At 46.4% G+C, this 51175-nt stretch carries 44 protein-coding genes; 32 read left to right on the forward strand and 12 right to left on the reverse strand.

Annotated elements, in window-relative coordinates; all coding sequences use genetic code 11:
- Together APY94_RS03655 and APY94_RS03660 are read left to right on the forward strand one after the other, a co-directional pair.
- Window positions 1-964: S8 family serine peptidase (locus APY94_RS03655; protein WP_157065457.1), on the forward strand; the 964-nt coding region annotated here is incomplete at its 5' end.
- A 42-nt stretch (window positions 965-1006) separates the two neighbouring features.
- On the forward strand, window positions 1007-2776 hold the full coding sequence (locus APY94_RS03660; protein WP_058938344.1) for a prenyltransferase/squalene oxidase repeat-containing protein: 1770 nt from the start codon (window positions 1007-1009) through the stop codon (window positions 2774-2776).
- Window positions 2777-2793: 17 nt separating this feature from the next.
- Here APY94_RS03660 and bpsA read toward each other — a convergent pair whose 3' ends face one another.
- Window positions 2794-3849, reverse strand: a complete 1056-nt coding sequence (gene bpsA, locus APY94_RS03665; protein WP_058938345.1) for a N(4)-bis(aminopropyl)spermidine synthase — start codon at window positions 3847-3849, stop codon at window positions 2794-2796.
- A gap of 109 nt (window positions 3850-3958) precedes the next feature.
- On the opposite strand from bpsA, the gene APY94_RS03670 reads away from it, so the two are divergent.
- From APY94_RS03670 to APY94_RS03680, 3 genes are all read left to right on the forward strand, one after another.
- Window positions 3959-4699, forward strand: a complete 741-nt coding sequence (locus APY94_RS03670; RefSeq protein WP_058938346.1) for a hypothetical protein — start codon at window positions 3959-3961, stop codon at window positions 4697-4699.
- A gap of 63 nt (window positions 4700-4762) precedes the next feature.
- Entirely contained in the window at window positions 4763-5293 is a 531-nt protein-coding gene (locus tag APY94_RS03675; protein WP_058938347.1) for a metal-sulfur cluster assembly factor, read from the forward strand.
- Window positions 5294-5424: 131 nt separating this feature from the next.
- Window positions 5425-5628, forward strand: a complete 204-nt coding sequence (locus tag APY94_RS03680) for a ferredoxin (RefSeq protein ID WP_058938348.1) — start codon at window positions 5425-5427, stop codon at window positions 5626-5628.
- 69 nt (window positions 5629-5697) lie between these two features.
- On the opposite strand, the gene APY94_RS03685 is transcribed toward APY94_RS03680, so the two are convergent.
- Window positions 5698-6870, reverse strand: coding sequence for a nicotinate phosphoribosyltransferase (locus APY94_RS03685; protein WP_058938349.1), 1173 nt, complete (start codon window positions 6868-6870; stop codon window positions 5698-5700).
- 96 nt (window positions 6871-6966) lie between these two features.
- On the opposite strand from APY94_RS03685, the gene APY94_RS13830 reads away from it, so the two are divergent.
- The 5 genes from APY94_RS13830 (at window position 6967) to APY94_RS03700 (ending at window position 9252) form a co-directional block, all read left to right on the forward strand.
- Window positions 6967-7077 (forward strand): flavodoxin family protein, encoded by a 111-nt coding sequence (locus APY94_RS13830; protein WP_169791798.1) that lies wholly within the window; start codon window positions 6967-6969, stop codon window positions 7075-7077.
- Window positions 7078-7264: 187 nt separating this feature from the next.
- Window positions 7265-7444: a hypothetical protein gene (locus APY94_RS13140; RefSeq protein ID WP_157065458.1), complete on the forward strand. Its 180-nt coding sequence runs from the start codon at window positions 7265-7267 to the stop codon at window positions 7442-7444.
- Window positions 7441-7989, forward strand: a complete 549-nt coding sequence (locus APY94_RS03690) for a TetR/AcrR family transcriptional regulator (protein WP_058938350.1) — start codon at window positions 7441-7443, stop codon at window positions 7987-7989. Before APY94_RS13140 ends, APY94_RS03690 begins: the two co-directional genes overlap by 4 nt.
- Window positions 7990-7991: 2 nt before the next feature.
- The gene (locus tag APY94_RS03695) at window positions 7992-8783 is read left to right on the forward strand and encodes an SDR family NAD(P)-dependent oxidoreductase (protein WP_211259696.1); all 792 of its coding nucleotides are present in this window, start codon (window positions 7992-7994) and stop codon (window positions 8781-8783) included.
- Between the two features lie 202 nt (window positions 8784-8985).
- Entirely contained in the window at window positions 8986-9252 is a 267-nt protein-coding gene (locus tag APY94_RS03700) for a hypothetical protein (RefSeq protein ID WP_058938352.1), read from the forward strand.
- 289 nt (window positions 9253-9541) lie between these two features.
- Here the strand turns inward: APY94_RS03700 and APY94_RS03705 are convergent, their stop codons facing one another.
- On the reverse strand, window positions 9542-10441 hold the full coding sequence (locus tag APY94_RS03705) for an MBL fold metallo-hydrolase (protein WP_058938353.1): 900 nt from the start codon (window positions 10439-10441) through the stop codon (window positions 9542-9544).
- 129 nt (window positions 10442-10570) lie between these two features.
- Between APY94_RS03705 and radA the strand changes: the two genes are divergently transcribed.
- The 5 genes from radA to APY94_RS03730 all read left to right on the forward strand — a co-directional run bounded on the left by radA (window position 10571) and on the right by APY94_RS03730 (window position 16253).
- Complete coding sequence (radA, locus tag APY94_RS03710) at window positions 10571-11572, forward strand: DNA repair and recombination protein RadA (RefSeq protein WP_058938354.1); 1002 nt, start codon at window positions 10571-10573, stop codon at window positions 11570-11572.
- Window positions 11573-11917: 345 nt separating this feature from the next.
- Window positions 11918-13177, forward strand: coding sequence for a hypothetical protein (locus APY94_RS03715; RefSeq protein ID WP_157065459.1), 1260 nt, complete (start codon window positions 11918-11920; stop codon window positions 13175-13177).
- Window positions 13178-13214: 37 nt separating this feature from the next.
- Window positions 13215-13616 carry a hypothetical protein gene (locus tag APY94_RS03720; protein ID WP_058938356.1) on the forward strand — a complete coding sequence of 134 codons (402 nt, stop codon included), beginning with the start codon at window positions 13215-13217 and terminating at the stop codon, window positions 13614-13616.
- Window positions 13613-15082 carry a bifunctional DNA primase/polymerase gene (locus tag APY94_RS03725; RefSeq protein WP_058938357.1) on the forward strand — a complete coding sequence of 490 codons (1470 nt, stop codon included), beginning with the start codon at window positions 13613-13615 and terminating at the stop codon, window positions 15080-15082. The genes APY94_RS03720 and APY94_RS03725 overlap by 4 nt, the downstream gene beginning before the upstream one ends.
- Before the next feature lie 70 nt (window positions 15083-15152).
- The gene (locus APY94_RS03730; RefSeq protein ID WP_058938358.1) at window positions 15153-16253 is read left to right on the forward strand and encodes a hypothetical protein; all 1101 of its coding nucleotides are present in this window, start codon (window positions 15153-15155) and stop codon (window positions 16251-16253) included.
- Between the two features lie 787 nt (window positions 16254-17040).
- Here APY94_RS03730 and APY94_RS03735 read toward each other — a convergent pair.
- On the reverse strand, window positions 17041-17949 hold the full coding sequence (locus APY94_RS03735) for a hypothetical protein (protein WP_058938359.1): 909 nt from the start codon (window positions 17947-17949) through the stop codon (window positions 17041-17043).
- Window positions 17950-18362: 413 nt separating this feature from the next.
- Here APY94_RS03735 and APY94_RS03740 point away from each other — a divergent pair, with 413 nt between their 5' ends.
- The 9 genes from APY94_RS03740 to APY94_RS03780 all read left to right on the forward strand — a co-directional run bounded on the left by APY94_RS03740 (window position 18363) and on the right by APY94_RS03780 (window position 34651).
- Complete coding sequence (locus tag APY94_RS03740) at window positions 18363-20135, forward strand: N-6 DNA methylase (protein WP_058938360.1); 1773 nt, start codon at window positions 18363-18365, stop codon at window positions 20133-20135.
- Window positions 20132-21289: a restriction endonuclease subunit S gene (locus APY94_RS03745; protein WP_058938361.1), complete on the forward strand. Its 1158-nt coding sequence runs from the start codon at window positions 20132-20134 to the stop codon at window positions 21287-21289. Before APY94_RS03740 ends, APY94_RS03745 begins: the two co-directional genes overlap by 4 nt.
- Window positions 21290-21370: 81 nt before the next feature.
- Window positions 21371-21892 carry an NYN domain-containing protein gene (locus APY94_RS03750; RefSeq protein WP_058938362.1) on the forward strand — a complete coding sequence of 174 codons (522 nt, stop codon included), beginning with the start codon at window positions 21371-21373 and terminating at the stop codon, window positions 21890-21892.
- The gene (locus APY94_RS03755) at window positions 21889-24396 is read left to right on the forward strand and encodes a type I restriction-modification system subunit M (RefSeq protein WP_058938363.1); all 2508 of its coding nucleotides are present in this window, start codon (window positions 21889-21891) and stop codon (window positions 24394-24396) included. The genes APY94_RS03750 and APY94_RS03755 overlap by 4 nt, the downstream gene beginning before the upstream one ends.
- Window positions 24389-25663 (forward strand): restriction endonuclease subunit S, encoded by a 1275-nt coding sequence (locus APY94_RS03760; RefSeq protein ID WP_058938364.1) that lies wholly within the window; start codon window positions 24389-24391, stop codon window positions 25661-25663. The genes APY94_RS03755 and APY94_RS03760 overlap by 8 nt, the downstream gene beginning before the upstream one ends.
- Window positions 25660-28833 (forward strand): type I restriction endonuclease subunit R, encoded by a 3174-nt coding sequence (locus APY94_RS03765; protein ID WP_058938365.1) that lies wholly within the window; start codon window positions 25660-25662, stop codon window positions 28831-28833. Before APY94_RS03760 ends, APY94_RS03765 begins: the two co-directional genes overlap by 4 nt.
- Complete coding sequence (locus APY94_RS03770) at window positions 28808-29506, forward strand: M48 family metallopeptidase (protein WP_211259697.1); 699 nt, start codon at window positions 28808-28810, stop codon at window positions 29504-29506. Before APY94_RS03765 ends, APY94_RS03770 begins: the two co-directional genes overlap by 26 nt.
- Window positions 29507-29525: 19 nt before the next feature.
- Window positions 29526-33977 (forward strand): bifunctional RecB family nuclease/DEAD/DEAH box helicase, encoded by a 4452-nt coding sequence (locus tag APY94_RS03775; protein ID WP_058938366.1) that lies wholly within the window; start codon window positions 29526-29528, stop codon window positions 33975-33977.
- Between the two features lie 341 nt (window positions 33978-34318).
- On the forward strand, window positions 34319-34651 hold the full coding sequence (locus APY94_RS03780) for a replication/maintenance protein RepL (protein WP_058938367.1): 333 nt from the start codon (window positions 34319-34321) through the stop codon (window positions 34649-34651).
- A gap of 32 nt (window positions 34652-34683) precedes the next feature.
- Here APY94_RS03780 and APY94_RS03785 read toward each other — a convergent pair whose 3' ends face one another.
- On the reverse strand, window positions 34684-35826 hold the full coding sequence (locus APY94_RS03785) for a hypothetical protein (RefSeq protein WP_058938368.1): 1143 nt from the start codon (window positions 35824-35826) through the stop codon (window positions 34684-34686).
- A 112-nt stretch (window positions 35827-35938) separates the two neighbouring features.
- On the opposite strand from APY94_RS03785, the gene APY94_RS03790 reads away from it, so the two are divergent.
- A complete protein-coding gene (locus APY94_RS03790; protein ID WP_058938369.1) occupies window positions 35939-36343 on the forward strand; it encodes a hypothetical protein in 405 nt (134 codons plus the stop codon).
- 65 nt (window positions 36344-36408) lie between these two features.
- On the forward strand, window positions 36409-37059 hold the full coding sequence (locus APY94_RS03795; RefSeq protein ID WP_058938370.1) for a hypothetical protein: 651 nt from the start codon (window positions 36409-36411) through the stop codon (window positions 37057-37059).
- A 163-nt stretch (window positions 37060-37222) separates the two neighbouring features.
- Here APY94_RS03795 and APY94_RS03800 read toward each other — a convergent pair whose 3' ends face one another.
- From APY94_RS03800 to APY94_RS03815, 4 genes are read right to left on the reverse strand one after another with little or no spacing between them, the layout of a single operon-like run.
- Window positions 37223-38689, reverse strand: a complete 1467-nt coding sequence (locus APY94_RS03800) for an McrC family protein (protein WP_058938371.1) — start codon at window positions 38687-38689, stop codon at window positions 37223-37225.
- Between the two features lie 26 nt (window positions 38690-38715).
- A complete protein-coding gene (locus APY94_RS03805; RefSeq protein WP_058938372.1) occupies window positions 38716-41316 on the reverse strand; it encodes an AAA family ATPase in 2601 nt (866 codons plus the stop codon).
- On the reverse strand, window positions 41310-41747 hold the full coding sequence (locus APY94_RS03810; protein ID WP_058938373.1) for a hypothetical protein: 438 nt from the start codon (window positions 41745-41747) through the stop codon (window positions 41310-41312). Before APY94_RS03810 ends, APY94_RS03805 begins: the two co-directional genes overlap by 7 nt.
- A 13-nt stretch (window positions 41748-41760) precedes the next feature.
- Window positions 41761-43314: an MBL fold metallo-hydrolase gene (locus tag APY94_RS03815; protein ID WP_058938374.1), complete on the reverse strand. Its 1554-nt coding sequence runs from the start codon at window positions 43312-43314 to the stop codon at window positions 41761-41763.
- Window positions 43315-43556: 242 nt separating this feature from the next.
- Here APY94_RS03815 and APY94_RS03820 point away from each other — a divergent pair, with 242 nt between their 5' ends.
- The 4 genes from APY94_RS03820 (at window position 43557) to APY94_RS03835 (ending at window position 46259) form a co-directional block, all read left to right on the forward strand.
- On the forward strand, window positions 43557-44327 hold the full coding sequence (locus APY94_RS03820) for a type IV toxin-antitoxin system AbiEi family antitoxin domain-containing protein (RefSeq protein WP_058938375.1): 771 nt from the start codon (window positions 43557-43559) through the stop codon (window positions 44325-44327).
- Window positions 44324-45145 carry a nucleotidyl transferase AbiEii/AbiGii toxin family protein gene (locus APY94_RS03825; protein ID WP_058938376.1) on the forward strand — a complete coding sequence of 274 codons (822 nt, stop codon included), beginning with the start codon at window positions 44324-44326 and terminating at the stop codon, window positions 45143-45145. Before APY94_RS03820 ends, APY94_RS03825 begins: the two co-directional genes overlap by 4 nt.
- Window positions 45146-45296: 151 nt before the next feature.
- On the forward strand, window positions 45297-45470 hold the full coding sequence (locus APY94_RS03830) for a hypothetical protein (protein WP_157065460.1): 174 nt from the start codon (window positions 45297-45299) through the stop codon (window positions 45468-45470).
- Between the two features lie 324 nt (window positions 45471-45794).
- Window positions 45795-46259, forward strand: coding sequence for a hypothetical protein (locus APY94_RS03835; RefSeq protein ID WP_058938378.1), 465 nt, complete (start codon window positions 45795-45797; stop codon window positions 46257-46259).
- Between the two features lie 13 nt (window positions 46260-46272).
- On the opposite strand, the gene gltA is transcribed toward APY94_RS03835, so the two are convergent.
- Complete coding sequence (gene gltA / locus APY94_RS03840) at window positions 46273-47709, reverse strand: NADPH-dependent glutamate synthase (RefSeq protein WP_058938379.1); 1437 nt, start codon at window positions 47707-47709, stop codon at window positions 46273-46275.
- Window positions 47710-48552 carry a sulfide/dihydroorotate dehydrogenase-like FAD/NAD-binding protein gene (locus APY94_RS03845; protein WP_058938380.1) on the reverse strand — a complete coding sequence of 281 codons (843 nt, stop codon included), beginning with the start codon at window positions 48550-48552 and terminating at the stop codon, window positions 47710-47712.
- A 179-nt stretch (window positions 48553-48731) separates the two neighbouring features.
- On the opposite strand from APY94_RS03845, the gene APY94_RS03850 reads away from it, so the two are divergent.
- The gene (locus APY94_RS03850) at window positions 48732-49517 is read left to right on the forward strand and encodes a 4-phosphopantoate--beta-alanine ligase (RefSeq protein ID WP_058938381.1); all 786 of its coding nucleotides are present in this window, start codon (window positions 48732-48734) and stop codon (window positions 49515-49517) included.
- 2 nt (window positions 49518-49519) lie between these two features.
- On the opposite strand, the gene APY94_RS03855 is transcribed toward APY94_RS03850, so the two are convergent.
- Window positions 49520-50251 (reverse strand): helix-turn-helix domain-containing protein, encoded by a 732-nt coding sequence (locus tag APY94_RS03855; RefSeq protein WP_058938382.1) that lies wholly within the window; start codon window positions 50249-50251, stop codon window positions 49520-49522.
- Between the two features lie 103 nt (window positions 50252-50354).
- Here APY94_RS03855 and dph5 point away from each other — a divergent pair, with 103 nt between their 5' ends.
- Entirely contained in the window at window positions 50355-51149 is a 795-nt protein-coding gene (gene dph5 / locus APY94_RS03860) for a diphthine synthase (RefSeq protein ID WP_058938383.1), read from the forward strand.
- Window positions 51150-51175: the final 26 nt, after the last annotated feature.

The following is a 51175-nucleotide window of genomic DNA, read 5'->3' on the forward strand; positions in this document are numbered from 1 at the left end:
ACCGACGGCAGATGGCAGGCTCAAGCCAGAAGTCGTTGCCCCGGGTGTTGACATCATAGCTCCCCGCGCCAGCGGAACCAGCATGGGCACCCCGATAGACAACTACTACACCAAGGCCTCCGGTACGAGCATGGCCACTCCCCACGTTGCGGGCCTTGCGGCCCTCATACTCCAGGCCCACCCGACTTGGAGCCCGGACAAGATAAAGACCGCCCTCATCGAGACCGCCGACATAGTCAAGCCCGACGAGATAGCGGACATCGCCTACGGTGCCGGTAGGGTGAACGTGTACAGGGCCATAAACTACGACAACTACGCCAAGCTCGTCTTCACCGGTTCAGTTGCCGACAAGGGAAGCGCCACCCACGCCTTCGATATCAGCGGCGCGACCTTCGTCACGGCCACGCTCTACTGGGACAACAGCGCGAGCGACCTTGACCTCTACCTCTACGACCCCAACGGAAACCAGGTGGACTACTCATACACCGCCTACTACGGCTTCGAAAAGGTCGGCTACTACAACCCCGCCGCGGGAACCTGGACGATTAAGGTCGTCAGCTACAGCGGTGCAGCCAACTACCAGGTCGACGTCGTCAGCGACGGCTCTCTGAGCCAGTCCAGCGGAACCACTCCCTCCCCCAGCCCGACACCGACCACCGACAGCCAGACCTTCTCTGGTTCCGTCCACGACTTCTGGGACACCAGCGACAGCTTCACCATGACCGTCAACAGCGGCGCGACCAAGATAACCGGAGACCTGACCTTCGACACCAGCGCCCACGACCTCGACCTCTACCTCTACGACCCCAATGGCAGCATTGTTGACCGCTCTGAAACCTCCAACAGCTACGAGCACGTTGAATACCTCAACCCAGCACCGGGAACCTGGAAGTTCCTTGTTTACGCCTACAGCACCTCAGGCTGGGCCAGCTACCGGCTCGACGTCGTTGTCTACTACGGCTGAAGGTTTTTAACACCCTTTTCTTTTCTCTTTGAGGTGGTTGAAATGAGGCGGATTCTAGGGGCAGCGCTCATCCTGATGATCATCGGATTATCCCTCCCGATGGGGAGCGCTAAAATCGAGCCGTACGTTTACAAGCCCACCGTTCCCGAAACTGCCTTTGCGGTTCTTGCCCTTTACCGAACCGGGGACTATGATAAGGTTCTTGAGGGGTGCGAATGGCTCGTGGCGTTGAAGACGCCCTTTGATTCATGGGGAATGGCCTACGGGGAAGAACACATGGCAAAGTACACCGCAATGGCCATGCTGGCCCTTATGCGCGGTGAAAACATCGCCAGAGGCCGTTACCGTGATGTTCTTAACGGCGCCGCATACTGGCTGATATACAAGCAGAATCCCGACGGCTCGTGGGAGGACTACACCGGAACGGCGCTTGCGGTTATTGCGCTCAAGGAATTCCTGAACGGGTACATCAACGAAAACCTTACGGGGTTCGAAAAGCAGGTGAGAGATGCCATAAACCGTGGAGAGGGCTGGCTGATAGAGGCCAAGCCAAAAACCGATGCAGAGCGGATATTCGGCTACCTGGCCCTTGGAAAAAGGGACGAACTTGAAAAGATGGGCGCCGAAGGCGAGCTGAAAGCCTACCGCGCCTTTGCCCTGGCCTACCTCGGGGAGAAGGTTGAGCTCAGCGACGATTTTGAATCCACCGGGGCCATAGCGATGGCCCTGTACTCCACCGGGGATGAGAAGTACCGCAGGGAACTGCTCGAAAAGGAACACTTCGGATTCTGGGGCGTTCTCCACTACCGCGTTCTCGACCTGCTGAGTGTTTCCAAGGTAGGGGGCTTTGAAGACCTGAGGGGCATCGCGTGTCCGTATCTCGGGAAGATAACCCCTGGAGACGACTGGGAAAGGGTAATCCTGGCCGATTACTACCTGCTCTGCAACATGACCCCAGAGCTTCCCTCCAACTATTCCGGGCTGTTTCCGTGGCAGGTTGCCGAGATTGCCCGGGTGAAAGCCCTCCTCGGGGAAAACTACTCGGACGAGGTGGGCTATCTTCTAAGCACTGCCAGAAACGGGGTCTGGAAGGACTTTTACAACACCGCGTACGTGGTGTGGGTGCTCAGGGAACTGAACGTCAGCCACGACTACGGCGCCTCTCTCAGCTACCTCTCAAACAACCTCACCTGGATGCTCAAAACGAAGGATCCAAAAACTGGAAACCCCGTTTATTACAACGTCCCCACATACTACTTCGCATATGGCCTCATAGTCTTCAGCGAGTTTGGAATGGAGAAGGAGCTCAACGAAACCCTGAACCTGCTCGCGGAAAGGCAGTACCCCAACGGCGCGTTTCCATACACCCCCGGCTCGGTGGCGGGACTAACCTCCACCGCAAAGACCGTCTGGGCACTCCGGCAGGCGGGACTTGTGAATATGACCGCATACACCAAGGGTGTTTCATTCCTCAGGGATGTCCTCTACGCTGATATTCCAAAGACCACCGTGGAGGGCGGCGTGGCGAGGCTGACCAACGCCACCTTCCTGCTAATCGGGGACGGAAGGTACGTTGGGAATCTAACGGACGAGGCCAAGGTGTCCGAGCTGGACGGCTACGTGGTGATATACCCCTCCCAGAATCCAGTAATGATAAGTGCCTACGTGGTAAAAGGCTTTAGGGCGGCAGAGGGGGTCGGAGAGAACGACAAAATCGCGTACCTGTACATCGGTGCGGGTGCTGTTCTGATAGCCATGGCAGTGCTCATCATGAGAAGAAAAGAACGCGGAGGGGAGAGGGAGAAGAAATAAACGGCTCTTTTAATTTTTCATGTCGTCGAGGCCTCTTCGTCGTTGTAGAGCTCGTCGCCAATCTCTATCTTTTCCTCGAAGCCCTTCGAGCCCTCAAGGGTCTGAATCCTGAACATGTAGCTCTTGTACCAGTTGTAGGACGGCTTGACCTTGACCGGGAGGAGCTTCCAGGCGCGCGTTTCCTCCTCGTAGCCCCAGTTCACGTACTCGTTGAAGTTCCTGATGATGTCGGTGATGACGACTCCGAACTCGTTGAGGAGAACCCTCTGGATTTCCCTCCATTTGTCGAGCGAGCTCTCGCGCCTCGTTATGCCGAAGTAGCCGGCGCAGCCGGGCCCCTTGAGGGTCGCTATTCCCCTGCCGACGAATGCCCTTATGGCGTCAACCGTCTCGGGCGGGTCGGTGATGAAGGTGTCGAACTTGTGGAGCGCGTAGTCGGGAAGCGGCTCGCGGAGGTCGAAGGTGAACATCTCGATGTTCTCGTAGCCGAGCTCGTCGGCGGTCTTCTCGATGAACTTCACAAGGCGCTCGTCTATGTCGAGGACGGCAATGCGCTTCGGCAGGCCGCTAAGCATAAGGGCTATGCTGGTCAGGTCGTCATCGCCGAGGACGAAGACCTCCTTGTTCTCAAGGTCCCCGCGCGTGTGCATGAGGGCTATCCTGGCGACGGTCGTCTCGGGGGTAACGTAGGCCTGGTCGAAGTCATGCTTAGGCTGCGGCCTGTCCTTGACTATCTCCTTAAACTGCTCGAGAAGGTCGCTGAAGGCATCCAATTCGACCGTCTTGCCCTCGCAGTGGGAGCAGGTGTAGTCCTTTCTGGCGCCAATCCCATACTTCTCCACCAGCTTCCTGCCGCTCTGGGTGAGGACGACGCTCGGGCCGTCGAAGGCCACGTAGCCGAGCTCGTGGAGGGCGGTGACAACGGCAACGACGAGCGGGAGCGGCTCCTCGCTGAGGTCAACGATTCTCCAGACGTCTCTACTCGCCTGGATGGCGCTCAGAACGTTCTCGACCGTTCTCTCGTAAACGGGGATGCTCGTCTTCTCCCTAACCTTCTCCACTATCTCCCTCATCGCAAGCACCTCCAGAAGCATTTTTTGTTCGTGAACGGGGTTAAGGTGGGTCTCTTTTAAGGTTTTCCCAGCGGCAAGTTTAATAAACCATCCCCCGATTGGGTCTCCGATGATAGGCCCCGTGGGAGACGACTTCGTCAAAAGGTACCGCCTCGAGTACAACCTGGATGCCCTTGAGCGGGTTAGGGGAGATATCGGCGAAGAAGCCTATTCCCGCCTGAAAGCCTTGGTAGAATACCGCCTTTACGGGAAGGAGTTTGACCGCTCACCTATTGACGTGAAGATAGCCCTCGCCTTTTCTGCCGGTTCGGACAGCACGGCGTCCCTCAAAATACTCAGATGGGCAGGCTTCAACGTCGTTCCAGTGATGGCAAAGCTCCCCCAGATGAGGGAGCCGGTTCTCCTCAATGCCATGACGCAGGGTGCGGTTTTCGTGGAGATACCAGGGTATATGGACGAGATGAGGGAGCAGATAAGGAAGGGGGCACCGGTTTGCGGCCGCTGCCACACGATGGTTATGGACGCCATCGAAGACTACGCCAGGAAGAACGGGATAAAAATCGTCGCTTCAGGCGACCTCCTGAGCTCCGGCCTTATATCAATCCACAGGAATGGGGACGTGGTTATCCTGAACCTTCCGGCCTTTCTGGCCCTTGACAAGGGCGAGGCAATAGTAACCCTCGGACGAAAGTATGCCCTCGGCTTCGGATGCACCCTCTGGAAGTCCGCGGCGAAGAACTCACCGATCCTGAAGAGGTTCGGCATTCAGAGGGTCTTGAGGGAGCTCCGCGCAAGGGCACTTACTCCCGAGATGGCGGAGAGGCTGATATTCGACATCCTATCCCAGTAGCTACCCATTTCTGACCCAAAAGGTTTAAATCTGTCATCCTGAACTTCACCCAGGTGGTGAATAATGGTCACGAAAGAGGAAGTTGAGAACGTTGTTAAAGCAGTCGTTGACGAGAAGTTCGTAAAATCCGTTGAGGTGAACGAGAAGGGGGACGTGGCGGTCACCCTCGCGAAGGACACTCCGAACATCGATGACGTGCTGATAAGGCTCAACGCGGAGCTCGGAAAGATTGGAGGAGTGGGCACCATAACGATAAACCGCGAGAGGGAGATGAAGGCCGAAGAGAACGCCGAGCTGAACAAAGATATGATACTGGAAAAGCTCAAGGAAGTTATCGACCCGGAGATAGGTGTGGACGTCGTCAACCTTGGCCTCATATACGAGGTAAATGTCAGACCGGATAAAACCGTGTACGTGAAGATGACGATGACGACCCCAGGCTGTCCGCTCACGATGTGGATTCTCCGGGCCGTTGAGGACAAGGTTCTCGAAATCCCCGGCGTCAAGGACGCCGAAATCGAGCTAACCTTCGACCCGCCCTGGACGCCCGACAGAATCAGCCCGGAGTACAAGAAAAGGCTTGGACTCTACTGACCCATTCTGTCAATTTTTGTTCATCAACGGGCGGTTTGCTCCCTTTTTCTACGTATTTTCGTCTTTCAGCGTCCGTTCCTCCGACGAAAAGTTTATATTCGCCTGGGTTCATCTAAGTCCGGTGATGTTCCATGGCGTGGAAGGTTAAGATTGACCAGGACGTTTGTATCGGAGATGCCATCTGTGCCAGCCTCTGCCCGGACGTCTTTGAGATGGGCGACGAGGGCAAGGCCCAGCCGATCGTCGAGGTTATCGAGGACGAGGCTCTCTACAACTGCGCCGTTGAGGCCGCTGAGGCCTGCCCGGTCAGCTGCATAACCGTTGAGGAGGCCTGAAGCCTCTTCTTTTTCCCCTTTCATTACATGCCGCTTTTCTGAGAGATTTAGAAGATAAAAGAGAAAAGGTCACTCCAGGCTAAGCCCGAACTTCTCCGCCTGTTCCAGCACGTACTTCCTTATCTCTCTCGCCTTTGGCAGCTCCGCCACTATCTCACCGTTCTCAATGAGCGGCTTGAGGAGCGGCTCAACCTTGGCCCCGCAGACGGGGCAATTTTCGAACTTCTTGTCGGCTGGAACGCGGTGGTAGTGCCCGTTCTCGCAGCGGTATATCTGCTTCCTTCCGCTGAGCTTTCCACGCTTGGTCATAGGCTTCCCTTCGATCTCCACGATGTCGAGGGAGAAGTCAACCGGCTTGGCGCTAGCTATGCTTCCACCGACGCCGAAGGCATCGGCAACATCGGCCAGCCCCTTGAGGCTCTCCTCGTTGAGCCCGCCGCTGAGGAATATCTTGACGTGCCCGTAGCCCCTGAGGTCAAGCTCCCAGCGCACCTCTTCAACAATCTTCCTGAAGTTGCCGCGCCTTGAGCTGGGAGTGTCGAGCCTTACAGCATCAAGCCTCTCTCCGAGGGCTTCCGCGGCCATTAACGCTTCGAACTTCTCGTCGTAGAAGGTATCAATGAGGGCCGTCCTCGGAACCTCGGGCGGCATTACCTCGTCGTAGTACTTCCAGGCCTTTACCTGGTCGCCTATGGTTATGATGAGCGCGTGGGGCATGGTTCCAACGGGCTTCTCGCCGATCATCTTGGCCCCAAGAACGCCGGAAACACCATCGCATCCGCCTATGAATGCCGAGCGGTCTATCATCGGGGCGATAGCGGGATGCATGTGCCTTATCCCGAAGGAGTAAACCGGCTTGAACTTCGCCGCTATCTTTGTCCTGAGCGCTGCGGTGGCTATGCCACTCGCCTGGCTGAGCATGCCGAGCATGGCGGTCTCATAGATTCCGAACTCCTTGTAAAAGCCTTCGATCTGCATAACCGGCTCGTAGGGGTGGAATATCGTCCCCTCTGGCATGGCGTAGACATTTATCGGCAGCCCTTCGAGAAGCTTTGCAACCTCCTCGATCCCCGCCAGGACACCCCACTTCCAGCCGTGCGGGAGGCTCGTCGTTGTGACATCGGCGAAGACCTTCTTGTGGATGCCCTTTTCTTCCAGAATCTTCTTTGTCCTGATGAAGTAAACGTCAGTGGTCTTTCCGGCTTTTATATCCTCCTCGTGGGCGATGTAGAAATCTCTCATCTTCCTCACCTGAAACAACTTTCCCCTCTCCGGGATTTAAGGCTTTCCAGCGAAAGGCTTATAAGGTTAAAAACCGACCGGTCGGTAGGTGAAATAATGAAGGTCTGCATCGTCTATGAGTCCAGGAGGGGCTCCACAGAGAGAGTAGCACGGGCGATGGCCGAAGCGGTCAGTGGGGATAGATGTCAGAACCCTCAGAGCCTCTGACAATCCCAATGTTGAGGGCTGTGACCTTGTAATCGTCGGGGCACCCATCTACTACGAGCGCCCCTTCCAGGAGTCAAAGAATTCCTGCTCTCAAAGAATGGCCTGGATGGGAAGCATGTAGCCGTTTTCATACTCTGCAGCGGACAGGTTTGGAAAGCTCGGAAAGAGATACCCCGAAAGGCGGTACTTGAGGATGATGACGGAGAACATCAGGGGTAGGATAATAGCTATCAAGGTTCTCAACGGCTGGATACTCGATGAAAATCCGAAGACAGTAGCGGAGGCAAGGGGTTGGATAAAAAGAGTTCTAGATGCCTTTGAATCGGGAAGGGAGCTTGGAATAGAGCATTCGGAGGGTGAACGATGAGGAAATTTGGAACCAAAAAACGAATAATAGAGGCCGCCCTTGAGCTGTTCAGCGAGAGGTCGTATCACGACGTTTCAATGGAGGAGATAGCCAGAAAGGCGGGTGTCTCAAAGGGCGGTCTTTTTCACCACTTCCCGAGCAAATATGATCTCGCAAGGGCGGTTCTGTTTACGCTCCTCGACGAATGGCTGGAGAACCTCAACGGCCGGCTGGAAGGGCTTTCGGGGGAGGAGAAGCTTAGAACTCTGATCGATGCGGCTTTCGAACTGATAACGGCCAGCCCAAAGCTTTCACGCTTCTTCCTTGAGCTGTACGAGGAGAGCCTCAAACTCAACAGAACCTGCGACTGGGATGAGTTCTACGAGAGGTACACGGGCTCGGTTTCTGATGTGCTCAGAGAAGCCAGGGTAGATGAGCCGGAAAAGAAAGCACTTCTCCTTGGAGCGCTGGTTGACGGTTTGGCCCTGCATCACCTTCTCTCGGGCGGCAAACTGTTCAACGTCGATGAGATGAAGATGGAGGTTCTAAGGATTATGGGGGTATGAGCATGGAGAAATCGCTGGGTGAGCTCCTTTCCCTGAGGGAAAGGCGGGCCCTGATAACGGGCGCGGCATCTGGAATAGGCCGCGCGACGGCGTTGAGGTTTGTGGAGGCCGGCGCCGACTTGGAGCTTGTGGATATAGACGAGTTCGGACTGAAGGAAACCAAGGCGCTCGCCGAGGAGTTCGGGGCTGATGTAAACGTTCACCGCGTCGATCTTTCGAGGAAGATAGAGATAGACGCCCTCTGGGAGTCACTGAAGGGCAGGGAACCGGATATCCTCGTGAACAACGCCGGCGTCTACTGGTTCAAGGACTTCACTGAGGTCGATGAAGGGTTCTACGAAAAGGTCATGGCGATAAACCTCGACTCCGTCTTCTGGATGTGTCAGCACTTCGTCCGGGCGAGGAAGGACAAAGGGGGAGTGATAATCAACGTGAGCTCGATAGAGGCGTTCCTGCCCTTTGCCAAGGGACTGGCGCACTACGACGCGGCCAAGCTGGGCGTGGTTGCCCTCACCAGGGCGATAGCGAGGGACTACGGGAAGAAAATCAGGGCCAACGTGGTGGTCCCGGGGGGCATAGAAACGGAAGGGGTAAAGAAGCTCAAGAAGGAGGCGATAATGAAGTTCGACATGGAGAAGATAAGCATATCTTTCAACTTCAACGCACGCCTCCCGATGGGGCGCTTCGGTCAGCCGGATGAGGTGGCCAGGGTCATGCTCTTCCTCGCGAGCGACCTGGCGAGCTACGTCAACGGGGCGATAATCCCCGTGGACGGGGGATTCCTCTCGACGTGAGCCATTAGAGCGTTGTACCAGTACATTATTAACGCAAGCTTCTGAGTTTTCTCCAGTGAGGCCGATGCGCAAGGATTTTGATATCGGTGAGGTGATTCCTGGAGGGGTCCTTCTGGTCTCCTACGGCCAGTACAGCCTCGGCTGGAAGATAGGTGTGTAGTATCTCAGAAGGGAAATAGAGAGGGGCGCCTTTGGAATCATCATGAACACCACCGTCCCCGTTAGGAAGCTCTTGGAGAGGGCAAGGTCGGCTGGATTCGACATCGTTGAGGCCGGGAGGAACGGGCGGCTGGCGGTTATCGATATGTTCAACGAGCAGACTGGACTTGACTTCGTGTACTCAATCGAGACTGTGGATAGAACCCTCATAATCCCGGATCGAGAAGGTGATGGACGAGATACAGGAGAAATACAGCATAAAGGACAGAACCGTCGTCGGGGCAATAGCAACACTCGACGGCCTTTATGAGCTGTTCGGGGGAAAGTTCCTGAAGAACATGATGCTCCAGTACCTCATCCGGTCAGAAAGGCTCCTGAAGGAGGGCTACGACCACTGGGCAATCTTCATAGTCAACAGGGACACCATACCTAAAGAGCTCCACTCATGGATAATCAGTGTCAGCGACTACGTGATTCTGACAGAGGGCATAGTGGACAGAGAGAGCCTGATAGAAAACACGGTTCTCTTGAAGAACTGGCCCCGGGATTCTCCCAGAGAATGTTCCAGACGATGGTGCCGGCTGAGAGGCTGCAATGAGTCAGAAACTGAACGGAAGCTCCACCTCCTCGCCCATCTCCCTTTTGTGAAGCTCCCTCCTGTAGGCCTCCAGCGGTCGGTCTTCAACCTTCAGGTAGCCCGCGAAGGTCTTTGGTCTATCCTCGAGCTCGTCGAAGAACCTCGGATAGTTCTTATCCCTGATGATGTGGTGGTCGAGGATTATTTCCGCGTTCGTCTCACGGATTATCTCGTTGAGGTTTTTAACCCCCGTCTCCCAGCTTCCCTCAGCGCGCTTACCTAGGTATGTCGGCGGTCCCCCAGTTATGAGCAGGTCTGGGGCCTTCTCGATTATCCACTCTACAGCTTTTTTGTTGAGCAACTGAATATCGCTCGCGTGGATTACTCTCCTAGAGCTGTCATCTATGAGCGTCATCACAACGAAGCCGAGCCTGGAACCTTCGCTTCCGTGGGGGACGGCTGGAGAGAACTCCAACTCAACGCCGCCGAGGTCGAAGCTCCTTCCGTCGGCGAATTCTATCGTTTCAGCTATCGGTTCGGCGTTCTTCATGAAGGCCCAGGCCCTCTTTTTCTGACTGAAGTTGATGTTCTCCCTCGGGTGCTTTATGAGGAGGAGCTTTCCGGAGTAGATTTCCCTCGCGTACTCCTCGCTTGAGCTCTCGTAGAGGCCCTCAAAGAAGGGGGTGTGGTGGTCGTAGTGGTAGTGGGAGATGGTGATCACATCCGCCCTCCGGGCATAACCCTGAAGCTTGCGGCGCATCCTATGGAGTGCCTCTATCTCGGCCTTTGCAGGCGGAAGGCCGTAGCGCTTCGGCCCGAGGGCGACACCGGGGTCGATGAGAATTTTTATTCCTCCGGCTTCCACGAACGTTGCCAGGCTCCTTACACCGAGGCTCTCAGAGGCGAGGGGAACGATGCGCATCATACTCACCGATGTCATGATACAGTTTTTGGGCATAAAATTCTAGTGTCTCCATTACGATGCAATGGTTTTCATTGATCAAAAGTCCGTAGCTTAAGTAATACTATTTCATGGGGGCATAATTTTTTAATGATTTGGGAAGGTATATTCTTTAGTGAGGTCACAAAGGAGGTGCCGGATATGATGGAGACAGACCAAAGAAACGGTATTGATGAGCTGCCTGGGATAGACTCTGTTACTGCCCAAAAGCTTCGTGAGGCAGGCTATGATAGCATCGGGGCCATAGCCGTTGCTTCTCCGATGGAACTCAAGGGGATTGCGGGAATAAGTGAAGGTACAGCGCTCAAGATAATCCGGGCCGCCAGAAAAATTGCCTTCGTTGATATTTTTATAAGCGCTGAGGAATATATGAAGAAGCTCCAATCGGTTGACAAAATCTCAACAGGCAGCAATAGTTTGGATTCGATTCTTGGGGGTGGAATATGGACGGAATCAATAACTGAGGTTTTTGGCGGGCACAGAAGTGGCCGGACTCAACTTGCCCACGCTCTTGCGGTGATGGTCCAGCTCCCCAAGGACGAAGGGGGTCTTCGCGGTTCGGTCATATGGATAGACACCGAGAACACCTTTAATCCACACCGTATACGGCAGATTGCAGAAAACCGTGGCCTTGACCCGGAGGAAGTTCTTGGGCATATCTACATCGGCAGGGCTTTCAACAGTAACCATCAGTTGCTTCTTATTGAGAGGGCAGAGGACTTGATCCGTGAGAATGCCAAATCAGATAGGCCTGTCAGGTTATTGGTCGTTGATTCAATTCCAGCGCACTTTCGGAGGGAGTACGTGGGCAGAAGAGTCCTGGCCGAAAGACAGCAGCGGCTGGCAGAGCATTTATCGAACCTTCATCGTATCTCAGAACTTTACAGGGTGGCGGTGCTGATTACCAACGATGCCTCAATGGGACGACCGTGGGGTGGCCATCTTCTTGAAGCGACCTCGACGTTTAGACTGTATCTGCGTAAAAAGGGGAGTGGAAACTCAAACAGGGTGGTGGCTCGTTTGATAAAGTCGCCGCACTTACCCGAAAACGAGGCGATGTTCAGGATAACCGAAAGAGGTATCGAGGATTGATCTGTGCTTCCAAGATTTGAGGAAAGCTTATTAACCCTCTTTTTTCCACCACTTCTAGGGGAGTGGGGGTAGTAGGGTCCATTTAACCGATGATACCCACTCCGCCGAAAATGCCCGTTAGCCGAAAAACAGGTTTGAGAATGCAGATTGGAAACCCGCCCGTGATGAGTGTCATGGAAGATAAAATCCTTAATTCTCTTTTATTCGGAAAAATATCAATATTTATGTGGATATTCTAATAGTACTGGGCAACATTTTAACATGTATTTTTACAAGAAGGTATTTAAGGGATGATATCATAGAAAATAATAACAAGGAAGATAAAACCCATGGGGGGACGAAAAAATGAGGGAGAACCGGATGAAAATTTTTGAGAAAGCATTAACACCCGACGGTAGTAGTATTGTAGAAAATGCCTTCAAACTAACTACGCGTGATTTGGATAACTACAAGCGGCTACTTGTAGAGGCATACGAAAACGGGCGATACTCCTATGGAATGTACAGAAACCTCATGACTGCTTTAAATTCCTTCGCCACATACATACTAAACAAAAAGAAGCAAGATGGTGAGATCTATTATGAGGGCCACACTAAAAGAGGCATTAACACAAACCTAACTCCATACGTGCTAATTAGTGAGAAGGACATTATCTCCTACTTACAAGATCTCTCCCTCCGAGTAAAAAGGCACACTTTCCAAGTGTACTCCTTCTATTTAAAACAAGCATTAGACGAGATGCTAGAAATGAAAAAAGGAGGAGAACTCAGTGACTACATCAATGTCTCTAAGGTGTTCTCCGAAAAGAGGTACATAAAAGGAAAGCATCTTTATCCAACAAGGCGCAGGAGGAACACAGTAGAAAAACGAAAACTCCTTCTGGATAAGTACAGAGAGTACGAAAATCTCAAATCCGTGACATTAAACGATATCTTGGACGCTCTAACATACCTACGCATCCTCAAGACAAAGATCTCGGCAAAAGAAGCTAGAATGACCCAGAGAACCTTTGATGAAGTACGCATTGCAACGGCATTACTTATCTTCACTGGGGCGAGGAGTACTGAACTGTCAGATCTTCTCGTTAGGGACGTGGAGTTTGAAGAAGACTACATGTTCATAACAAGAAACAAACTGTCAGAAGACGATATCAAACATAGAACTACTATTTTCCCGCTTCATCCCTTCCTGAAAGCCTCATTGCAGAGTTACATAAGGAAATACCGCTTGTATCCTGAAAATTACTTGATAAGCTCACAGTACTTAGACAAAAAGATTAGCTATGCATTCAATCCTAGCACATTAAACATAGAAACTGGGTACATCAGCATAAATGGCAGACGCTACTCAGCGGAAAGTTCAATAATAACAGTAAGGAAGTTCAGAAAATTCTGGGATAATTATGCAGAAGCAAATAGAATGGATTTCCGAGTGAAAAATTACCTGCTCGGGAGAAGGGTCGGAGTTGACATTGAATACTACGTATCCGTCCTCAGGAACAAAAAAGTGTTCTTTAACATACAGAGCGAGTATTTCCGAGTTTTTGGAGACCTAGACAAGAAGCTCAGTCCTGTAATTCAGGAGGTGTTTGAAATCAAAATTTAATATTCATAAAACTAAAAAGGACAGAGAGGTGAGATAGATGTATCCCCATGTTAATTTAAACACCTCCTGTATTAATAAACATTACTGCCCCTCCAACCGTAACCTTTACAGTCTTCTTACTGCAGTAGGCCTTACCAAGGAAGAATGGCTGGAGCTTCTTGCTGAGTATGTAAGACACTTAGATGAAGCCACATCTAAGAGTGCAGTAACAGCTTTGCTGTACATTGAGGCTCTGAAACTTAGTAACAGGAGAAGTGCCAGAGCATTAAGGAAAATTCTCGAAGAACACTTTGACGAGCTATTTGAGAGAGGAAAGTACGTGGACAGCTATTATCCAACTTTTGACCTCATGAGTTTCCTTGCTACAGAAGAAGAGCAGGAGTGCGACTCCAATGCCAGAACAACAAACACAAAAAACAAGCTGGTGGTGAGCGCATGAGCAAGGAACTAAGCAAATACTACAACGAACCTTTGATGTATGCCATCCAATATCACAAGGAGGGACTTGCAGTGATTCCACTCAAGTTCAAAACGAAAGAAGCCGCAATTAAATGGAGGCAGTATCAAAAAAAGCGTCCCCCTGCAATAAAACTCGAGAAATGGTTCAAGAAGTCCGAACCTAAAAATATTGCAATCATATGTGGCGTTGTCTCGGGGAACCTCATTGTAATGGACTTTGATGAAGAAGACAAGTATTATGAATTCCTGAATACTATTGATGAAGACCTGAAAAACATCATTCTTGGTACAAGAACAGTAATAACTAACAGGGGAAGGCATGTGTATTTAAGAGTCGATTCAGATGAGAAGACGTTCAGGGAATTATTCCCTTCAAAACGGAGCGAGAAATGGCATGTTGATTTTCAGTCTGAGGGAAAATATGTGGTTGCGCCACCATCTGTCCATCCATCTGGTCAGAAATATGAACTGGAAGGGGAATGGATCGATATCAAAAAAGTCTCCATTGAAACTATGTTAAAAATCAAGAGAGTCCTCTTTCCAGAAGATAAACTCCCAACAGAAATCTTGAAAACTAGTAAAAACGCATCATTCAACAAGTCACAGAAGAAAAATGGGCTAACGGAAGCAGATATGCTTGAAATTGCAAATGTACTTGCTCCCGCATACAAGGAAGGGTTTAGAAACAACATCGTTTACTCCCTCTCAGGATGGCTTGCAAAGGCCGGAATCAGCATGGAAGATGCATTAAAAGTTGCAACATTTCTGGCTCAAAAAGGAGATGATCCAGATTATGAGACGCCAGAATTTAGGAATAGACTTGACGTGGTAACTAGGAGCTACGAAAAGTGGAGATGTGGAATAAACGTCGCAGGCAAAAAATATTTAGTAGAGTTCCTAGAAGGGGCGCTGGAGGATGAGGAACAAGTTATTAGCATAATGAAACGTCTCGAAGAGCTCATTGGTGTCCCAAGCACAAGTTCGGGCATGATATTTGTAGATGAGAACGAAAGTGAAGGATTAGTGTATTATGCGGACCTTGCTGAAAAATACATAGGGAAGGGGCAGTTCAAAGATAAGAGTGGAAGTAAAAAGACATTCTTAAAAAAGGGACGCATTATTGAGGCAGTTCCAACTAAGGCAATACGTTACATTGATCCAATTTCCGGCACAGAAAACTTGGATATTGTTTTTGAGTCGAACCTAAGCCCAGTACCCCTGACCTTACAAGGTGTTGAGAGACGAGACATCCTTTCGGTACTAAAAAGAAATGGCTACATCGTTAAAAACCGCATTGCTGAGGATGCATTGAATGCAATTCTTAACAATATGATCCTAAGTGGACTCGTGGAGACCAAAACTGAGTTTTCAAAGATGGGAGTCTTTTGGTACCAGGGAGAAATGCACTACACAAAGATAAAACTGCCAGAGGAAATCCGTAGATGAACTAAGGGAAGCACTAGAAATATTAGATGAAATCGTGACAAGGTGGTATGGAACTGAACAGGAGAAATTCGTGACAGTGCTGAAATGGAGCACGGTAGCTCCCTTTGCATTCATGCAAAAACAAAAAAGGGGATGGTTACCTTGGCTCTTCTTAGTTGGGGCAGCAGGAACCGGAAAATCAACAATAGCGCTTTTAGCAACTAGCATATGGGGGGACCAAGTAGTAATTGAGGAGAAAAGTGGTGCATCAGCGGCGACACCAGCTAGGTTTACAAAAATCATCGAGGAAACTACATTCCCAGTGATAATAAGTGAACCTGGAGAGATGTTTGGCAGAGATGACACGACAGAGCTGATTAAGAACTCAGTAACATCAACAATTGCAAGAGGACGCTATGTCCAAGGAGTGTACGTTACATCCAAAGCATTATCCCCTGTAATATTTACATCGAATAAACTACTGCCAACCGATGATGCACTGTTAAGAAGGTTTCACGTGCTCTATTTTGAAATTCAGGAACGAAAAACTAGAGAGGAGGCAGAAAAATTTGAAAGGATCAAAAAAGAGGCAATGAAAAAACTAAGAGTCATTGGAGATGCAATATTGTTTCTCGTCAAGAATAAAGGAGACATTGAATTTACACCAAACAACTGGCCCGAAATAGCTACAGAATTATTAAGAGAGATCTACACCCTCAGCGGACAAGAAGAACCTAAATGGTTAAATCTCTTTGCTGACAGTAGGACACTGGTAGATTACGAGGATAACCTTATGAGCCGCATCAGAACGATGATAATTGAAGAAGTAAATAACGCATACAGAATGTTTCCGGACAAGGGGGTAGAGCACAATAACTTCATGTACCGCCTCATAAAGGTCATTGAAAAAGAAGCCATTCCCTGGTTAAAAGAGAGAAATGGGGATGTCATTATCACAAGAGAAATCCAAGAACCTCTCAGAAAACATGTTGGTGAGCTATCAATGAAAAGTCTTGCCACATTAATTGGAGGGAGCTATGGAGTTAGACGAGTTAGCAAGAAGAACACAAAAGTCGTGGCAATTAACCTGTACAAGCTTCTAGAGTTTTTACAGGTAGAAGATGAACTTGAGAGTGACGAACCTGAAGATGAACTAAACGTGGAGACAATAACTATCCCAGCAGGGGGATGATCTCCCTTTCTTTTTTTCAGTTGTTATGTTACTGAAGGGAATTCTAACGGGGTATGGCTGGAGAGAATACAGGAAGAGAATCCGAGTACCAAGTCCGAGCGAAGAGACTGGAGTCACAAACCGCTACCAGCAAACCCGCCGCTACCCTGCATAGTGCATGCATCCATAATAAAACGTTAATATCATGATAACAAGGTAGCACTGGTAGCGGAGGTAGCGCTAAAAACTAAAAAAACTGGTGGTAGCGAGGTAGCATAGGTAGCAGTTTTTTCTAATAAAAATACAGTTTTTAGTATCCTCTGTTTGACTGAGAGTGTTTTTAACTCGGAGCTGAAAAAACAAAGAAAGTGTTAATATCCTCTGTCTACGCACTTGTTGGCTAAAGGTACTCATCTTAAATAAATCTAGAACGTGACACTCAAACTCCAGAAGGGTTAATCTCAAGTTTTCGAGTTAACATCAACATTAACTCGAAAACTTCAAGAAACATCCCCAAGATCCTCCCCAAAGTAACACTAACTATCTTTCTTTTTTGGTACCCCCTGCAGATTATGGTTTAATCGGCTCTGTTGGAATCCTTTAATTGCTCTATTCAGAAGAGCTTTAGTTTGTTATCGCTAGATCAAAGTTAATTATGCCTTATCTCCAATTACAAGGAGGGACATGCTTTTGTCGTGCATGGATATTTAGAATCTTGAAATTAATCCTCCAAAAATTTGCCTGTCATTGCAATTATTCTTGCGTAATAACGAAAAAAACAACAATAGCCCCCTTGCACGAGTATTATTTAACCCTGTCCATACATGTAAAGGGCTTTTAGAAGCTTCTCATACAGTTTGCCTCCAAGTCGAAACCGGTTATTCTTCAGATATCTCTCCAATTCCTCAGGGGATAATGCTTTGTACAACAGATACTCATCCACCTGTTCTCGGATAAAGTACCAAACGGTGGTGTATGAAACTAGTTTAAGGAGCCCGGGGAACGCCATATTTAGTTTCCACTCTCGCTCTTCTCTGTTCTCACTTGTAAACCATATCTTGATCAGTTGTAATTTAAACTCATGGATAATATTTTGTTTTTTAATGTAATTACTAGGCTGAATCCCGGAAATTTCAAAATATGCATCAGCTACAGAATTTCCAAGTCCTCCCTGCTTGGGCTTGTACCGTTTACGTTTTTTTCTAATTTTTCTCTCTCCCTCCTGAGAACCCAGCACTCTGTAGATGGCAGCCCTTACTGCTGGTATGAATTTAGAGCCTCGCCTCCCACAAACCTCCACTAGCTGCTCCTCAGTTATCTCCCCACTTTTAAGGAGTTCTTTAATATCATCCTCGTTGGTTTTTTTGAGAAGCCGAATAAACGCATACCGTGATCTAGGAACTGGGCTACTGCACCATTGCAATACATCATGAATGTCGTATTCTCCTTTTAAAAACCGCGTTAAGTTACTCATTGTTGCCTCTTCATCCAAGGGTTGTTTGGGATTCTTGAAAGACCATCTTTTCTTGCGCTTACAATGGTAAATGTAAAACTCTTGTAATTCTTGGAGTAAGCAGTCTACTTTTTTCTTCCAGTTGAGGGTAGGGTTTAGGTAGTACTTTAAAACCAGTGGGATCAAAACCCTTTCTGCTCTGTAAATATCCTCTGGAGTTAGGTCTTTTATGGGTTTTTTAAACAAATATGCCGCGTAATACATGCTAAGAGAAGGTTTCCCCCGTTTAACGTTGCTTGAACCTCTATTGATATGATGATCCATGATCTGACGTAGCCTCTTTAACAAATGTGTCCCCTTATTGTGATAAAGTTCAGCGGAACTTAAATTCAGCTAAATCCCTTCCTTAATGCGTTCTAGCAAACTTGAAATTACTAGTGTCCTCTATTCCACTGGCTTATTGAGCAAATGCCAATCCATGTCTCGTCAAATTGCCATTGAAAAAAGTCAAAGACAGGAGCCAATAGGGCCCATTTAAAACAAGACTGGCCTGCTTCTTTAGGTGGTCACTAAAAGTATTGTCTCCATGTTATTACAATCATCTGCTAATAGATGTTAGTTGTGTTGTGTAGAAAACTTTTTAAACCCTTACACTAAGTGTAGACATGGTGATAAATATGAAGAATAAACAGACATCAGAATTTTCCCTGTTAAAGAAGCTTCCTCCATGGGCTCGCCGTAGATACTTTTTAATTAAACTGGAGTTTGGTAAAAAGCAGTTTACAATAAAAGACCTCGAGAATTTCTTTGAAGAGAAATTTAAGCAAACTGGAAACGAGGAGTTCCTGATTAAAAACGTTGGGGAACTAGTGGCCATACTTTCGAATACTGGCCTGATAAAGGAAATTGGAAGTGATCCTTATGACTCCCGAAGAAAAATCTACCAGTTGGCTTTTCCAGAATTCGAGTCTGAAAACTTAAACGAAATTCTGATCTTCCTCTATGATCATTTAAGAATATCACTTGAGCTAGATTATGCGGAGATACTTCTACTTTCTATGTTATTCTACAAGACCATGAGCGATCGGTTTAGTGCCATTGTTGACAAGTACAAAACTAGTGTTACAGACAGACGCAAACTTTACTCAATTGCCAATGAGCAAGTTTTAAAATTGTACGATCCTGAATCCAATGAGCTACTTGTCTGGGACTCCGTAGTATCGTCTCAGGATCTCAAGGCACAATTGAGCCATGCATTTGAAAGAATTGCAGAATTAAACCTGGACAAAGGCCTTAATGCATTAGCGAAAGTATCACGGATTATCATGCAACTAGATCAGCAAAAACTCGCCCAAATCATTGAGATTCTTAGTCTTTATGATTTAAGCTTTTATTCGCCAGATGAAATTGGAAGACTTTACAGAGAGTTCTTAGACAATGTATCCATTGCAAAGGGGAGCAACAAATATCGGGGAACGTTTTTAACTCCCAAAATTCTTAGAACTCTAATATCAAGTCTTTTGCATGTCCAAAATGGCTCTGTAATCCTCGACCCGGCTGTGGGAACAGGTTCATTGCTGGTTGAGACAGCTCTCCATTCAAGTTCTTCAGAAACATTATCTCTCATTGGGGTTGACCTTAACGGATGGGCAGTTACTCTAGCTGCAATGAATGCGCTAATCAGTGGGATTTCAAATTGCACTTTAAAAATTGGTGACAGCCTTATTGGGGATCCAATTGAAGAAATACTTGAAAACTTTGGGCTCACAAAAGCTGACTATGTAGTTGTAGACCCGCCTTGGAATGTGGTAGTTAGTGGGGAAGTAGCGGCAAAAGGGAGGAATCTCCCTTACCTCCTTGACAGAGATAATTTGCCCTCATGGAGATCCGCTGACTGGCTTTGGGTTCAACTGGCAGCATTTTACTCCAAAAGAAAGGCTGTGATAACCCTTCCTCCTGGAGCCCTTTCAAGACCTGGAGCAGAAAGAGAAATAAGAAAAACTCTCCTCTCAATGGATATTCTCGAGGCTGTTATTCAGCTTCCACCCAAGCTTATGCCATGGGTAAGCATTTCTCCGGTTGTTTTAATAATAAACAAAGAAAAAGATGAATCCCTACACAGAAAAGTCCTCATGATAAATGTAACTGAAGGGATAGAGGAAATTGGGCGCAGACTAATTCAGTTAAAACAAGAAACTATTGATAAAATAGTTTCAACATACACATCCCATAAAGAAATTGAAGGATTCTCAAGAATAGTCTCATTAGACGAAATTGCAGATAATGATTACAATTTAAGCCCCCAACTCTATGTGTTCAAAAGGGAATCCCCCAAAATCAATGTGGAAGAGGTTCTGTCTACTCTAAAAGGAATACTGCAAAAAGAGGAGAAGCTAACCAAGGATGCCATTACGCTCGCTGAAAAGATTCTGGAGGCGGAGAATAAATGATTTCCTTCAAATTTTTCAAAGAAACGGAAACCGTTAGCGTTAATCTCAATGGTCTTAAGGTTACGATTCCCCACGACTGGAAGATTGTAAAACTGTCAGAAGTGGCCAAAGTGGGCTCTGGAAGAAAACCTCCTACCCATAATGGCGGTGACATCCCAGTTTATGGAAAGTCTCTGCTTGGATTCACAACCAAGCCGATGGTCAAGTCTGGGAAAGTAATTGTCATGGGGAACTTTCCACGACCTTTTTCGCCCCAAGTTGTTAAAGCTCCAATTTGGATACCTTCAGGCTTTCTTTACATTGTCCCAAAAGAGAACATAGTATCAGCTGAGTATCTTAAACTTTTTCTCGAATTTTTAGGTCCTGATATCATACTTCCTTCAGGATCCAGTGTTCCGAGGATCTCTGCAAGAAGATTGGCAAGTCTAGATATCATAATCCCACCTATTGAGGAACAAAAAGCCATGGTCAAAATTTTTCAGGTTTTTGACGAAGCTCTTAAGACCGGAGAGCAAACAGCTAATCTATTGGGTAAGCTCAAAAAAGCCATTATTGATACAAGACTCCAAAAGAATTATCCAAAAGTCAAAGTGGGGAATGTTGCAACTCTAGTTAAGAGGCCTCCTCAGAATTCTAGGGAGGCCTCCTCCCGCACTATCAGCGCAGCACAAGTGCCTCCCGGTACTATTTATCTCAAGGCTGAAGACATTGGCAAAATAGATAAAAAGACAAAAGCAAAGACAATATTTACATCAGGGGAAATCCTCTATGTCAGACAAAACCCCCAATTAGACAGAGTAGTTGTTTCAACATTTGAGGGCTCTGCCACTGCGGACATATTCGTTATTTCTGTCAACAAAAACAAGATACTCCCTGAATATCTTGTCATGATTCTACACTCAAGTGAGTTTCTGGATTATGCGGAAAGGCTGTCCTCGGGTAGTGTTCTTCCTCGGATGTCATGGAGAGATCTTTCAAACTTCCAGTTTCCACTACCCCCAATGGACATCCAGAGAAACGTGGTTTCGAGCGTTGTTAAGCTAGATGAGCTGCAAAGACTGAAGATCACAAAAACTAGACTGCTAAATGACCTTCGCTTGCATGTCCTTAACCAGCTGATCACCGGCAGAGTTAAGGTGAACATAAAACAATAGATGTAACAGATAACATCGAAAGATTTAAATAGTAGTAAGTCATAACATCTATTAGAAATGATGGAAAGGAGGTGATGCCCTATGAATGGGGCAATGTTTGTTGATGGAGACAATATCTGTATGCACTTCAAGAATTCCAAGAAGATACACCCCGATGAAGACATCGAATGGGAAGATCTCTTCTTTACTTTTGAAACACAGGGAGTTGAGCTAACAATGAAGAAGCTTTACATGACCACATATGGACTTCATCCTAAAGGGGCAAACAACCTTCTACATTTGGGCTTTGATCTGAGACCAACCGAAGAGTACGGAGGCAAATCTTTAACTGATGGGTACCTCATGGTTGATGCTATGGATGCTCTTGACCATAATCCAATAGACGTCTTGATAATAGTATCCGGGGATAAAGACTACCTACCCCTTGCAAGGAAAGCCCGTGCGAGGGGAATTAGAGTTATTTTTGTTGCATTTGAAGACGATACAGCGGAGATAATTAAAAGAGAATTCGAGTTCATGGATATCACCCCCTACGTAAAGTTTGAATATCTTGTCGGAAATGGTGAACTCAACGTGGGTGAAGTCGTGGAGGTGTCTCTATGAAAACACAGAAGATTACCCTTAAACAACTCGAAACTCACCTCTTTAAGGCCGCAGATATCCTGAGGGGCAGGATGGACCCCTCAGAGTACAAAGAGTACATCTTTGGCATGTTATTCCTGAAGTATCTCTCTGATGTATTCGAGAAGAAAAGAGACGAGCTTAGAAAACAATACGAAAAAATGGGACTAAGCAAGGATCAAATAGAAGAACTGCTGGAAGATCCAAGTGTGTATGGAGATACATTCTTCGTACCCCCCGAGGCAAGGTGGGAAACCATTCTAAGCTTCAAGGAGGACGTTGGAAACAAACTAAACCGGGCATTAATGGCTCTCGAAGAAGCTAATCCAGAGTTGGACGGAGTTTTAAGATACATTGACTTCAACGCCACAAAAGGAAAAACCAAGTTAAAAGACCAACAGCTTATTGACCTAATACATCACTTTAACAAGTACAAATTACTCCCCGAAAACTTTGAATTCCCCGATCTGCTTGGGGCTGCTTATGAATATCTCCTGAAAGAGTTCGCAGATTCAGCAGGCAAAAAAGGCGGAGAGTTTTACACCCCCAATCATGTTAAGAGACTCATGGTCAGACTGGTCAAGCCTCAGGAAGGCATGACTGTGTATGACCCAACAGTCGGTTCGGGAGGTTTCCTTATTGAAGCCTACCACTACGTAGAAGAACAGGGGCAGAATCCAAAGAACCTCTCCCTTTATGGACAGGAGATTAATGGGGTAACCTGGTCAATATGCAAAATGAACATGATCTTACATGGAATCAAAGACGCAAACATTGAGAATGATGATACTCTAGTAAACCCGAGATTCACGGAAAACGGGTACATAAAACAGTTTGACAGGATACTCGCAAACCCACCATTCTCAATGCCCAGTCCGGGAGAAGAAGTTAACTTCCCCCAGAGATTCAAGTATGGGATAATACCGAAAGGGAAGAAGAGGGCTGACTTAATGTTCCTTCAGCACATGATTTCAAGTCTCAAAAAGGATGGTATCCTGGCTACAGTCATGCCAAATGGCATTCTCTTCCGTGGAGGGCCTGAGAAAGTCATCAGAGAGGGAATAGTCAAAGACGACCTAATCGAAGCGATAATCGGCCTTCCAAACAAGTTGTTTTACAATACTGGAATTCCCGCCTGCATTGTCGTGATAAACAAAAACAAACCGCCCGAGATGAGAGGAAAAATTCTCTTCATAAACGCAGAACGAGAATACGGGGAGGGCAAAAACCAAAACTACCTCAGACCAGAAGACATAGAGAAAATAGTCACGGTGTACGAAAAGAAGCTAGAGATACCAAAGTATTCAAGAATAGTGAGTGTAGAGGAGATTGAGAAAAACGACTTCAACCTCAACATAAGACGCTACGTTGATGCGACACCAGATCCTGAGCCAGAGGACGTGAGGGCCCATCTCATTGGCGGTGTCCCAGTGTCGGAGGTTGAGCGGTATCAGGAACTGTTTAATAAGTTCGGTTTTGATGCGTCCCAGCTTTTTGACCCATACATTGAAGGATATTTCAAATTCAAAGACGACATTGACAAGAGAAAGATACGGGAAATAGTCGAGAAAGATGAAAACGTTAAGAGAACACTCAACTCCTATTTCACGACCCTAGATCTATGGTGGTCCCAGATAAAACCAAAAATTGAGAACATGCCAAGTAACAGCAGCCTCTGGGCCTTCAGAGAGGACGCCCTTGAGTCGTTCAAATCAACATTTCTGCCCTTGGGCGTTCTTGATGAGTTCAAGGCCATCGGCGTCTTTGTCAACTGGTGGGACGAACTGAGGTATGACTTCAAGACATTAATCTCCCTTGGCTGGAGTGTTGAGAATGGCATTACGGGCTTAATTGACGATGAGCTCATAGAGAAGAAGTTTTTCTCCAACGAACGTAGAGAAATTGAGGAACTCGAGGTCAAGGTTGCCCAGCTGAAGGCAGAGCTTGACGAGCTCTTTGAGCAAGTCGAAGATTGGGACGAGGAGGAGCAAGGCAAAAAGAGTGCTAACAGGGTTATCAATTACCTCAAGGAGCAGATAAAGGACCTGAGCAAGTACCAGCTGACGAGCAAGAGCGCAATCGAGGAGATAAAAGAACTAAAGAAACTCATGAGGGCAATTGACGAGAAGAACAAGGAGCTTAACAGGACAAAGAGAGAACTTAACAAAAAAATCAAAGCACTACGTGGGGTGTACCGCACTGACAGGGAAACAAATGAGGAGATTCTTGAGAAGCCGGGTAAAATCCACGAAAAGCGCGAGAGTATGACAGACGAAGAGGCCAAGGAGCTAATCCTCGAGAAGTTCTACAACGTGATGAGGGAGTACTTGGAACAGTACCTTGAGCGGGAGAAGAGAGAGCTCATAGGGCTCCTCGAGAAACTCTGGGACAAATACCACAAGCCCTTAGTCGAACTTCAAGCCGAACGTGAAGAGGAGAGAGCGGAGCTTGAAGAGACTCTCAGGAGGCTTGGTTACTATGAGTGAGCTCCCTGAGGGGTGGGTAAAGGCTTTGGTAAAAGACCTTTTTCATGTAGAGACCGGAACTACGCCACCAACTGGTGTCAGGGAATACTGGGAAAAGGGAACTGTGAACTGGTACACTCCTGTTGATTTAAGCAAAATAGCAGAGACTATTTATCTCCCTGAGAGTGAGCGAAAAATAACAATCCGAGCCGTAAAAGAAGCAGGCTTAAGAGTAATTCCCCGCGATTCGATAATAGTATCCACAAGGGCCCCTGTTGGGTATGTTGGGTTGACTCTGGTAGAGTCAACATTCAATCAAGGATGCAAAGGGCTAGTACCTAAAGAAAGTGATGTTGCTACTGAATTTTTTGCTTATTACTTAAAGTGGATTCGCCCCCAACTTGAGAAATACAGTGGTGGCAGTACATTTCAAGAATTAAAAAAAGAAGCTCTTGAAAATCTCACTATCCTAAAGCCTCCACTCCCAGAACAGCGCAAAATCGCCGAGATCCTCTTGAAGGTCGATTCCCTTATCGAAAAGACTGAAAGGATAATAGAGAAGTACGAGCGCATAAAGAGGGGCCTCTCACAGGACTTGCTCACCAGGGGCATAGACGAGAACGGCCACATCAGGAGCGAGGAGACCCATGAGTTCAAGGACTCACCTGTTGGGAGGATCCCGAAGGAGTGGAATGTAGGTTATGTTTCAGACTTTTCAGATATCAATCCAAAAACCCCTATCGACCCGAACCAAGTTTACCCCTTCATTGAAATGGATGCTGTTCCTATTCGTGGAAAAATGTACAAATACCTGTCTTACAGGAAGGGCTCAGAGGCAGGCTCCAAATTTAAAGGTGGCGACATTCTTTTAGCCCGGATAACCCCAAGTGCAGAGAATGGAAAAGCTCTATTAGTCCCTGAGGATATTGAAATTGGTATTGGCTCCACAGAATTCATAGTGTTTAGAGCCAAAGAGGGAGTTGACAAAGAATTCCTGTTTTATCTCCTAACAAGTGATTATGTTCACAACAGGGCTGTAACGTTAATGGAAGGAACTTCTGGACGCCAGAGAATTCCTACATATGTATTTGACGAGATTATTCAAGTTGCCATGCCACCCCTTCCAGAACAGCGCCGCATTGCTCAAGTCCTGTCTCAGGTGGACAATATCCTCGACAAAGAACGCAGGGAGTTAGAAAAACTTAAGAGGCTCAAGCGTGGACTAATGAATGATCTCTTAAGTGGTAAGGTACGAGCAACTCCACTGTTGGAGGGTGAAGTTACATGAACTATCGTCGTCTCGACGAAGAGCACTACGTCGAGAATCCATTCCTTGAACATCTCAGACGTCTTGGGTGGAAGGTGTACAGGGGCAATAAGCTCAACCCCCTTGTTAAGGAGATCAAAGGCTTCAAACGTGGATTTGAACCGGAGTATGGAGATGAAGTCCAGCTAAGAAAGAGCTTCAGAGAGGTAGTCCTCGAGGACGAGTTAAAGGAAGCGCTTAGGCGAATCAATCCCTGGCTGGAAGATGACCAAGTTGAAGAGGCCATAATTAGGATACAAAACCCGCCCTCAAGGTCGCTGATCGAGGCGAATATGGAAATTCATAACCTCTTGTTAGAAGGAATTTCTGTCTCAGAAAACAGAAAAACGGGAGAAAAAAGCCCAACAGTCAGATACATAGACTTTGAAAATCCCGAGAACAATTCCTTCATTGCGATTTCTCAGTTTAAGGTCAATATTCCTGGAACGGAGGGTCACATAATACCAGACATCGTTCTCTTTGTAAACGGTCTGCCCCTTGTTGTAGTTGAATGTAAATCTCCAACGATAGCAGACCCCCTCGACGAGGCAATAAAACAACTTATGAGGTACTCAAACAGACGGGGAGCAAAGGAAGGCAACGAAAAACTGTTCTGGTACAATCTTTTCCAGATCGCAACGTTCAGGCGGGTTGCCAAGTATGGGACGATAACCTCCGACAAAGTGCACTTTGTAGAATGGAAGGATCCATATCCTTACACTGTTGAGGATATCCAGGCCCTCTTAGGAAATGAACATATTTACAGCCAGGAATTACTAATTCGGGGAATGCTCTCAAAGGAAAACTTACTTGAGATACTTCATACCTTCACGGTATTTATGGAAACTCCAAAAGGTTTCATTAAAATAGTCCCAAGGTACCAGCAATTCAGAACTGTTCAGAAGATTATTAAACGTCTAAAGTCATATGAAAGCCCGGAGAAAAGGGGTGGTATCGTTTGGCATACTCAGGGCAGCGGCAAGTCCCTAACCATGATGTTTACGATAAGAGCTCTCAATCATGATCCCGAGCTCACAACATTCAAGGTTGTGTTAATAACAGATCGGAGGAACCTAGAAAAACAGCTTAAGGAAACGGCCAAGGGAGTAGGATACACTGTCCGGGTTGCACAAGGAGTGGATCATCTGAAGGAGTTACTTAGAACAAACACTCCTGATATTGTAATGGCAATAGTCCACAAATTCCAAGAGCGTGACCTGGAGAGGGAGTTTCCAGTCTTAAATACCTCAGATAAGATTCTCATAATGGTTGACGAGGCACACAGAAGCCAGTACAAACTGTTGGGGGCTAACATGAGGAAGGCCCTTCCCAATGCGACCAAGATAGCATTTACCGGGACCCCAATCGACAAAACGGAAGTGTGGTTTGGTGAATACATTGACAAATACACCATAAGCCAGTCAGTGAAGGATGGCGTAACTGTTGAAATTCTTTATGAGGGTCGTGCCCACAAGGCAGAGATCTCAGACGAAGAGGCCATGAATAAGCGATTTGAGGATGTGTTTGGAGCTGTAGAGGTAGAGAAAAAGAAGCTTATTCTTGGAAAGTACACTTGGCAAGCATATCTGGAAGACGAGGATGTTATCAGAGACAAGGCCAAGGATATGATTGACCATTACCTCAAAACAATCTTTCCAAATGGATTTAAGGCACAGGTTGTTACTGTCTCAAGATTGGCCGCCATTAGGTACAAGCATGCTCTCGAAGATGCTCTAATGGAGAAAATTAAAGAGCTCGAAGAGAATCCTCCGTTGAAAAAACAACTTGGAATCACCGACGAGTTATTTGCTATGTTAAAGCGGCTAAAAGTGGGGGTTGTCATATCCGCTCGCCAGAATGATCCTCAAGAATGGAAGGAATACACAGATCCCTCAAAACACAGAGAGGTTATTGAGAGCTTCAAGACTCCCTTTGGGGAAGTATCCAAAAGTGGTATTCCTGGAGATGTTGGGATTATTGTTGTGAAGAGCATGCTGATTACAGGGTTTGACGCTCCCATTGAGCAGGTCATGTACTTAGATACAATATTGAAAGGGCACAATCTCTTGCAGGCAATAGCAAGGGTGAATAGAGTTTACAAAAACAAGAGTGCTGGATACGTGGTAGATTACGTTGGAATTACTGAACACCTTGAAGAAGCCCTATCTATCTACAGAGGAGAAGACATAAAGGAAATAAAGACTTCATTTTACAACAGGGAAAAGAGCTTAGACAACTTAGAAGTGCTTTCAAAGAAAATAGATACCTTCTTCTTATCCCATGGGATATCCAATTGGCGTAGTCAGTTCGAAGATTGCATAGACTTGCTTGAAGATGAAGAGACTAGGCAGGAATTTCTGGCACTCGTCAGGAAATTTGGACAAGAGTTAGATAGGGCTCTTCCTGACCCTAGAGCTGTAAAGTATGCGCGGGACTGGAAGATACTGAGCTTTATTAGAGAAACAGCCAAAAACATCTATCGAGATGATTCATTGAGTATCTCTGAGGCAGCAAACAAAATCCGCGAAATCGTGGAGGAATTCTTGATTTCAAAAGGAGTTGATCCCAAGATACCCCCAACACCCCTGTTTTCAGAAGAATTCGAGAAACAAGTTAAAAAATGGCCACCAAAACTCCAAGCCAAGGAAGTAGAATCCGCCATTAAAGAATACATACTAAGACACTACCCCGAAGATCCAGAACTTTATGAGCGCTTAGCGGAGAGGCTAAAACGAATCCTTGAGGAATATCAGGGACGGTGGGAGCTCCTTTCCAGAGAGTTGCTAAGATTCAGAAGGCTTGTCATACGTGGAAGAAGCGAAGAAGAAAATTATGGTCTTGACCCTAAGAAAGAAATGCCGTTCCTAGGAGTTCTCAAGAAAGAGCTGTATGGGCCCCTGCCTCTATCTGAACTACCAGAAGATGACGTTAAGAGCATGGTGTCCATAACTAAAAAAGCGATTGATCTTATCAAACAGAGCGTAAAAGTTGTGGATTTCTGGGAGAGTCCAACCAAGCAGAGAGAGCTTAGAGCAAAATTGCTCAATGAGGTCATAATCCCCAATGTGAGTAAGAATCCAAAGTTGTTTAAAATGAGAAACAAAATCGTGGAGAGGTGGATGGAGCTTGCATACCACCATTACAGTAGATGATTTACAGGTCTATGTACACAAGACCAATAGAAAGTCATTAGAGCTGAGAGTTAGTGAAGATGGTGCAATAATAGTAAAGGTTCCTACTGAGGCAACTATGGAAACTGTAGTTGAGTTCATAAATAAACACAGAGAGTGGATTGCAAAGAAAAGAGGGACGATACTAAAGAGAGATCCAAAAATTCTATCTAGAAGGTTTCTCCCAGGGGAAAGTTTTCTCTATTTGGGGAGATATTACCGCTTGAAGATAGTATCAAATCAGTCTAAGCCGTTAATTTTCAAAGATGGATGGTTTTACTTATCTGAAAGTTATGTCGACCAGGCAAGAGACGTTTTTGTTAGTTGGTACAGACAACAAGCAAGGGAAATAATTAAACGACGTGTTAAATGGTATGCGTCTTTGGGGGGATTTGAGTACAAGAGAGTCAACATAACCAATGCAAGAAAACGCTGGGGGTCCTGTACCAGAGAAGGTACTTTAAATTTCTCCTGGAGGTTAATAATGGCTCCTCTTCGCGCCATTGACTATGTTGTTATCCATGAGTTAGTGCACACGATAGAACCGAGACACACAAAAGAATTTTGGGCGAAGGTAAAAGTCCTAATGCCAGACTATGAAAATTGGAAGAAATGGCTTGATGAAAATGGATATTTGCTAACTTTGATCATATGACCAACTGGAGGAGAATAAGATGGTAGAAAAGGAAACGATTCCAGAACTCAAGCCCAACGAAATTGCCCGCTTTTTTGAACTTTATGAGTGCCCCCATTACATAAAACTTCTCTACGAGAAAAAAGAGGGAAAACTCAGCGAGTATCACTGTGTATTAGATATCAAGAGTCGTGTGGATGATGTTCTAGTGGAATGGGGTGCAAAATTTGAGAAAATACTCCTCGAGGAGCTTCAATCTCATCTGCCCCAAGCCAAGTTTTACGGTATCTTCAATGAGAAGAGAATAGAAGAGAAGAAGCCTCCAAGTCTCGATTTTTTCATTGAAAAGCACGAAGAAGGCCTCTACATTGTAAACTCGGATGAAGAGTGCCATAAAACAACTCTTAGTTTGCTAACCCACTTGCCTACCACAAGCCCTACCGTTATCTACCAGCCATGCCTTAAAGGGATCATCGGAAAGTTTCCAGTTTCTGGAAGAGCCGATTTTATCATAGCAGTTCCAACTGACAACGGCTTTACATTCTATGTTCTTGAGGCTAAGTTTACAAAAGAAGAAAAACTATTTCACAGATTTCAGGCAATAACATACGCCTATCTCCTAGATCAAACATTGAACGGACTTGGAATTGAGGGAAGAATTAAGTTTGGCGTAGTGACAAAGGGAGAGCGCATATCTGAATGGCCGCCTCAGGAAACTATGAACTTTCCTCAAGAAGCAGAAGAGTACATCTTGACTCTCGAGGACAAACTAAGTGAGGATGGGCCGTTTTACAGAATGCTGAATGCAGATCAAGCCGATCTTTGGCTAACAATGAGGTGTGCTGAATGCCCCTTTGAGCCTGTCTGCATAGCTAGAGCTGTGGAAAGAAGGGATCTAGGCCTTCTGGGTATTCAGCCGGGATATCAAAAAGTATTCAGAGAAGTTGGGGTTCATAACATAAATGATGTGGCAGATCTCTATGAGTTCCAAGGTTCTTGGCCGACTGATTTCCAGATTCCCAAGGCCAAGAAACCCGATGTTGTCTCATACATCGTCGGAAAAACGGAACTTGGACACCTTCCGAGGCTTTCTAAAATGGCACAAGTACTGAAAAAAGAAATTGAAAGAACTATCGGGGATAAAGTATGGACGGAATTCATTCCCGGTACCGGTTACAATCTCCCCTCGGAGAATGGCCATTTTTACCCCAAGAAATCCCTTGTTAGGGTTTATGTTTTCATCCAGCACAGTCCGATACAGGACACTTTATTGGGGATATCTGCAGTTGTCGAAAATTCTCTCACTAAGCAGGCACGTGTTCTGTCCGAAGTAGTAGAGCACCTCCCAGAAAGCGAAGATGATGCCATTGAGACAGAAAAGACGCTCTTACAGAGATTCTTCAAAAATGTGTTCCTCGCAATCAAGCAAGTTGCGCCAAATCTAGAAGGAAAAACATGGAGACAAGAGAGTACACGAAGAGAGGTTGTTAAAGACTGTACTGACGACGACGTGTTCCTTCACCTGTACTTCTACAGTCGTTTCCACAGAGACAAGCTAATGGAAGCTGTAAAACGCCATAAAGACGTTTATGGAATGACCGCTGTGCGTTCTTTCCTGAGTCTGAGAGGTGCGATAGATCAGGAAGGATACTCAATAATTAAGGATGAATTGATAAAGCGGCACGCCTTGAGATTCCCCCCGGGCTTTGGAATAATACCTGTTGTCCACCAGTTTAAGCTTAATAATGAAGAAGAAGCTCCTGAAAAGTACCATGGTAATGCCCCTCGTTGCTCACGGTGGGGATGGTTCAATTGGGGAGGTCTAGAACAGGAATTTGATGAACTTTTCAAGTTCCTTGTTGAAAAGACCAAAGCTGGACAGTTGGTATTAGCTAAGGACGGAGAAGAATGTCCTCTTTACAATATTGGGATTGTTTCGTTTGGAGGATACAGAAAAAGAAACGGAATCGAAATTCCTCCGCTTTATCCTGTTTTCCATCGAGAGGATGAGCAGATTCCTCTGTACATAATTTGGAAAGCTTTCCAAGAAGGGGACAAAAGAAACTTGAAAAGATTAATGGAACGGCTGGCCCTTGCTGTCCGGCACATAGAACGCTCAATCCCCGAGAGTACTAAGGATCGATACGTTAAAAAAGAACCATTTAGCCTTCAGAACCTTGCAAATTTCAATTTGGCCGAAGTCAGCTTGGCAGAAGTCCTCGAAGAATATCAGAAACTTGAGTACAACACGAGGAGAGACGAGCTCAAAACTCACTACCGACTACCCCTTTCAGTCAGGGTTCTGACTGGACAAAGTGCAGTGATGAAGGTTGTAAGCGTTGACACTGCAAACAGAAGAATACTTGGCCACATGGTTCTTCCGCCGATGGAAGAAACTGGCAACTGGAGAAACTACGATTATGCAGAGGCTCCCCTCTTCAGCTTGGATGAATCATCCTGGGTGGTTGTTACCCCACTTGAAAATGAATGTAGTAATGATGAAGAGTACATAAAACTTAGATTGGCATTAAACGGAGACCCCGCTAAGGAAATTGCGAGATCACCGCTTGCAATAATACAGCATTTTGATAGGGAAAGTGGGGAAGTTGAAATCTCATTGACTTATTATCGGGATGATGGACCGTTTCTTGTGTATCATCCATATCCAAAGTACGGGGCAGGATGGATACAAATACAGGGGAAGACTATCTCAGTTGGAAGCTACATAGTGATTGATCCCGCAATGGACGATTTGAATATGAATCGAGCATATCATGTCCTCGAAGATATCTTAAGTGGCCGCCCTCATCCAGTGTATTCAAAACTCCAGGAAATTTATTCCTCAGAGTTTATTGGCCACCGAGACATTGAAAAGTACCAAGTAGCCCTCTGGAAAGATAAATACATACAAGAGTTTATCGATATTCTCGAAAACGTTAGCAAGACAAACAACAAAGTAAACCCGCCAAATAAAAAGCAAAAAGCGTTCATACAAGATATTAACCACTTTCTGGTAAGTCTCCAGGGGCCTCCAGGAACAGGTAAAACATCAGGTGCAGTCGCACCGGCAATACTTGCTAGAGCGTATTCTTCAATAAAACAGGGAAAGAATTCTCTTTTCATAGTCACCGGAGTTTCCCACAGGGCGATAGACGAAGCACTCATTAGGACAGCTCGTTTGCTCGTATCACTTAGACCAAATATTCCCGAGCTCGAGAACGTCGAGCTTTATCGGGTAGCAAGTAGTGAGAGCACAATAAGTAACATTAGGGAAGGATTGGAAAAAGAAAATTTCATTCCAGAAGATTACGGCATCAATTTGGATCATGCAGGAAATGAGAGTAGGGTGAGCAAGCTCCTTTCAGTTAATCAGAAGCAACATGCACTTTTTGGAGAAGGACGTGTTAGGGTCATCTTTGCAACACCCGGAACTATTTACAAACTGTTCAGGAACTCTCGGCCCAATGCAGAACTCGTGATAATTGATGAAGCGAGCATGATGGACTTGCCTACTTTTATTATGGCAACAATGGGAGCCAAAAAGAAGTCCCAAGTACTAATTGTTGGGGATCACCGACAAATGCAACCAATTCAGGCCCACAACTGGGAACTTGAGGATAGAAAAACAATAGAGGAGCATGTACCCTTCCTCTCAGCCATAAACTTTGCGAGGTTCCTCCGCAGGGAGTTAGATCCCCATGAGCAAAAGGAGTTTGAAAAACTCCTCTATCGGAACCCACCCCAATGGGAGTCCGATATTGTGAGAGATAAAGTGTTGCCATCTCATCAGCTAGATGAGACTCATAGATTGCCAACAATTGCTGCAGAGATGCACACGGAATTAATCTACAAAAGAGACGGAATTGAACTTAAAAGTCGGAAACATAGGAGCAAGAAATCCCAACTCCTGAAAATCCAAAACGACTCCACTACCAGAGAGTGGGTTAAGTGGGTTCTTCATCCTGACTATCCCTATGTTGTTATTGAACATACTGATGTCTCATCTACCAAGGCCAATGAAATTGAAGCTAAGATTGTTTCTGAGATTGTAAAAGAAATACCGCCCGAGTTAGATGCCGGTGTGGTGGTTCCATACAGGGCACATAAGGCCCTAATTTACAAGGAAATAGGCAAGACCGATAGGAATGTTATTGTTGATACTGTTGAGCGATTCCAGGGGGGAGAAAAAGATATCGTAATAGTCTCAATGGCGTCGAGTGATCCAGCATACCTTGCAACACTTTTTGATTTTATCTACAACCAAAATAGATTTAACGTGGCTGCTAGTAGGATGAAAGAAAAGTTAATTGTAGTGGCATCGAGAAGTTTCTTTGCGGCCTCAGCATTTGATTTGGATGAGTTTGAAAAAGTCAAGGTCTGGAAAAGATTTTACCTGCGGCTTAGAAACAGTGGCGAAAAGCTAGCATTAGGATCAATGGACCCGGAGGTTAAGATAAATGCGTACAGACTAGAAAAATGGGGAGAGGTTTAAGCCCTAGAAAAGGACAAGCTTTGCCATAAAGGACATGATGGAAAGTTAGAAAGTGATTCTCTTTGAATATTTTGTTCTTGCATTACCCCCCTTGCACGCTACCGATTTTTAAGATTATCAAATTCTTGAGAACAAGGGACATATTAAAATAACCAACAAAAAAGTAGGAAATATGCTAAAATTTTAAAAACAAAATAAAACGTGCTCTGTTTCTGTAAAACAGTAATATTAAGCTCCAAAATTTTCTAAAAATAGTTTTAAATGAATTTTGCGTAGATGCTCAGTTCAGCAAAAAGATAATACTTAAAAGAATCAGACAATAGCCGCCACAGTGATGGGGCATGGAACACGATAAGGCGATAGAAGAACTCGAAAAATTCTTCTCCCTTGTTAACAACAAACTTAGCACAAAAAAGAAGTTAAAGGCGGGATTGCAGATACTGGAAGAACTACATCTAAATGGGGGCAGGGTAAATTCTTGGATAATGGGAAATGAAATTATCCCCAAAATCGCTGAGGAACAAAGTATTAGTGCTCCAACAGTTTATCGGGCCCTTAATGACCTTATCGAACTGGGGATCATTGCGAGAACTGCAAAAGGAGGATACACGCTTTCTCCAACATTCAGAAAGCGAGTTTATCGACTTTACAAACAGCTGGGATATTTAGTTTAAAGTTAACAAAAGTTGATGGGAGTAACATAGAATTAAACCAACGATATCAATCTGGAAAAATACCTGGAACCAAGGAGTAAGAGCATATCTGTGCTGGAAATGTTAATTCTTAAAGGTCTGAGCATTTCAACATAATCTCCATTTTGGGGATAAAGGTTAAGGACTCCCCCAACACCGAGAATGTGCTGAGTGATTCCTTGTAGAGGATGTGGGTGAATCTCAAATATGAGTACGAATTCATTATCAATGCTTTCGCAGAGTTCCTGATGTACCCCAACTACGAGTTTGGGAGTCTTAATTGAATCTGAGGTTTTATCTGAACTATCAAGGGAATCTCCATAAAGAATATGCGGCTCAACTTTTATTAGGGAATTGCATACATCTATGGAAACTCTTGGTGTTATTTTTAGGCCAGAGCATTTTGATAGGATTTGCAGAAAGCTTTGGAGTTCTTTATCATCTAGTTTTTGGGGCTTCTCTTGTAGTATTGATTGTACTTGGTCATTCACCACGGTCAACTTCCGTGTCTGGGGGTATGTAACTGGGATGAAGCTTTGGGATAATATTGCCAAGATCCGTTCATTGAAATAGGGATTCTTTGATGAATGGAGTAGATAATTTTCAAATGGGGTCACGACGAGGGCATCTAAATACCCTCCTCTCTTTTGGGAGGAAAAAACGGTGTTTAATGAGGATGCAAGAGCTGAAAGGATTCTTTTTTTGATGTCCTCCTCTGAAAAGTTAGTTGGGTTACTGATGGAGCCTAAAACTTCATCTAATTGTTTAATAATTGTGGATTTTAATTCTTCATCAGCGCTTAAAACAAGCGCCGCTAGGTTTTTGTTATCACTCAAAACTGTGGATTCCTCCAGTTTATTTTCGTCTATTAATATTTCTTCAATGGTAACAGACTCTATCATCTTGGCTTTTGATTTAAGATAATTGAAGACATGAACCAAAGTTGGTTCTCTCATAAAGGTACGGACTAAATCTCTATCTTCTTCAGGAACCCTAGGGAGTATTTTATCAATAAACACTGCTTGAGGTTCAAGATAACGGAAAACTGAGTACTGGAAATGTAATTGCGGATTTTTTTCTACAGGAAACGACTGAGGAGCCGAGTGTGAGATTATCTCAGCTGTGAACCATGCTGATAGTGCTTCAAAAATATCCATGCCTTTCCCCCATTGACATATGACGAAATTCCTTTTAAAACTCTTCTTCTAGGGATATTGAGGGCAATATTTTTAAGATGTTATTAATCCTAAAATAAATGGTGATCTCAAAATGGGAAAAGAATCCAAAAACCTTAAAACAAGTCAAATGCAAAAAACATCAACCCTAACAATTTCCAAGGATGCCGCAGATCGTCTCTCCATAACCAAGGATCTTTTAAAAAGGCAGTTTGGGGAATCTTTTTCATATTCAGACATCATCAATACCTCACTAGTGCTAATGAACAAGGAACTATTCGAGAAAAACAACCCGGAGGTAGTAGGTTACTTGAAAATATTTAAACAATATCGCCTGCTTCTTGCAAAAGCAGAAAGGCTTAGGGAGATGGGATTGGACGTTTCAATGCCGACAATGGAACCTCCTAGCACCTCTGATTTTGAGTCCCTATTGTCATTTGTCATCTCTGTCCCTCCCATGGCCCCTCAGCAAAAGCAGAGTGAGGCCTCCGAAAAGTGAGTTAGCCAACTAGTCTATGCTTAAAAAAGCTTATTTTTCTTTTTATCCTGAGGTGAGTATGTAGGATGTTTTCAAGAATAATAAGGTTACTCAAAAGGTCTCCCCCTAAGGCTGCTGACGAGGAGGGGGTTAGTGACCTCGGATTACTTGAGTCTAGTGAGAAGAAAACTGTGGATACTGTGCATCACGAAGAGAATACTAATGAGCAGGTAGAACAGCGCATTTTTTCCTGCGAGGCAAAGATTGATGATATCGAGGAGCAGATTGAGGGGATTCATAAGATCATAGATGAACTTGTCTATGAAATTAACATTGCGTTTATGGACAGTGCAGAGGTAAACTCGTTAGCCGAGAAAATTGATTTTCTTGAACAACAGGTTAATGAACTTGAAAAGTTGATGTTTCGTGCCCAGTACCTAATTGAGGGCCTTGCGGTAAGGGTATTCACTCTTGAGCAAGTCTCCGGTCCAAAAACTGTCGTAATAAGACGATCTGAGACAGAAGAGGTTAAAAACAGGATTTTAGATGTTCTCCTCGATGGAAGGCCTAGATCTATGTCTGAATTGCAAAAAGAAGTTAATGTAAGCTCTAGAAAGTTTTATGATTCTTTTAACAAACTTTTAAGGGAAGGGAAAGTTAAAAAGAAAAAAGAAGGGAATAAAGTCATCGTTACCCTCTCAAATAACCTTTTAGCGATAAAAAAGAGAGAAACATAGCTTGTTAGCGATTTTAACCCTTTTAAGATGAGTTGTTAAATGAGCTTTGAGTCCGAACTAATAATCTCTATCAAACAGATTTTCAGTGTTTATTTATCTCCAGTGGCTAGCCATTATTTTCATGGTATTTTCATGGGAAGATTATTTAACTTGTTAGCTCGGCTTAGACAGTGAGACTGTTGGATAAAGCTCCTATGAGGGACTTTCTGAAGTTTTTATCCATTTTAAGTCCTTTTTTTAGAGTTTCCATATCATACATTAGGATTAGAAGAGGCCCGCCATCAAAGAACGTTGCCCCACCCAATATTGCCTGATCATCTAGCGTAATGCCTGGGTTGTAAGTGAAACTTCGGGGAAACACAAGTGCAGTAGGTACCTCTTTTATGTCATGTTCCTTCTCAAGGATCTTGGAGTAAACATAAACCTGTCTTAGCATATCGGAACCTATTTGGATCTTGCCTTCTTTGATTTCTATTGGACGATATTTAGCATCTAACACGCCTACTGGAATGGTATTCCTGTTTACTATCTTGTTTATCACAAAATCTGGGTATTGTTTTGTTGTTACCACATTGCTCTTCTGTTTTCTATCAAATAAACTTAGTTCTTTCTGGTATTCGATTTTGTATTCTGGGAGATCCCGTTTTAGTATCCACAGGATAAATCTCTCAAATAGCTCGTTCATGTCAACAAAGAACCCGCTAACTTCCTCCCCAGAAACTCCACCAAAGGATTTCAATATGATCTTGGCGAGATTGAAAGGTTTCTTAAATCTCTCATTAAGCCGGTTGAAATGTACTTTATTAAAATCAGCCTTGGTAACTTTCCTTGGGCTCACACCATCGAAAACCATCATTAACTCACCCAACAGCTTCTTATTGACCAACCACCGTGTCTTTGATAGAGAAAATCTTATCGTTGCGTAGAATATTTGATTAAGGGGATTATCCTCGCTGAATTCATGAAGTTCAACACTAAAAGTGTGCCTTTGATGAGGCAGTTTCTTTATCTGCCTGCTGAGAAGGAGTTTACCCCGCAAAAACTTCTCTTCCTGCTGTATTTCTTGGTACTCCCGGTAATACCCTCTCTGAACTTCTTCCCATAAGCTCTTTGCGAAGAGGTGAATAAAGATTTCAAGAATGCTATTTGGAACTTTTGCATGCTCGATGTGTGCAAGTTCCACATCTCGAATTTTTAAACCGTAAGCAACATTCAGCATGCGGATGAAGGCCAGAAGGGCTTCAGTTTCGTTTTGGTTCCTTTTTCCTTTGGGCTTGGAGACCTCAGGGAGTGTTTCCTTAGGTTTGAAGATCTTGGGAAGTACTTGGACTAGAAGATTCCCAGAAGTCCCGAAGCCAACATAGTGCCGGGCTTTTAACGAATCACCGTAAAGGAGTAAAAATCCTTTGTCTTTGTCTAAGTCTTCCTCTTCAGGGCTGTCATTTGAAGTAGACTTGGGAGGATTTTTCGCAAAGAACTCGTTTAGCCTTCTTAGGGGCTTTGCCAAGTGTTCGTCTATTATTTTTTGATCTTTTGCTTTATCCTCTGGCATCTTAAACTGATCTTGGAGTATGCTAAAATACGAGACTTTATCATGCTCATAAAGAGTTAAAATTTTGAGAGAGGCCATGGTGTTTTACCTCTGCTTTGCTTTGTTTAGGATTGTTGAGTGCTGTCCTGCGAATTACCTGTATTTGACTCAGAGTTTCCCTGAACCCTTTCGCTGTCATCCGAAGACTTCCCCATGACTACTTTGAGGGCTTTGAGGAAGTCCCCCTTTTGGCTCGGTAACGTGTAATGTTTTATTCTGTAGACAGGATTAACTTCAATTGGAGCATTACTGAAGCTGTTATCAAACGGGACTTCCTCTACAAACAGATTTTCTCCTAAAATCCATTTTAAAGATTCCCAGTCGTTGTAGAAGTACTCCATGAGCAGTGGGATTATCTCGTTGTACCATACGAAATGCAGCGTTTTGAGGTCGTTCACTCCTAGAAAATAACTGTGGCCAATCCTATGATCCCTGTCCTTTATTGCCTCGATTTTAAGATTCAACGTCTCTAAGAGTTCTCTCAGATTTATTTCTTCAATGATCTTGTCTTTGCCGTTGTTATCTTTCAGTGCACTAAGATTTGGCTCGACTTCCATGAACGCAAACCTTCTCCTAAGGGCAACGTCAAGTAGTGCAATGCTCCTATCTGCAGTGTTCATGGTTCCGATAATGTACAAGTTCAGTGGAACTCCAAATGGTTCCCCTGAATAGGGAAGGGTTACAATCAGTTCATTCTCTCCTCCAAGACGCTTATCTCTTTCTAAGAGAGTTATCAGCTCCCCAAAGATCTTGCTGATGTTTCCGCGGTTTATCTCGTCAATGATAAGGTAAAACTCTGGGGCTGTTTCAAAGTTGAAAATAGATGTATTGCCCTGCTGTAAGGCATGGATAATGACGGATTTAATATGTTTGTAAGCTTTCTCTATCGCCTCTTCATTGTTGACCCTTTCTAGTTCTTTGAGTACTCCAAAATAATAGGGTTCCATGCCGCTGACGGAGCTACCGAGTATTCTCAGGACATCTGAGGGTCCATTAATATTAGAACGATTCCTCCACAGTTGTTCTAGGTTAGTTTTAAATATTATGTCCGGATCATGGTCTCTCCCATCAGTGGGGAGAGTCTGTATTTTGTCATCTTCCTTGTCTTTGATCTTGAATCTTTTACCAGTTTTTGTCTCTAAAGTTGATCCCTCTGGATACATCTCCAAGAAAGCATCCCATAAAGCCTCAAATTTGAGTGTTTCATCAAGTGCGTTCCACATAGCTATTATTGGCATCTTTTTGAAAATGCCATCCTCAACAGCATATGTAATGTTATCCCCTTTGCTAATGGGCCTGAAGCCCTCGATGAACTCCTCATAGCTGTAGGACTGGTGGAAGGTAACGAAATCCCACCTGTTCCCAGGTTTATTTTCGCTAGTTTTAGTCTTAACATAGTTGTGAGCTAGCCAGGTTTTTCCAGTTCCTGGAGGGCCGTAGAGAATGATCTGACCCTTCCTTGAGAGGAGCTTATCCAACTTATCCTTATCTTTTAGAGGAATTGAAGGTCCTCCATTATTCGGTCCTTTTATCTCTAAAACACGCTCTAGGACTTTTCCAAATTTGCTCCAGTTGAGTTTTTCGAGAGTGTATCTAACTTTAGGTAATCCCTCTACCGTGATTCCGTTGGGATCGTACCAGAGGAACTCAACTTTTCTGGAGTGATTGTAATCTGCACCTTCAACAGGAGATTTCTCAAGATACTCGTATTTACCAGTGATCTTGCAGAGGGCCACTACCTTGTTAGTTCCCTCCTTTAAGATAACAATGTCTTCAATATCCATTGTGTTGTAAAATGAGAGCAACATTTTTGTAGCGAGCTTAGGAGTTTTCGTGGTGTAGTCTTTGGGATACATCTCTTTGATTTTTTGAGTTATTCTTTCACCCATCTTAGCTCCTTTTAGCAAGTTTAAATCCCCTATCTTTCCCCATCCAATAAATATCCTTCCGGTCTGATGAAATATTTCCAAATACCTGCCTTCTTCTCCAGGATACATCTGCCAAGCATTTACTTTGTCAAAGAAATTGAACATCTGGTCAATCTCAGCATTGAGGGGGAACCCATTCTCCGAAAGCTTGCCAACCGTTTTCAAATACTCTCCTTTTAGTTCCTCAAAAGCTTCTTTGAATTCATTGTAATCGTACTTTGTAAACTCATAGTACCTTTCCAAGAATCTTCTGGAGCATGCGTTCATTATTGGATTAGTTTCTATGTGCAACTTCCCATAAAGTTCCCCCATAACATTGAATAAGTTGCCCTGTAGTCCCTGAAAATTCTTAGCTTGCGGGTAATGTTTCCTCAGAAGTTCATACACCCCATTTATCCAGTCATCCTTGAATTCACTGGAATTTTTAACATCAATCACAATTTCCACAAGCGTTTGGAGATCATCGATAGGGGCCTCCTTAAGGAACTTCTGGAAAAGTTTGATGTTTCCCGCCCATATCTTTTTGTTGAACAGTTCTCTTAAAACCTCTCGTGCATCCCCATCTTTGTTTTCAAGTTTTTTTACAAGTTCATTTGTCTCCTTTATGTTTTTAATCCACCCAGATTCGTTAGTTAAGTTAAAACTCTCGTAGTTTCCTCCAACAAATTTAACAAAATTCTTCCACAAGGTTAGCATACTCACAAGCTCATCACGTTTTTTTTCAATGAGTCTTACCATACTACTCCCTCCAGCTTGGTGTTAACTTTGTCAAATACATCCTTAACGCTTTTCCAATAAATCAGGTTATCTTTTGATTTAATCCTTTCCCTGTTCACCAAATATTTTCCTTCGGGACTTGTAACAATCAACTCGTTCTTCAAAAGTTCTTCAAGTGTGTCATCCAAGGACTTCCACGGTTTTATGATGCTAGAGAACATCTCGGAGTCTACTTCATGAAGAACCACAAGGAATTTTTCAAGATCATCCTTACTGACCCCTTGCTCCTTTCCTCCAAAGTTCTGGAGATAGTAAATGATGTTCAGCAACAAGAACCTCCTTCTTCCTGCCCTAAGCCAATCCTCCCAGTGTTCTGGATGTTCTTCAGGATGTTCCACACAGTCCTTAATGTACTCAAAAACTTCTTTGCTCCTGTTATTTTCTTTGATCATAGAAGATTCCCCCCTAAACTTCCCAGCTTTCTCCGTCCTTTAGCGTGATAACCTTCTTATCCCATTGCCCTTTAAACCACTCAGGGTTTTCTGTATGAACAGGAATGACGTAATCCGGGTCAATCTTGTCAATGACCCTCTCCAGCTCCTCCTTTGAAATGTGACCCGAAGCGTGGAGGCTCCCCTCAAAGATAGGTTTTCCATCGTCATCAACACTAAAACCCCTAACTTCAAAGCCAAAGTACTGGAGCCAGTTCCACAGACGAAGGAAGCTGAAAGTCTGCTCCTCCGTGAAAGCCTCGCTGGAAGAGTAAATGTAAACTCCCCCTTCGGGCATCACGTCGAGGAGGTGTGGCATGTCATAGAATGAGAAGCACAGGATGTAGTTTTCCCTATCCCTGCCAACTTCCTCAGGAGTAATTCCAATGCCGGGGTAATTTAAGAAAATCCACTCTTCCCACTTCTCTGGCTTCGCCTTCGAGTTCCGGTAAACTCTCAACCCGGAAATGTAGTCTTTTCCGTCCACGAGGCCAAGAGCGTGGAGGAAGTACGCGTCCTTCGTAGTGACAACGAGCTCCCGTCCAGTCTCCTCTGCTATCTTCTTGAAGCTCTCCAGCCTCTCAAAGTTCCTCGCCGAGAAGTCCGCCACTACAAGACCTTTTGCCTCTTCCACGATAGCCTTAGCGTTCTTGTAGACTTCCTCCTCCGAGACGTTTTCATCGTCCTCTCTTCCTGCCCTTGTCCCTTCAGTTATTAGAACGCTTGCACTTCTTGCGGCTTTAACGAACTTCCTGCTTTCTCCCCTGTTCTTGCCGTGAAGCCTGAAGTCACCAGTGTAAGCGATTGCAGTGTTACCCTCCACAACGTATGCCAATGCACCGTAGATGGAGTGATCCACTGGGTAAGCATGAACTTCAAAGCCTAATTCTCTTTCCTTAAGGTGCTGGACTTTTCCGAGCTGGATTGACTTTGTTCTGCCCTTGCTTTTTGCCAGTTCAACATTTGCCAGCCAACTCAAGAAGTTTAAACCACTTTCAGAGAGCTCGTCCGTGAGAATTATGTTCCTATTAATGTAGTGCTTGATCTCCCTTTTCGCCTCCAGAACGTATGGGTTTGAATCGCTCGGCTTCTTGGGAGTGTAGTACGGAAGCTCCATTCCCATGTGGCTTCCTCTTGAAGTATCCCTAAGGGCCTTGAGGATTATCATAGTTGTGGGAGAGCCGACGATTGGAATGTTCTCATCCAGTAGCGTGATGTTCCCCACGTGGTCAAGGTGAGCGTGACTTATCAGAACAGCGTTTACCGGAATCTTGGGGTATTGTGAAACTTCTCCAGTTAAGTCCTGGGGGATGAGATCCTTCCGGTAGATGTTGAGTTTTGGTATCAGGCCAAGCTTCCAGAGGTCGTGGATTCCCCTTGAGGGTCTCTCACTTATGAATTCCTCATAATACTGAGCGTACTTTGCGAAGTTCATCCCAAAGTCCAAGAAGAGGCCGTTTTCGCCTTCTTGAATATGTATCTTTGAGCCACCAATAGTCTGGGAACCATCATAGACGGTAATTTTCATTACGAAGCACCAAAGGTATTATGTTGCTTTGATTTTTATCCCTTTCGGACTAAAGATAATAGAGAAAGGTGTGCATTCCAAGAAGGGGTGCAAAGGAATAGTCCTGGCCCTTGTTTCTTGCGGTCTTAGAGGCCCTCAATTAAGTGCGTTAAGGTAGAGTTCACATCGCATACAAAATCGCAAACTTTAAATTTAAAAATTCTCTATTAAGGACAAGAATATTTAGGCTAAGGCGAGAAAAAATGAACAAGATGGAAGTCCTGAAGAACCTCATGAAGCTGGGAACAGCATTCACAATCCAAGAAGCCAAGGAAACACTAGGAGTAAACAGCACCCTCCTCAAGTATTACCTCCAGGAACTAACCAGAGATGGTTTTCTAAAGAGAATTTATCGGGGCATCTACGTGATAACCCCAAACCCGGGTGAACCCCCTTCCATTGACCCATTTCTCCTCGCGTCCCTTCTCGTGAAGCCCGGCGCAATAGCATACTGGAGCGCTTTGAACTATTACGGCTTAACCGAACAGATTCCAGATACCACCTTTGTACAGACCCCCAGAAAGAGGGGATACTCAGGGGTTACAGATGTCAACGGCCAGAGATTCAAGGTCGTTGTAGTCGCTCCTCACAAGTTCTTCGGGCTGGAAAACATCAAGATAGGCGGAAGGAACATCAATGTAACAGAACCTGAAAAGACAATAATTGACTGCCTCGACAGGCCTCAATATTGTGGTGGAATAATCGAAGTCATCAAAGCATTAAAGAACGGAGGATACAATAAGAAAACTCTCATAGAATATGCAAAGAGGATGAGAAACACGACGATCTTAAGGAGATTGGGCTTCGTAAGTGAAAAGCTCGGACTCGGCCTGGAAGAAATGATAATCCCGCCCGAAGGGGGCTTTAAGGGGTTTCCTCTCCTTGACCCCACCATGCCACCCGGAGGTCGGTTTGATCGCAAGTGGGGGCTACGAATAAACGTTCCCAACGACTACTGGAGGAATCTGGAATGATAAGCGATGAAATAAAGCGGAAGAGTTCTGAACTTGGAATCTCCGTATCCACTCTCGAAAAGGATTATGCCATAAGCTGGATGCTCTATGGAATCTGGAAGAGTGGATTATGGAAGCAGTTAGCATTTAAAGGCGGAACCAGTATTAAAAAGGTGTATTTTGGGGAATACAGATTCTCCGAGGATTTAGATTACACTCTCCTCAGAGGTATGGAGAGTGACGTATTCGAGGAACTACTGCATAAGGCCGTGAATTTCGCAAATGACGGGCCTGTGGAATTTATGAGTCCGGAGATAAAGAAGAGGGCGGGTGTAAAACTCCATCCGGGCAAAACCCTGGGGTTTCAGATCAAAATTCCGTTTAGATTGCTGAGCAAGACAGGGGTCTCCCCAAGAATTAAGATGGATGTGACTCTAGAAAAATACGAGGAAATCCTCTTACCTCTTCAGGATAGGCCCATTATTCATATTTACTCCGATTTTCCCCGATTCAAGATGGTTAGGGCAAGAACGTATGCCCTTGAGGAAATTTTCGCAGAGAAGGTGAGGTCACTTTTCCAGCGTACCCGGCCCCGTGATCTCTACGATGTCTGGAAGCTAAGAGAATTTATTGATCTCACGAAGGTTCTTAGGGTACTGCCCTTGAAGTTCAAGGTTAAAGGCGTTGAGCCGAGTCTAAATTTACTGAGAAACCGCAGGGAGTACTATCTGAGAGCATGGGAGAGTAGCTTGGGGCACCAGCTCAGGGAGCTACCTGATTTTGATAGGGTCTGGGGAGATACTCTAATGTTTCTAGAGGACCTAATGGAAAGAATTTAGCAAACTAAAGCTTTTAGGGCAATTAGAGAAAAGCTCCATCATATGAACTTCCTTGAACAACTGTTCGAGTTATCATTTAGGTGAAGAACGCAGAAAAGACCTTGTGGAAATACTGGACAGGTTTTTCAAGTCTGGAGGAACAATTCCTCAAGTGATAATAGTGATGCATCATCCAGAACTTGAAAACGTCGCAGACACGCTTTATTTAGTTAAAAACATTGATGGTGCCTCTCAAGTGAGAGAAGTTGAAAGCCTAGAGGGGGAGGATATGACATTCAATCTTCTTTTGAAATTCTTTTTGCTCCCTTCTTTGAATCTGCCATAGAGTAGGTGAGCATCTACTGTCCGTTAGATTGTTCCGGTCTGAGTCGTGAAGTCACGGTAGGTTTGTCCAAAGTTTTTATCCGATGACTAGAAAATCGAGTCCGTGGAGATCCCTTTGTTTTCGGAACGAAAGCTTCTTAAGCTTATTTTTCAGAGGGGGTGTTGAGCATAGGTGATGACTAGGAATTTCCGATGACTAAAAGTCCCCTTTACGAGCCGTATTTGGCAATTGGGGGGCTGTAAGAGGTGTATTTCAGCTGCCGATGATGAGTGTCATCCCTCCTGATGCCAAGATGATGACATTATCCCCACCTGAGGTGGTTCCATGCTTGGATTCTTCAAGAAAAAGAAGAAGGAAACCTACGGGCCGCTCGTCTATCTGAGCGAGCCCACGATACTCTACCACACCCACACCGAGCGGGCGCTCCTTGAGATACTCGAGGAGAAGCTCGGCTCCAACAACTTCGTCGTTCCCTCTGACTACGGCCTCAGAACCACCGACCATCTGATTCCCGAGGCCGAGATATTCGTGGCGATAGCCATAATCGGCAAGTTCACTTCCCTGGTCGTCAGGGAGATCGAGATAGCCAGGAAACACGGGAAGAAAATATACACCCTGGACGTGGCCAGAAAGGACGACGAGATACTCTACCTCTTCGAGGAGGGAATTCCGGAGAGGATCGAGTGGCTAACCCCAGAGGAAACCCAGAGCCTCTACGCGGCCTTCCGCGGCGAGGACTTCTCAGGCTTCATGAAGTTCTTCGTTGGAGATAGGAAAAGACAGTGGTGAAAAAAGAAAGGACTCATGCGTTGGCCTTTTTGCCCTTTATGTACTCGTCTATCGCCTTGGCGGCCTTCTTTCCGTCTCCCATCGCCAGGATAACCGTTGCCTCCCCCCTTATCGCGTCGCCACCGGCGAAGACTCCTGGAATGCTGGTCATGAGGTTCTCATCGACGATCAGCGTTCCGTCAGGGTTGGCCTTAAAGCCGCTCTCCTCGAGGAGTATCCTGTTCGGCTCAAGGCCTATGGCTATGATGACGGTGTCGGCTTCGAGGGTCACGTATTCTCCGGTTCCAACGATTTTTCTCTTTCCGCGCTTGTCCCTCTCCTCGAGCGGGCGCATCTTCTCGAACTTAACCGCCTTGACCTTGCCGTTCTCGTCGCCTATGAACTCGACCGGCGTGAGGAAGAACTCGAACTTGACGCCCTCCTCCTCGGCGTGGCCTATCTCCTCTACCCTGGCCGTCATATCCTCCCTTCCGCGGCGGTAGGCGATTGTAACCTCCGCGCCGAGCCTGAGGGCAGAGCGTGCCGCGTCCATGGCGGTGTTTCCGGCACCTATGACGATAACCTTCTTCCCAACGGCTATCGGTGTATCGTACTCGGGGAACTTGTAGGCCTTCATGAGGTTGACCCTCGTCAGGAACTCGTTGGCGCTGTAAATCCTGTCGAGAAGGATTCCGGGTATGTTGAGCAGCTTTGGAGTTCCAGCCCCGGTGCCTATGAAGACTGCATCGTACTCCTCGAGGAGCTCCTCAATGGTGACCGTCTTGCCCACGATGTAGTTGGTCTTAACCTCGACCCCGAGCTTTTCCAGCTTGTCCAGCTCGGTTTTGAGGATGTCCTTTGGCAGTCTGAACTCGGGGATGCCGTACATGAGCACTCCGCCCGCCTCGTGAAGGGCCTCGAATATGGTGACCCTGTAGCCCATCTTTGCAAGCTCGAGGGCGCAGGTGAGTCCAGCCGGCCCGGCGCCAACGACGGCGACCCTGCCCTTTCCATCGGTCTCGGCTATGAACTCCGTGAGAAGCTCTTGGTCGATTCCCTTCTCGCGGGCGTAGTCAGCCACAAACCTCTCAAGCTTGCCGATGTTTATCGGGTCTCCGACCTTGCCCATGACACACGGCGCCTCACACTGCTCCTCCTGCGGGCAGACGCGTCCGGTAACGGCCGGCAGCGTGTTGTCATTCCAGATAACGCGCAGGGCGTTCTTAACGGCCTCATCCGGCTTGTCCGCGTTCTCGCGGAGGACCTTCAGGAAGCCGGGGATGTTGATGTGAACGGGGCAGCCCTTGATGCACGGGGCGTACTCCGGCGGACACTGTATGCAGCGCTCCGCCTCCTTGACGGCCGAAGCGAAATCGTAGCCGAGGTTGACCTCGACGAAGCTCTTAACGCGCTCCTCAACTGGTCTCTCGGGCGTAGGAACGCGCTCCTTAATGAGCTTTGGCTTCGCCATTCAGACCACCCCCTTGGACTCGAGGTAGTGCTTTTTGGCCATCTCCTGCTCGCGGACGAATCTGCTGTCACGCCTTATGACGTCGTCCCAGTCCACCTTGTGGGCGTCGAACATCGGCCCGTCGCGGCAGGCGAACTTTATCTCGCCGTTGTAGAGTATCCTGCAGGAGCCGCACATGCCGGTTCCGTCCACCATTATCTGCCTGACCGTGACGATGGTTGGGATTCCGTACTCCCTGGTCAGCTCGGCGAGCTTCTTGAGCGAGCCTAGCTTTCCCCCGCCGAAAACTATGTCCACCTTGTCCTTTTCGATAAGCTCCCTGAGAACGTCGAGGTAGTGTCCCTTGATTCCGCGCGAGCCGTCCTCAGTGGTGAGGTAGTATTCGTCGGCCACGGGCTTCGCCAGGAACTTCTCGGGATAGGAGTGGGCTTTGTCCTCAAAGGTCTGAATTGAGATCGTGTAGTTCCCGGCCTCCTTCATCGCTTTGAGCGTGGCGTAGTTCTCTGCCTGACCGCAGACGGCGTCGGAGACGAAGACGACGTTTCCGTAGTGTTTGACCTCGATGGGCTTTCCGAGCGGTCCCGCGACCGCGTAGAGGTAATCTCCAACGTCGAAGTTGTCCCAGAGGTCGAAGGTGGTCTTTCCGTGCCTCCTGATGAACATTCCCATCCTCCCAGTCTCTCTGTCGGCGTAATAGATGGACATGGGAATCCTTTCGCCCTTCTCATGTATGAGTAAAACAACAAACTGACCGGGTTTCCAGGCCTTGGCCACGTGAGGAGCCTCAACCTCAATAAAAAAGTCTCTCACGTCGAGCTCTTCTTTAGCAGTTATCCGATACATGGATGCATCACCTTGAGCATTTGTTCAAGTTTGTTCACTTTTGGTTTATGACAAATGGCTTTTATATAGATTTTTTAAACCAAAGGTTGAGAACGGCCGTACTTGAAAGACGGCGTATACGCCCCGTGCCGGGAGAAAGGCTTTTTACCCCCCGACCCCAAGTAACCGGGGGGATAAAAATGGTCGAAATACCCAAGAGCCATCCGCGCTACTGGAGCCTGTACTACAGGGAGAAGATTATCGAGGGAATGGAGAAGGGCATGACCGCCAAGGCCGGGCTGATAGCCCACGGCCGCGGTGAGGCCTTTGACTACCTCATCGGGGAGAAGACGATAGGACCCGCCGAGAGGGCCATGCGCGCCGCCGTCGCGAAGCTGATCCTGGCCGAACATCCGGTTATCTCGGTCAACGGCAACGTCGCGGCACTTGTTCCAAAGGAAACGATAGAGCTGGCAAAAGCGCTAAACGCCAAGCTCGAGATAAACCTCTTCTACCGCACGGAGGAGCGCGTTAAGGCGATAGCGGAGGAGCTGAGGAAGCACGATCCTGATGTGGAGCTCCTCGGGATAAACCCCACGAAGCGCATTCCGGGTCTTGAACACGAGAGGGGGAAGGTTGACGAGGAGGGAATCTGGAAAGCCGATGTAGTCGTTGTCCCGCTGGAGGACGGCGACAGAACGGAGGCCCTCGTGAGGATGGGCAAGTTCGTGATCACCGTTGACCTCAACCCGCTTTCCCGCTCCGCCAGGATGGCCGACATAACCATCGTTGACAACATAGTCCGCGCGTATCCGAGAATGACTGAGCTGGCGAGGGAGATGAAGGACTACAGCCGCGGAGAGCTCCTCGCGATTCTGGAGGGGTACAACAACGAAAAAACGCTGGGCGACGTGCTCATCCACATGAAGCGCAGGCTGACCAAGCTGGCCGAAGGAGGGGTCTGGAGGAAGAAGACGCTGGAGTGAGCTCAGAACTCCTTCTCCGTCTTTTCTACCAGCCTTCTGAGGCCGGCAATGAGCTCTGCCTCACTTCCAACGTTCGATATCACCAGCGGAACCCTCTCACGCTCGGCGAGCTTTACAGCGAGCTCATCGAGCTTTTTGACCCCGTGGAGAACAACAACGGCCGGCTTGAGTCCTTGAACGCGAACCGCTATCATCGGGCTCCTTCCCGTTGTGACCTTGGTGAATATCAGCGCCCTCTCGGTCGTCCAGCCGTAGAGCTTGAGGAACTCCTCGCTGCTCATCTCAAGGATCGCCTTTATGCTGTCGACGACCGTGTAGCCGTATATGCGCCTGTCGAGGAGGTGCATGTTGGCGACGACCTCCCCCCTGACGGCCCCAACGAGGTCCTTTATGGTTATCGGAAGGGCGAACTCCCTGATGTCAAGTATGGCGCTCGTGGGAAGCTCGCTGCCGAGGGTCTTGCTGAACGCGCGGATCACGTTTCCACCGCGCTTCTCGTCTATCTCAAGGAGGGCCTCGACGAACTTCCGTATCGTGGACGCCCCGGGGCTCTTTCTCCTGCCGCCCTCGTAGTCGCTTATGACCGAAGAAGAAACGCCGAGGTATTCGGCCAGTTCCGTCTGGCTGATACCGAATATTTCACGCCACTTGCGCATGGTTTTACCGGGGTCGGAGGAGAGGGTTATTTCTCCCGCTATCCTCTTTGCCAGGGCTTCTTTCTCCTTTTCAAGCATGTTGGTAAAGTGTTCGTCAATCGTTATAAGCTTTTCGGCAATTGCCTAACATCCCCGCCCTCAAGCTTAAAAACTCCCCGCCCTACGCTCCCCGGTGAGGCTCATGGCGATATACTTCATAGGGCTTGGCCTTTACGACGAGAGGGACACCACGCTCAAAGGGCTTGAAACCGCCAGAAAATGCGACCTGGTCTTTGCCGAGTTCTACACGTCCCTTCTGGCCGGAACAACGCTGGACAGGGTTGAGGAGCTCATCGGAAAGCCCATAAGAAGGCTCAGCAGGGAGGAGGTTGAGCTTCACTTCGAGCGCATCGTGCTGAGCGAGGCCAAGGAGAAAGACGTGGCCTTTCTGACCGCCGGCGATCCGATGGTGGCGACGACGCACTCCGACCTCAGGATAAGGGCCAAGGAGCTCGGAATCGAGAGCTACGTCATCCACGCTCCGAGCATCTACTCGGCGATAGCGATAACCGGACTGCAGATATACAAGTTCGGCAAGAGCGCAACCGTCGCTTATCCCGAGAAGAACTGGTTTCCGACGAGCCACTACGACGTGATAAGGGAGAACATGGAAAGAAACCTGCACACGATGCTCTTCCTTGACATAAAGGCCGAGCAGAACCGCTACATGACGGCCAACGAGGCGATGGAAATACTGCTCCAAGTAGAGGAGATGAAGAAAGAAAACGTCTTCACCCCAGACACGCTGGTCGTGGTTTTGGCGAGGGCTGGCTCCCTGAACCCAACGCTCAGGGCCGGCTACGTTCGGGACATGATCAAGGAGGACTTCGGAAGGCAGCCCCACGTGATGGTCGTTCCGGGTAGGCTCCACATAGTGGAGGCGGAGTACCTGGTGGCCTTCGCGGGGGCCCCGAAAGAGATACTCGACGGAATCTAGCGAAAGCTTTATATTTCTCTCCACAT

The organism is Thermococcus celericrescens, from assembly GCF_001484195.1.
Lineage (GTDB): Archaea > Methanobacteriota_B > Thermococci > Thermococcales > Thermococcaceae > Thermococcus > Thermococcus celericrescens.

Coding starts and splice junctions, on each gene's coding strand:
- APY94_RS03750 (WP_058938362.1), top strand. CDS start 21,371: ATGAATGGGGCAATGTTTGTTGATGGAGACAATATCTGTATGCACTTC.
- APY94_RS03855 (WP_058938382.1), bottom strand. CDS start 50,251: ATGCTTGAAAAGGAGAAAGAAGCCCTGGCAAAGAGGATAGCGGGAGAA.
- APY94_RS03805 (WP_058938372.1), bottom strand. CDS start 41,316: ATGGTAAGACTCATTGAAAAAAAACGTGATGAGCTTGTGAGTATGCTA.
- APY94_RS03745 (WP_058938361.1), top strand. CDS start 20,132: ATGATTTCCTTCAAATTTTTCAAAGAAACGGAAACCGTTAGCGTTAAT.
- dph5 (WP_058938383.1), top strand. CDS start 50,355: ATGGCGATATACTTCATAGGGCTTGGCCTTTACGACGAGAGGGACACC.
- APY94_RS03740 (WP_058938360.1), top strand. CDS start 18,363: ATGAAGAATAAACAGACATCAGAATTTTCCCTGTTAAAGAAGCTTCCT.
- APY94_RS03660 (WP_058938344.1), top strand. CDS start 1,007: ATGAGGCGGATTCTAGGGGCAGCGCTCATCCTGATGATCATCGGATTA.
- APY94_RS03670 (WP_058938346.1), top strand. CDS start 3,959: ATGATAGGCCCCGTGGGAGACGACTTCGTCAAAAGGTACCGCCTCGAG.
- APY94_RS03850 (WP_058938381.1), top strand. CDS start 48,732: ATGGTCGAAATACCCAAGAGCCATCCGCGCTACTGGAGCCTGTACTAC.
- APY94_RS03680 (WP_058938348.1), top strand. CDS start 5,425: ATGGCGTGGAAGGTTAAGATTGACCAGGACGTTTGTATCGGAGATGCC.
- APY94_RS03725 (WP_058938357.1), top strand. CDS start 13,613: ATGAGCAAGGAACTAAGCAAATACTACAACGAACCTTTGATGTATGCC.
- APY94_RS03705 (WP_058938353.1), bottom strand. CDS start 10,441: ATGCGCATCGTTCCCCTCGCCTCTGAGAGCCTCGGTGTAAGGAGCCTG.
- APY94_RS03785 (WP_058938368.1), bottom strand. CDS start 35,826: ATGGATATTTTTGAAGCACTATCAGCATGGTTCACAGCTGAGATAATC.
- APY94_RS03715 (WP_157065459.1), top strand. CDS start 11,918: ATGAGGGAGAACCGGATGAAAATTTTTGAGAAAGCATTAACACCCGAC.
- APY94_RS03765 (WP_058938365.1), top strand. CDS start 25,660: ATGAACTATCGTCGTCTCGACGAAGAGCACTACGTCGAGAATCCATTC.
- APY94_RS13830 (WP_169791798.1), top strand. CDS start 6,967: ATGAAGGTCTGCATCGTCTATGAGTCCAGGAGGGGCTCCACAGAGAGA.
- APY94_RS03700 (WP_058938352.1), top strand. CDS start 8,986: ATGAACACCACCGTCCCCGTTAGGAAGCTCTTGGAGAGGGCAAGGTCG.
- bpsA (WP_058938345.1), bottom strand. CDS start 3,849: ATGAGGGAGATAGTGGAGAAGGTTAGGGAGAAGACGAGCATCCCCGTT.
- APY94_RS03735 (WP_058938359.1), bottom strand. CDS start 17,949: ATGTATTACGCGGCATATTTGTTTAAAAAACCCATAAAAGACCTAACT.
- APY94_RS03675 (WP_058938347.1), top strand. CDS start 4,763: ATGGTCACGAAAGAGGAAGTTGAGAACGTTGTTAAAGCAGTCGTTGAC.
- gltA (WP_058938379.1), bottom strand. CDS start 47,709: ATGGCGAAGCCAAAGCTCATTAAGGAGCGCGTTCCTACGCCCGAGAGA.
- radA (WP_058938354.1), top strand. CDS start 10,571: ATGATTTGGGAAGGTATATTCTTTAGTGAGGTCACAAAGGAGGTGCCG.
- APY94_RS03825 (WP_058938376.1), top strand. CDS start 44,324: ATGATAAGCGATGAAATAAAGCGGAAGAGTTCTGAACTTGGAATCTCC.
- APY94_RS03790 (WP_058938369.1), top strand. CDS start 35,939: ATGGGAAAAGAATCCAAAAACCTTAAAACAAGTCAAATGCAAAAAACA.
- APY94_RS03845 (WP_058938380.1), bottom strand. CDS start 48,552: ATGTATCGGATAACTGCTAAAGAAGAGCTCGACGTGAGAGACTTTTTT.
- APY94_RS03815 (WP_058938374.1), bottom strand. CDS start 43,314: ATGAAAATTACCGTCTATGATGGTTCCCAGACTATTGGTGGCTCAAAG.
- APY94_RS03795 (WP_058938370.1), top strand. CDS start 36,409: ATGTTTTCAAGAATAATAAGGTTACTCAAAAGGTCTCCCCCTAAGGCT.
- APY94_RS03775 (WP_058938366.1), top strand. CDS start 29,526: ATGGTAGAAAAGGAAACGATTCCAGAACTCAAGCCCAACGAAATTGCC.
- APY94_RS03835 (WP_058938378.1), top strand. CDS start 45,795: ATGCTTGGATTCTTCAAGAAAAAGAAGAAGGAAACCTACGGGCCGCTC.
- APY94_RS03780 (WP_058938367.1), top strand. CDS start 34,319: ATGGAACACGATAAGGCGATAGAAGAACTCGAAAAATTCTTCTCCCTT.
- APY94_RS03720 (WP_058938356.1), top strand. CDS start 13,215: ATGTATCCCCATGTTAATTTAAACACCTCCTGTATTAATAAACATTAC.
- APY94_RS03810 (WP_058938373.1), bottom strand. CDS start 41,747: ATGATCAAAGAAAATAACAGGAGCAAAGAAGTTTTTGAGTACATTAAG.
- APY94_RS03760 (WP_058938364.1), top strand. CDS start 24,389: ATGAGTGAGCTCCCTGAGGGGTGGGTAAAGGCTTTGGTAAAAGACCTT.
- APY94_RS03820 (WP_058938375.1), top strand. CDS start 43,557: ATGAACAAGATGGAAGTCCTGAAGAACCTCATGAAGCTGGGAACAGCA.
- APY94_RS03685 (WP_058938349.1), bottom strand. CDS start 6,870: ATGAGAGATTTCTACATCGCCCACGAGGAGGATATAAAAGCCGGAAAG.
- APY94_RS03800 (WP_058938371.1), bottom strand. CDS start 38,689: ATGGCCTCTCTCAAAATTTTAACTCTTTATGAGCATGATAAAGTCTCG.
- APY94_RS03755 (WP_058938363.1), top strand. CDS start 21,889: ATGAAAACACAGAAGATTACCCTTAAACAACTCGAAACTCACCTCTTT.
- APY94_RS03695 (WP_211259696.1), top strand. CDS start 7,992: ATGGAGAAATCGCTGGGTGAGCTCCTTTCCCTGAGGGAAAGGCGGGCC.
- APY94_RS03690 (WP_058938350.1), top strand. CDS start 7,441: ATGAGGAAATTTGGAACCAAAAAACGAATAATAGAGGCCGCCCTTGAG.